Source organism: Geothermobacter hydrogeniphilus, assembly GCF_002093115.1.
Classification (GTDB): domain Bacteria; phylum Desulfobacterota; class Desulfuromonadia; order Desulfuromonadales; family Geothermobacteraceae; genus Geothermobacter_A; species Geothermobacter_A hydrogeniphilus.
Map to the genome: position 1 here is coordinate 57,672 of NZ_NAAD01000006.1, position 57,671 is coordinate 115,342.

The following is a 57,671-nucleotide window of genomic DNA, read 5'->3' on the forward strand; positions in this document are numbered from 1 at the left end:
GCAGCGGCGGCGCCCATGAACTCGAATCGAGCGCCTATGACCTCGGCCGCATCCTCACCGAACAGTTCCAGTTGCCCAACCTCAAGGACAAAGGCAAGAAACGGTCCCTGACCCGCTACACCTACGACCTGACCGACAAGAACCGCGGTTTCGGCCAGGTCCTCGACAAGAAAGCGACCCTGCGCCGCATCCTTGAAACCAATATCGGCCTGGGACGGGTGCCTGATGTCGGCGACATCGACCCGGCCGACTTCATCATCGCTCCCAACGACAAGATCTACCGCATCCTCTCCCGGGAGAAGGACTACGAATCGCAGGCGGTGGTCTTCTTCGTCCGCGACTACTCCGGCTCGATGGGCGGCAAAGCGACCGAACTGGTCTGTACCCAGCACGTGCTGATCTACAGCTGGCTGCTCTACCAGTACCAGCGCCAGGTCGAGACCCGTTTCATCCTTCACGACACCACGGCCAAGGAAGTCGAGGATTTCTACACCTACTACAACTCCAAGGTCGCCGGCGGCACCGAGGTCGCTTCGGCCTACCGCCTGGTCAACGACATCGTCGAGCAGGAGAGCCTGGCACGCGACTACAATATCTATGTCTTCCACGGCACCGACGGCGACGACTGGGACACCAGCGGAGAAAAGACCATCCCCGAACTGAAACGGATGCTGCGCTACGCCAACCGGGTCGGGATCACCATCGCCGAACATGCCTACACCGACACCGGCAATACCGAAGTCGACAAGTACCTGCGCAAATCGGGCCTGCTCGACGACGCCGTCGACCTGCTGCGCAAGGACACCATGAGCGAGAGCAGCGACGAAAACCGCATCATCGAGGGGATCAAGAAGTTGATATCGGAGTAAGGCGCAAGGCGCAAGGCGCAAGGCGCAAGGCGCAAGGCGCAAGGCGCAAGGCGCAAGGCGCAAGGCGCAAGGCGCAAGGCGCAAGGAAAGTGGGCATTAAAAACTGGAATTTCTCAAGCAGAAAGGCAATTGGAGCGAGGATTTTTCGTCGAATCAAGGAAGGTGAGAGGGTGAAGGAGGCGTAGCGGAAGCTACGTCGACACAAACCGCGCACAGGCAACGCAAGGAATCGTTCACTCTAGAAGAAAGGTCACAGGAGCGAGGATTTTTTCGTGAGATCAAGGCGCCGAGCACGGATCAAGGAGGCGTAGCGGAAGCTACGTTGACGCGGACCGCGCACTGGCAACACAAGGAATTGTTCACTCTAGAAGAAAGGTCACAGGAGCGAGGGATTTTTCGTCGAATCAAGGAAGGTGAGAGAGGGTGAAGGAGGCGTAGCGGAAGCTACGTCGAGAAGCCCGAGCGATGCCTGACGCAGAGTCGGCGGAAAAGAACCGCTCCCCGGTAGTTATGGAGCTGGTTGATCAGCATACAAAATCAATCATGGAAGGTTGCAAGCAGCGCGCCCGCGATGCCGGTCTGAGCTTTCAGGACGAGTCCCTGGAGTACATTGTCACCAACCGGGATCTGCTCGACCTGACGCCGAAAAACATGATCCCGACCCTCTACGACTACTGGGTGCATGATGTCGAGGTGCTGCGCGAACGGGGCCGGTATGAACTCTATCCCAACAACCCCTTCGAGACGGTGATCAACACCCGCCCGGCGATCTCCTTCTACAACGACAACAACCCGGACTGGCTGAACGTGATGATCTTCTATCACGTGCTGGCGCATATCGACTTCTTCCAGAACAATCACTTCTTCCGCCATACCTGGGACTACGACTTCACCAGCCAGGCGCTGGCCGACAAGCGGCTGATCGCCTCGCTGCGCGCCCGGCACGGCCGCTGGGTCGACTACGTGATTGAATTCGCCCGCGGTATCGACAACCTGGTCGATTACCACGGGCTGCTCTCCCGCCGCCACCGCACTGCAGTCAATCAGCCCTCGCCCAAGGTCAATTTCTATTTCGATGTCTTCCTGCAGCAGATTCAGAAGATGAAAACCAGCGCCTTCATGGAAGAGATCGAACGTTTCAACACCTGCATCCGCGACTGCGGCGAGATGTGCGAAGAGACCTTTTTCGCCGACACCGCCAAAACCTATCCCGAATTTGAAGCCATCTACCAGAAACAGGGGGACAAGAGTCCGGTACAGAAGCAGGATCTGCTCCTCTACCTGCTGGAGAACTCCGAGTTCCTCAACCGCGATGAAAACAAGTGGATGCAGTCGATCCTGCACGTGGTACGCAAAACCAGTCTCTACTTTCAACCGCAGATCCGCACCAAGATCATGAATGAAGGCTGGGCCAGCTACTGGCACGAAAAGCTGTTCCTCGCCGATGACCGGATTTGCAGCCACGAGGTCGAGTTTGCCCGAGTCAACGCCAAGGTCACCTCCCTGCCGCGGGTCGGCATAAACCCCTATGCTCTCGGCCTGCGCCTGTTTCAGGACATCGAACAACGGGCCGACAAGGGGCAGCTGAGCTGGGAGTTTCAGCAACTGGCCGACCAGCAGCAGCGCCGCGATTACGACCGCAAACTCGGCAGGGGACGTGAAAGCATCTTCACCCTGCGTGAAAACTACTGCGACTTCATGTTCATCAACCAGTTCGTCGACCAGGATTTCGTTGACCATCACCAGCTGTTCGTCACCGAGAAAACCCTCAATCAGCAGCGCATGGTATGGGAATACCGGGTCGGCAGCCGCCGTGCCGAAGACTACCGTCAGATGCTGCTGGCGTCCCTTTACCATCCGCCGCACATCGTAATCAACAACGACAACGGCGACGGCACCCTGCGCCTCAAGCATACTTTCGAAGGCAAGCAACTGGTACGGGACTACATCACTGGAACCATGCTCGGGCTGGAGTACCTGTGGGGCAATCCGGTCGAACTGGAAACCCACGAAGCGAGCCCGGCCCCCCCGGCCGAGGCGGGCAAACCGCGGGAGATCAAATGGCAGCGGGTCCGCTACCGGATGCACAACCGGGAACTGAAACGCGAAACGATGGGGACCGTATGAAAAAAATCGAACAGGCCCTGGCCAACATCAGTCGACACCAGGATCTGCGCGATCAGGAGCGCACCATCCCCTTCGCGGAATACCTGGAGATCCTGACCCGTAATCCAGAGCAGACGATGCGCAACATCTTTCAGCTGTTCCATGATCTGCTCAAATCACATGTCGAAGTAGGGCAGGATGAATACGCCGACGATCCCGAATCGATCCACTACATGGCCTACGATTGTCGGCGGCTGTTCGCCGAAAATACCGATCGGCCCTTCTTCGCCGACCGCCTGTTCGCCAACCGGCTGATCGACCTGGCCGAAACCTTCAAGCGCAGTACCCAGCAGAACAAGGTCTATATCTTCGAAGGGCCGCACGGCAGCGGCAAAAGCACCTTTCTGAACAACCTGCTGCAGAAATTCGAGAACTACGCCAACAGCAGCGAGGGACGCCGCTATGAGGTTGTCTGGCGGCTCGACCGGGAACTGCTGGGACAATTCGAGGACCACGAAACCAGCCAGCTGCTGAGCCGGCTGTCGCAGATGCTTGACAAGACCTCCCAGCTGCAGAACGAAATCATCCGCAGTCAAAACCGGGAGGGGCAGGCGATCGAGGTGCCCTGCCCAAGCCACGACAGCCCGATCCTGGTGGTTCCCAAAGAGGTACGCCGCTCTTTCATCGACGACCTCTTTGCCAACACCAAGCGCAAGTACAAGGTTTTTACCGAAAAGGAGTACGAGTGGGTTTTCAAGGACCGCTGCTGCACCATCTGCTCCTCCCTCTATCGCGCGTTGCTGAGCAAGCTCGGCAGTCCGGCGGAAGTCTTCAAGCTGATCCATGTCCGTCCCTACCAGTTCAACCGGCGCCTCGGCGAGGGCATCAGCGTCTTCAACCCCGGAGACGCTCCGGCCAAGGAAAACGTCCTCACCAACCCGATCCTGCAGTCACGCATCGACGACCTGCTGCGCGACAGCAACAAGGTACGCTACATCTACTCGCGCTACGCCAAGACCAACAACGGCATCTACGCGCTGATGGATATCAAGTCACACAACCGCGACCGCTTCATCGAACTTCACAACATCATCAGCGAGCGGGTGCACAAGGTCGAAGATATCGAAGAAAATGTAAACTCCCTCTTCATCGCCCTGCTCAACCCCGAGGACCGGAGCAACATCGAAGATTTCCAGTCCTTCACCGACCGCATCGAAACCATCAAGATCCCCTATGTTCTCGACCTGCAGACCGAAGTGGAAATCTATCGCCATATTTTCGGCAAGCATATCGATGAAGGATTTCTGCCGCGGGTGCTGCACAACTTCGCCCGGGTGATCATCGCCACCCGTCTCAATCCAACCTCGAAGGCGATGCTCGACTGGATCGAGAAACCGGACAAGTACGCCCTCTACTGCGACAAGAACCTGCTGCTGCTGAAGATGGAAATCTATACCGGCTACATCCCCGAGTGGATCACCCCGGAAGACCGCCGACGACTGACCGCCAAGCGCCGTCGACGCATTATCGCCGAATCGGAACAGGAAGGCTTCAAGGGCATCTCCGGCCGTGATTCACTGCGTATCTTCAACGACCTTTTCTCGACCTACGCCCGCAAGGACCAGCTGATCGACATGACCATCATCCGGCGCTTCTTCACCAAAATTCACAAGGAACTGAGCGAAGCCCTGCCGGAGGGCTTCATGGAGTCGTTACTGTCGATGTACGACTACACGGTGCTGCAGGAGGTCAAGGAATCGCTCTACTACTACAACGAGGAGCAGATCTCGCGCGATATCCAGAACTACCTGTTCGCTCTCAACTACGAGATCGGCAGCAAGGCGACCAACCGCTTTACCGGAGAGCGTCTCGAAATCAGTGAGGATTTTCTGCGCACCATCGAAAATCGCCTGCTGGAGAGCGACGCCGATGCCGAAACGCGTGCCCGCTTCCGCCGCGAAACACAGAAAGAATACACCGCCCGCACCCTCACCCAGGAGATTCTCGCCGAGGGCAAGGCGTTCAGCGAGACCGAACTCTACGGTCGACTGCACGAACGCTATGTCGCCAAGTTGAAGGAGCAGGCCCTTGATCCGTTTCTGGACAACGAGAATTTCCGTCGCGCAATCAAAGATTTCGAGCGTGAGGCGTTTAAAACTTATGACCGCAGGATCCGTGACGATGTCAGCTACCTGATGAGCAATCTCTGTCAGCGGCATCAATACTCGAAAAAGGGCGCCCGCGAAGTCTGCATGTACGTCATCGACAATCAGCTGGCACATAAATTCACCCGCAGCTGAGAAGAGGATTAAACGCGCCAACTATCCGACAGCCAAGCGGAAAAACATTTATCCGACAACTGCGGTTGGTGTATCCTGTGGCCGTTGTGAGCGCAAACCGCGCTGGAAGCAAAACTGCAATCGCCGGAGGCTGTCATGGCGGAGAACACTCCGCAAAATCTTGATTTCGATACCAAGATCCTGTCGAAATTCATCTACGCGCTGAACATTTCCCGGCAGCATTGCCTGGCCTACCCCGCCGGCCATCCGCAGATTCAAAAATCCGCCGAACAGCTGATCAGCCTGCTGCGGCAACTGCTCGAATTCCGCGACGCCCTGACCCTCGGCATCACCCGCCGCTCGCTGCTGGTCCATGGATCGGCCCTCGATCAACGCAACGCTGTCTACCGTAAACTGGCCAACGAACTTTTCAACCTCGGACTTGCCGGACTGACCTTCCGGCGCGGGCTGGAGCACGACGAGCTGCTGCGTTTCCAGGAGCTGAGCGTCCAGCGGCCCGAGGACCTGGCGGAACGGGGCGGCCTGGTTGAAATCTGCCGTGATCTCGATCTGCCGCACCTCAACCTCACCTTCATCGACTACAACTCCTTCAGCGTCACCGACGAAGATGAAATCGGGTCCAGCGACGCCCTCCTCGAAGAAGAGAAGTCCGAATCGCTCTGGGACCGTTTTGTCAGCGGACTGATCGCGGGCGATCTCAGCCCCGACGGTGACCTGAAGAGGAACGCCACCGTCGATCCGGCCCTGGTCGCCGAATACCTCAGTCGTCGCCGTGAGGGAGCGGACCAGGAAGAGGTGCTGGCCAGCTACGAACAGACCATCACCTCCTTTCTGCAGGAACTCGATCTTGAAGGCCGCAGCCAGAGTTACCGTACCGAAGCCCTCGGCAAGCTCGGCAGCTTCGTCGACGGTCTCAGCCCCGAACTGCGCCGCCAGTTTCTCTCCAGCACCTTCAATACTCTCGGCGCGCAGAACGAACTGGCCGAAGAGGTGCTGACTCACCTCTCCAGCGATGCCCTGTTCTCCGCCCTTGAGGATGTCAACGAGAAACGCCTGACCATCCCGCCGACCATCATGAACCTGCTCGGCAAACTCTCCCAGCACACCTCGAAGGAAACCGAACAGGTCGGAGAAGCGATCTCCAGTGCCGAACTGGGAGAACACCTGCGTTCGCTGTTCCGTGAAGACGATCCCGACCGCTTCATTCCCGGCACCTATCAGCACCTGCTGCACAGCATCGTCTCCATGGATGATATCCCGCCCCTGGAGGGCAGGGCGGTCGAAGAACTGCGCGCGGAAATTTCCGCCGAGCCGGTCGACAGTCAGGTCTGCAACGTGGTCATCGACCTGCTGGGAAACGAGGAGGGCAGCGAACAGGACCGGGAAGAACTGCGGCAGATCCTGTTGGAACTGTTGAGATATTTTCTCGAAACCGGCCAATTCGACTACCTGGTCGGCCTGCAGAGGGGACCGAACCGGTCGGCAAAATGCAACGGCAGCACCGATCTGACCAAACTACTGGCCGACAACAGTTTTCTCGAAGAGATCCTCGCCGCCATGAGCATCTGGGGCAAGGACAAGTTCGCTGCCATCACCGAATTGATCCGCAAGATCGGGACACCTTTCATCGAACCGCTGATCAACCGCATGGCGGTCGAAAAACGGATGTCGCTGCGCCGCTACTATCTCGATCGACTGGAAGAAATGGGGGATGCCATTCGTGAACCGGTGATGCTGCACCTGCGCGACAGCCGCTGGTACGTGGTCCGCAACCTGGTCGCTCTGCTGCGGCGGCTCAACGACCCGGTCACCCTGCACGGCATCCGGTCCCTGATCAACCATCCGCACCCGAAAGTCCGGGTCGAGGTTTTCAAAACCCTGCGCCAGTTCAACGATCCCCAGGCCAACCTGTACCTCGCCCGGGAACTGGACAGCGGTGACCGCGACCGTCAATGGCAAGCGATACGCCAGCTCGACGGCAGTTTCAACCCGGAGCTGTTCGACAGCCTGTTGCGACTGCTGGAAATCAAAGACCAGTCCGCCGACGGGTTCGCCCTGAAAACGGCCGTAGTTGATGCTCTCGAACCGTTCGGCAATCCCGCGGCCCTGCCGGTTCTGGAACGGGTTCTGCAGACCCGGAGCCTGCTGCACGGCGGTCGCTGGCTGCGCCTCAAGCAGCACATCATCCTCTCCCTCCGCAGTTATCCCCATAAAGAGGTCGGGGAAATTCTCGAGCTGCTGGCGGCCGGCGGCGGTGACCTCGGAGAACAGGCGGACGCACTGCTCAAGACCCTGCAGCGGAGGACGTCATGAGCCGCTACGACCGTCAGCCGATTCTCGATTTCGTCCGTCATCTTTCCACCGCGATCGCCACCGCGACACTCTACAGCAGCGAGCACCGCCAGGTCACCCGACTCTGCGAACAGGCACGACAGGCACTGCCCCTTTCAAGAACAGGCGACGAAGGAGTCTCACTGCTGTTCGTCGAAGATGAACTGATCGCCCAGCGACACTCCCTGGGCCGCGGCATGTATATCGACCGCCTCGCCCGCCAACTGCGTCGGCACGGCATTGCACATATCAAGCTGTTGCCCGGGCTCGAAACAGAAGAGATCCTCGATCTGGTGAGCCAGTTGGTCAACGCCCGCCGTGACGCGGTCATCAGGGCCGGTGAGCATCTGCGGCTGGGACGGGTCGAGCTGCGTTATACCCACAAGGAGGATGGGGAACGCCAACCTGGCGATGAAATCGATGAAAGCAATTTCCGTATTGAAGACCTGCAGGAAGCCTCCGGCCTGGAAGGGATTGAGGAAGTTGACGCCGAAGAGCTGGCACGTTTCGCTGAAATCTGTGAAGCGGTCAAGACCCGCCGCCAGCTGCATGCCATCGGCATCTCGGAAATCGTCGCTCGCTTCGTCTCGGCCTTCACCAACGAAGCCGGATCCTTCCTCGCCCTGGCTCCATTGCGGGAACTGGATGAATACACCTTCACCCATTCGATCAATGTCTGCACCCTCAACATCGCCCAGGCCATGGCACTCGGCATCGAGGGCCAACTGCTGCATGATATCGGCGTCGCCGCCATGCTGCACGACATGGGCAAACTGTTCATTCCCGACGAAATCATCACCAAGGAGAGTGACTTAACCCCCGAGGAATGGGAGATCATGCGCCGGCACCCGGCCGACGGCGCGCGCTACCTGCTCAACACCCCGGGTATCCCGCGACTGGCGGTGGTGGTCGCCTATGAGCACCACATGCGTTACGACAATCAGGGCTATCCGTCCCCCCGACATGGCTGGCGACAAAACATCGCCAGCCAGATTTCAACCGTCTCCGACGTTTTCGACGCCCTGCGGACCGAACGCTCCTACCGGGGATCGATGCAGATTCACAAGATTTCCCAGATGATCCTGCAGATGGCGGGCAGCCAGCTGCACCCTCAGCTGGCACACAACTTCCTGCGCGTCCTCGAACGGGTCACCAGCAGCAGTTGAAGGTCACCTGAATCAGTGGGTTCAGGGCGGGCTCAAGGCAGCCCGTAACATTCATAGCCCTGCCACTCGGCCTTGGTCACGATCCCGGCATTGTCAACTTCAAAGACCGCCCGGCAATTCAACTCCCGCCGAGGACCATAGGCGTAGGTGGTTCCCGGTGCCAGGTTGGCCGGGATGTTGGACGCCTGGTAGGCACTGGCTTCCCAACTATAAACCTCGCCTTCGGCAGTCTCCTGTTTTTCCGAAGGAGGCCCCCAGCTGTCGATCACGCGCGCAATCGGTTTTCCCCGCCAGCGTTCAACCGCCCTGTCAGCCGGCGAGGGAACCTGCGGCGCGGCACAACTGACCAGCAGCACCAGCCCCGGCAACAGCCATCCGTATTTCATCGTTACCTCCCATCGGACGCGAAATCTCTCTCTCTCTAACCTATCGGTTTATTTTCCTGAATTCATTATATCGTCTGGTCGGACACTCGCGAACAGGCTGCCAGGTGCTATGCTTTAAATATGAACGAGATTCGTTACGACAACCTCGGGCCGACCAAAATCCTGCAGCTCTACGACCCCCGGATTCCATTTCACGCCTTTGTCGTGATCGACAATACGGCACGCGGCCCGGCCCTCGGCGGGGTCCGCATCACTCCCGAAGTCAACCTCTCTGAAGTCGCGCGGTTGGCCCGCACCATGACCTACAAAAGCGCCGCCGCCGGACTGCACCTCGGTGGCGGGAAATCGGGAATCATCGCCGCGGCCGACAACCCGGATATCGAATCGATCGTACGCAGCTTCGCCCGCATGATCGCCCGCCTCGACGACTACATCCCGGCGCCGGACATGGGCAGCAACGAGACCATGATGGCCTGGATCAAGGATGAAATCGGCAGGGTCGCCGGGCTGCCGGAAGAACTCGGCGGACTGCCGCTCGACAAACTCGGCGCCACCGGATTCGGCCTGGCCGCCTGCGCCGAAATCGCCTGTCGGCATATCGACCTGCCCCTGGCCGGAGCGCGGGTGGCGATCCAGGGTTTCGGCAATGTCGGCAGCGCGGCGGCCCGCTTTCTCGTCGAGCGGGGCGCGATCCTGGTCGCCCTGAGCGATCGCCAGGGCACCGCCTTTGCCGCCGGGGGACTCAACCTGAACGCGGCCCTCGAAGCCCACCGCCGGAACGAGAACATGGTCGCCGCCGCCGGTGGAGAGCTGCTGCCGCAGGAGGCGATCTTCGGCATTGATTGCGACATCCTCGTCCCGGCGGCAACCGCCGATGTCATCCGCGCCGACAATCAGGCACAAGTCCGAGCGCGGATGATTCTCGAGGGCGCCAACATCCCGGCGACGATCGAAGCCGAACAATTGCTCGCCGCGCGCGGTGTGCTGGTGGTTCCCGACTTTATCGCCAACGCCGGCGGACTGATCATGGCAGCGGCGGAATATTATGGAAAAACCGAGGACGAGGCGTTCGAGGAGATCCGCGACAACCTGCACCACAACACCGCAGAGATCCTGGATCTCAGCAGGAAAAAGCAGGTCCTGCCGCGTCGCGCCGCCGAAGAGATCGCTCTCCGGCGGGTCCTCGATGCGATGCGGACCCCGCCGCCGCCCCATCCCGCCCGGTTGATCGAACAGGCCAGGGACCGGTTGCTGGGATAGGCTGACGACGGACACGCTTCAACACGAATCCCCGGAAAACCGGCTTCGCGCGAAGACGCAGAGTTGAAAACCTGGGGATTGGATCTGGTCGACTGGTTGAAATCCCCCCTGCCCGCCTTTAGAAAAAGGGGGGAGGCACGATATGCGGTTGTTTCCCCCCCTTTCCTGAAGGGGGATTTTTTGTGCATCTCGGCGTCTCTGCGCGAGGCCGCCTTTCATAATTTCTCCAGGAAAGATTCAGACACTCTCGATGAACAGCAGTCCCGGATCTTCCAGGAACTGCCCGACCCGCACCAGGAAGCGGGTCGCCTCGGCGCCGTCGAGGACCCGGTGGTCGAAGGTCAGTGAAAGGGGCAGAATGCGGCGGATGACGATCTCGCCTTCGACCACCCAGGGTTTTTCACTGACCCCGCCGAAGCCGAGAATGGCGACGTTGGGATAGTTGATCACCGGGGTGGCGAAGCTGCCGCCGAAGCTGCCGAAGTTGGTCAGGGTGAAGGTGCTGCCCTGCAACTGTTCACGGCTCAGGGACCGGCTCTCGGCCTGCTCGGCCAGCTGCTGCAGTTCAATCGCCAGATCGACCACGCTCTTGGTCCCGACATCCCGCACCACCGGGACCAGCAGCCCTTCCCGGCTGTCGACCGCCACTCCGAGGTGGCACTCCGCCAGCAGTTCGATCTCGCCGGCGGCTTCATCAACCCGGGCATTAAGCCGCGGGAATTCGGCCAGCGCATGCTGGGTCGCCTTCATGAAAAAGGGCAGCAAGGTCAGTTTGACGCCCCGCCCGGCCAGCTCGTCCCGCTGACGGGCCTTGAGCGTCCAGAGACGGGTGACATCGGTTTCCGCCATGGTGGTGACAAACGCAGTGCGGCGCTGCGCCTCAAGCAGGTGTTCGGCGATGCGACGTCGCAACCCGGCAAGAGGGACGCGCCTGCCGCTATCGCCCGCGTCCCCGGAAGGTTCGGCACCGGCGGCGGTGAGAACATCCTCTTCAGTGATCCGCCCGTCCGGGCCGCTGCCACGGAGTGTCTCCAGGGCAACCCCGCGCGCTTTCGCCAGCGCCCGTACCCGCGGCAGAGCGCGCAGCGGAACAGCCTTCTTCTCACCGGAAACGACCGGGGCTTCGGTCACGGGCCCTTCCGGCGGTCCAGCCGACGGCGCCTCCGGCAGAACACCGACAATACCCTGTGATTTCCTGACCGGAGAGACGACGGCCCCGGCCGCAGGTGCCGGCACGCTATCCGCCTCGAACTCACCGGTCGCGATGGTCAACAACACACTGCCGACCGGAACCCGGTCTCCCACCTCGTGGTTGAGGGTACGGATGATCCCGGCACGCGGCACCGGTACATCAACCACCGCCTTGTCGGTTTCCACCTCCAGGGCGCTTTGATGTTCCTTGACCCGCTCGCCGACGGCAACGTGCCAGGCACGGATTTCCGCCTCGACACCCCCTTCACCCAGGTCAGGCAGAATGAATTCAAACAGGGATTCCTTCAAAACGCCAGCACCTCCGCGATCGCCCCGGCAATCTGCTTCGCCGTCGGCACGTTGTAATCCTCCAGCAACGGCAGCGGCGGGATAACGTCGCAGCCGGTCACGCGACGGATCGGCGCCTTGAGAGAGAGGATCGCATCCTCGGCCACGGTGGCGGCGATCTCGGCTCCGAATCCGCCGGTCTGCGCCGCTTCGTGAACCACAACCAGCCGCCCGGTCCTGCGTACCGAAGCAAGAATAGTTTCAGCATCGAACGGATTGAGGGTCATCAGGTCAATGACCTCGGCATCAAAGCCCGCAGCGGCCCGCAGACTCTTCTCAAGCATGCTTCCCCAGGCAACCACCGTCACCGAATCACCGGGACGAGCAATGCGCGCCTTACCGAGCTCGACGGGAAGATCGCCTGCCGGAACGTCCTCCCGCAACAGTCGATAAAGACGGGTCGGTTCCAGAAAAAGAACCGGATCAGGAGTGCGAATCGAGGCCTGAAGCAGCGCCTTGGCATACCAGGGAGAACCGGGAACCACCACCTTGAGACCGGGCATGTGGCAGAACATCGCTTCGCTCGACTCCTCGTGCAGTTCCGGCGCCTTGACCCCGCCGCCATAAGGAGTACGGACCACCAGCGGGCAGTGCAGCTGGCCTCGGGATCGACTGCGCAAACGGGCGGCATGACTGAAAAGCTGCTCGATGGCGCCATAGGTAAAACCGAGAAACTGGATTTCAGCCACCGGTTTCAGCCCGTAAGCGGCCATGCCGATGGCAACCCCGATAATCGCCGATTCGGACAGCGGCGTGTCGATCACCCGCTCTTCTCCGAACGCCTCGTACAGCCCCTCGGTCAGGCGAAAAACCCCGCCGTCCCGACCGACATCCTCACCGAGCAGCACAACATCCGGATCGCGCTCGAGCTCTTCGCGAAGAGCCAGGTTGATGGCCTGAACCATATTCATCTCAGCCATGATCCAACTCCCGAAGATCGCGCAGCTGCTGCAGCTGTCGCTTCTGGCGCGGGGTCATTTCCGTCCAGGTATAGGCGAAAATATCCCGGGCTCGGGCCGGCGGGGTCGCCTCCTCGCGGGCCACCGCCCGGTCGAGCCGTGCGTCGATCTCCGTTTCCAGCTGCTGCTGGCGGGCGTCATCCCACAACCCGCGGTCGGCGAGAAAACGTCGCATGCGCAACAACGGATCACGCCGCTGCCAGCGCTGAACCTCTTCCGGGTCACGGTAACGGGCGGCATCGTCGGCGGTGGTATGGTCGGCCATACGGTAAGTGTCGCACTCGATCAGGCTCGGACCACCACCGCTGCGGGCCCGCTGCAGCGCCTCGCGGGTGGCCTGGTAAACCGCCAGAACATCATTGCCGTCCACCTGGATGCCGGGAATGCCGTAAGCGATCGCCTTCTGCGCCAGGGTCTCGGCGGCCGTCTGGTGGTTGCGCGAGATCGAAATCGCCCACTGGTTGTTCTGGATGATGAAGACCACCGGCGCCTGGAACACCCCGGCCATGTTTAACCCCTCGTGGAAGTCTCCCTTGGAGGTGCCGCCGTCACCGAAATAGCAGGCGGTGGCAATCGGGTCGCCGCGGTAACGGGCGGCCATGGCGGCGCCGACCGCATGCGGGATGTGGGTGCCGACGGCGATGCAGATGGGGAAGATGTTGAGCTGCTCGGGACAGAGCAGGCCACGTTCATCGCCATTCCAGTACTGGTAGATCTCGGCCAGCGGATAACCGAGGGTGACAAACACGCCGAGTTCCCGAAAGGCGGGGAAAAACCAGTCGCTTTTCTGCAGCGCGTAGGCGCTGCCGACCTGGGAAGCCTCCTGGCCGAGAACCGAAGGATAGGTGCCGAGCCGACCTTCGCGCTGCAGGTGCAGGGCACGCTGATCAAATTGCCGGGTCAGCAGCATCAGCTCATAAAGACGTACCAGGTCGGGGTCGGTCAGGTCAGGCATCAGCTCGGCGTCAACGCGACCCTGTTCATCAAGAATTTCCAGGCGGGAAACAGTGAAAGAGGCAATGATCTTTTTCGACATCCTGCGGCCTTTCGCCAACCCGGGCGGAGCCCCCGCGAGACTCGGGAGCAGGGCAGAAACCTCGATCTCAATACCGCCGCGGGTTCTACCTAGAGTCTATCGGAGGAGAGGGGGGTGTCAAATCGAGAAGGAGCAGGGAGGCGGCGACGCAGAACGTTGCAGATCAGCCCCGCCGTTGCGGCCAGGAGCTGAAGGGAGTCCGGCTGAGACAGGCGTTGTAGTAGCGTTCATCACCCGTCACCTCTTCGCCGACCCAGTCGGGCAGCACAACGGGCTGATCCGGCCGGTCAAGTTCAACCTCGGCCAGCACCAGTCCTTCGTTGGCGCCGTGAAATTCGTCGATCTCCCAGACAAGCCCGGCGTGAGGAACCCGGTAACGGGTCTTTTCAATCTGCGGCCGATGGCAGAGTTCGTCCAGCAACTGCCGCGCCTGCTCGAGCGGAATCGGATATTCGTATTCACTGCGGACACAGCCGCGGGTCGCACCCTTGACCGTCAGGAACCCCCTGTCACCGGCGATCCGCACCCGCACCGTGCGCTGCGGGTCAAGGCTGAGATAACCCTGCCGGTAAGCCACCCCTTGGGCGCCCACCTTCCAGCTGTCGTTTCTGAGCAGAAACTTGCGTTCGATTTCCAGCGCCATCCGGCCAACTCCTGATCCAGGTTTCGCGAATCTCAGGCTTCATCATGCCGTCCTTTGTCCTGCGGGTCAACCGGAGTTGCTTTACAGATCCGATACGACCCCCCTATACTCTCTGAGTAAAATATCTACTCAACGAGGAACCGCCATGGATGAAATACGCACCGCCAGGATGACGGAACTGACCCGGAAACTGCTCAGCTACGGCAAGGAAAATCTCGAGGACATCCTCCACCTGCTGGTCGACGCCACCACCCTACTGACCCGCCAGAACCGTTGCCGCATCTATCTCGAAGATCTGACCGCCGGCCGACTGACCTGCGCCGCCGTCACCGGTCCCCATGCCGAGGAGATCCGCGCCCAGAGCTTCCCCATCAACAGCGAGGATTTTCTCGTCTCCCGGGTCTACACCTCGCAGGATCCGGCCCTGCTCACCGATATCGACCAACTCGACAGTCCCAAGGCGCGGGCGATTGCCGCCCGACTCGAAATCGGCGCCAGCTGCCACCTGCCGCTGATCCACCAACAGCGCGCGGTGGGGGTTCTCTGCCTTGACAGCGGTCGTCGCGGGCAGTTGCCGGGCGATGCCGAGATCGAAGAACTGCGGCAGTTCCTGCTGCAGGCCACCCCGGTCCTCGACCGCGCCCGCAAGTACCATCAGCAGATCCTGCTGGCACGAGAAATAGATACCGCCAAGAGCCAGCAGGCGGCGCTGTTCATGGTCCGCTCGGCAGTCCGCCTGATCGACAAGCTGGCCCTGGCGTCAGTGCTGGTGCCCCGGCCGGGAGAATCGGAGGACCGGGTGCTGGAGATCCTCGCCTCCTACTCTCCGGACATCGCCGTCAAACGCCTCTATGAGGATGAGAAGCAGATCGAACTCGGCACCGGACGCTCGTTGCTGTCACGCTACATCCACAGCGACGGCACCATCCGCGACGAGAAACTGCTCAAGCCGATCTATATCGAAAATCTCCCGGCGCAGACCCTGCAGAAACGCTACCTGACCGACCAGATGGGGTTGCAGTCTCTCTACGTGGTGCCCCGTCTCGATCCTCATTCCCGCCGGGTGCGCTGCCTGGTCAACTACTATACCGCCGAAAGATACCGCTTCAGCCCCTTCGAACAAGGGCTGCTCGAAGCCCACGCCGAGATGGCGGAACGGGTCATCCAGGAGATCGGCGGCGAACACATGGAGATCCAGGTTCTCGCCGAAATCAACGCCCTGCTGCAGGAGAAATACGAGAACCTGCCTTCTTTCCTCAACCGGGTGCTGGCCAAGGCGACCGAACTGATCGGCGCCGACACCGGCAGCATCGCCCTGGTACGCGAACGGGAGGGTGAACGCTGGCTGGTGGTCGAAGAGAATGACGGCACCCTGACCGGAGCCAAGATCAAGGAGTGGCTGAAACGCAACATTCCCCCGATCCGGATCGGCGCCGAAGAATTGCCGGCCGAGGAACGCAGCCTGACCGGGCTGGCCGCCGCCACCGGCCGGGAACAGCTGATCACCGACACCCGCGAAGAAACAGGCGGCCGCGGCTTCTACCGCGAGATCACCACCGACATCCGCAGCGAACTGGCGGTGCCGGTGCTGCACGATGACGAGGTGCTGGCGGTGATCTGTCTCGACTCGCTGCGCCCCTGGTACTTCACCGCCGAACACCGTCAGATCCTGCAGATCATTCAGCGGATGATTTCCCGCCACCTGTTCGACCTGCAGCGTATTGAACAGCTGACCTCCGAGGTCGAACAACTGCGTTCCGATGTCGGCTACCGGGATCCCAGTATTCACTCCTACCGGCTCGGCAACATCATCGGCAACGCCCCGCGCGCCCGGGAGATCGTTGAATTCATCCAGCAGGTCACACCGCCGATCTTCAATCGGATCACCCTCTGGCACAAGACCGATGTCGAGGAAGCGACCCTCGGCCTGCCGTCAATTCTGATCACCGGGGAAACCGGCAGCGGCAAAGAATTCATCTTCAACAATATCTTTTCGCGGCTCAACGAAATGTACCAGGGACGCTTCGGCCGCCGCCGTGAACTGCCGGTGAAAAAGACCAACATCGCCGCCTACAGCGGTGAACTCACCTACTCCGAGCTGTTCGGTCACAAGCGCGGCGCCTACACCGGCGCCCACACCGACCGCCAGGGAATCCTCGAAGAGGCCCACGGCGGGGTGGTCTTTCTTGACGAAATCGGCGACGCCGACCCGAAAACTCAGGTTCAGCTGCTGCGCTTCCTCGACAACGGTGGTTTTGTCCGACTCGGCGACAACCAGACCCGCTATGCCCGGGTGCTGCTGATCGCCGCCACCAACAAGGATCTCGGTCGGCTGATCGAAGCCGGCGATTTCCGTGAAGATCTTTATCACCGGCTCTCGGAACTGACCATCGAGGTTCCTTCCCTCAACCAGCGCCGGGAAGATATCCCCGACCTTGCCACTCATTTCCTCGGTCGCCTCTACCGCATCTATCGACGCCCCGGAGAGCCGGCGGAACCGCCGATGCTGACCCGCGGCGCCCGAGAGGAACTGGCGCGCCACCATTACAGCGGCAATATCCGCGAACTGCGCAGCATCCTGGTCCGGGCCCTCTTTTTTCGCGAGGGGCACAAAATTGACGAGCAACTGATTCGTCATACCCTGGGCCGCCCCCGTCCGGCGAAAAGCGCCACGTCCCGACAGACCACCCGTCGACTGACAGAAGAACTGGCCGAGCAGATCCTGGAATCCATCACCTCCGGACAGGAAACCTTCTGGAGTGCCCTCTACAGCCCATACTCAGAAAACCGCATCACCCGTGACATGGTCCTCGCCGTTCTCAACCTGGCCCGCCGCCAGGGAGCGACCAGCATGCCGAAACTGGCCGGTCTGCTGCGCGCCTGCGACCCGAAGAGCGACCGCAACGAAGAACGCAAAACGTTCTTCCGTTTCAAAAACTTCCTCTACAAAACCATCCGTATCCAGTGAGTCAAAAAAGCGCGGGAGCAACTTCCGCTGCTCCCGCGCTTTGACAACCTCCAGAGGGGACTCCCCGTTTTATTATCCAAACCTCAAGCCATGCGTACCACCTCGACCCGATAACCGTCCGGATCGGAAACGAAATAGAAACTGGCCGTGCCGCTCAAGCCTTTCAGCGGCGTCGGATCCAGGCCGAGTTCCTGATGTCGTCGGTGCGACGCTTCGAGATCGTCGACGCTGACCGCCAGATGGGAATAACCGTTGCCTATGACGTAAGGCTCCTGCTGGTTGTAATTGTAGGTCAACTCCAGTTCAAAACTGTCACTCGGATCGGTCAGGTAGGAAAGGGTGAAGCCGTCATCGGGAAAATCACGCTTGCGGGAAACCTTGAAACCGAACGCCTGCTGATAAAAATGTTCACTTTTTTCCAGGTTCATCACCCGAATACAGACGTGAATCATGCGATAGGTCATCTGCAACCTCCTCCGACACCATCAATCATGACCGATCACCTTGAGATCGGTCAACTCGGGAAAATGCGTCAGGATAATCTTGCGGGCGGCCTCGTGATTATGCTTGGAGGCAAAACGCAGGCGGACATCCATTTCCCAACAGAAATCGCACATACAGTCCTTGGCATTATAGGTTTCCGCCCCGCAGTTTTTGCAGTATATCTTCTGTTCTCGCTTACTTTTCATCGTTGGTAGTATATCGCTTTTCTGGAAAAAAATAACCGGAAAATAATGTCCGCTCCGCTTGCCGGCAGAAGGCCTCAGCTTTCCCGGCAAAAATGAAAAGGGCCTGCAGATCATAAACTGCAGGCCCTTCAGAATTTTTGGCTCCCCGAGCCGGACTCGAACCAGCGACAAGGTGGTTAACAGCCACCCGCTCTACCAACTGAGCTATCGGGGAAGAGAATAGTTTTTCTAACTCACTGTTTTTGCGAGAAGAAAAGCTATTTTGCCGTTACAAATGGACCGAAAAACAACCCAAAAATCCGTGTAACGACGTGAGGGTTTATACGATAGCCGGCGAGTGCTGTCAAGAAAAAATCAAAACACCACCTGGTCCATCTCCTCAATGGTTTATGGACCGATTTCATTTCTGCTCAAGGAAAGTCTGTTCGGTGACAGCCGGATAGAAGAGGACCATTTCCGGGCTGTGCTGACAACCTGCTGGGAAGGCATCCGCGGCCAGGACCGGCGCCTGGATAAATGGGAAAAATTTGCTCCTCAATCGAAGTGATTACTCACTTAGCTCTCAGGAGGAACAACCTGCGCAGGCCTGCCTGCGAAAAGGAGGTTCCATTATGGTAACCCTTACTCAGAACAGAATGTTCAACCATGTCGTCTTGGTCGCTGATGACAATCCCCCGGCACGCGATCTGCTGAGCCTGATCCTGGCGGAACAAAACTGCAAGGCAATCACCGCCAACAACGGCTTCGAAGCCTGGCAGATTCTCCAGGAAACGCAGGTCGACCTGTTGGTGGTGGAACTGGACCAGGTTCCCGGGGAATGCCGGGGGGGGGAAGACAGGCTGTCCCCCAGCTTTCAACTCGGCTGGCGACAAGCTATGACAAGCATAACGGATTCAGGTGTACCCTGCTATCTCTCCATCGGCAGGCCTCCCAGCATCAGGGAGATGGTTGCCCAGATCCGCCTGTTGCTGCAGGACACCCCGGCCACCACGCAAAAAAGGCCCGCGATCATTAAGATCGCGGGCCTTTCAACAATTTTATCCAAGGATCAGGCGCCCTTTTTCAACTCCAGCAGAATCTGTTTGGCAACCGCCTTGACGGTTTCAAAAACCCCCTCACCGGTGGTCGCGCAGGCCTCGAAATCAGGGACAGCGTCCGGGTTGAGCAATTCACGCAATTCCTCCACCGATGTCAGGTTCGGCAGGTCGCGTTTATTGTACTGAACAACGAAGGGCAGCTTTTCCAACTGGTAGCCCTGTTCTTCGAGATTGTCCTTGAGATTCTCCAAACTCTCGATATTGGCATCGAGACGCTCTTCCTGGGAATCTGCGACAAAAACCACCCCGTCAACACCCTTGAGAATAAGCTTACGCGAGGCATCGTAAAAAACCTGACCGGGCACGGTATAGAGGTGGAAACGGGTTTTGAAACCACGGATCTCACCGAGAGCCAGAGGGAGAAAATCAAAAAACAGGGTTCTTTCGGTCTCGGTCGCCAGGGAAATCATCTTCCCCTTGGCGGACGGATCGGTTTTTTGGTAGATGTACTGCAGGTTGGTCGTCTTGCCGCACAGGCCGGGACCATAATAGACGATCTTGCAGTTGATTTCCCGTGAAGCGTAGTTGATGAAGGACATGCCTGGCTACCCCGTCACTTGAAGAGGTTGTCGATGTCGTCGTCGGTGATCTCGGCGAAGGGGCTCTGCGACTGCCCGGACTTCTCCAACCGCTCGGCTTTCTCTCCAAGGGCCTTGAAAATTCTCGCCAGTTCGTCGCTGGCCTTCTTCACCCTCAGCCGGACCAGCCCCAGGGAAGAGCGCTGATCAAATATCACCACCAGGATGACCCGCTGGGCAACAATCGAGATATGGATATTATCCTTTTCCCCTTCATGGAAGAGGATGGAGAACTCCTTCTCGCCAATCAACTTGGCCAGGCCACCAGTGGCGGCGATATTACCGGCCGTCAGCGAAGCGAGGCTGGTGGTATCGAGATGTTCGGTTTCTCCCGTCGACGCAATCAGCTGCCCGTTCTTGTCAACCAGGAAAATAACTTTCGAATTGGACTCCCGCAGCAGCTTGTTAAGCACGCCGGTGATCTGCTGAAGTTCCTCCTCGTACATAACAAAGGGAGAAGAATGGGACCCGAACATTGCTTACGCTCCTTGGTCAGGTTTGTATATCCGCTGTTTTATAGCATCTAACACCAGTCCGGGCAAGGCTTTTACCGGCCGAACAGGCCGCCGAAAATAAAACATCCCGACAGGTTGCCCTGCCGGGATGTTTTGCTGCTGCGTCGTTTGACGACTTTATTCGCCCTTGCCGCAGTCGGCCTGCATCGCCGCCAGTTTCTTGTAGAGGTCGTAGCGGGTGGCATCATCCTTGGCGCTCTGGGCCAGCAGCGCCTCGGCCTGCTCCGGATTGGCCTTTTTCAGAACCCGGAAGCGGTTCTGGTTGGCAGCAAAGTCCTGGAAACTGATCGACGGATCCTTGCTGTCGAGCTGCAGCGGATTCCTGCCCTGCTCGACCAAACGCGGATCAAAGCGGAACAGCGGCCAGTGACCGCAGTTGACAGCCTCTTTACAGGTATCAACGGCGGTAGTCATGTTGATGCCATGCGCGATACAGTGGCTGTAGGCGAGGATCAGGGACGGGCCGTCAAAACTCTCGGCCTCGATCATCGCCTTGACCGCCTGGGCCGGGTTGGAGAGCGCAATATGAGCGACATAGATGTTGCCGTAGCTCATGGCGATCATCCCCAGGTCTTTCTTCGGCATCGGCTTGCCGCCGGCGGCAAACAGAGCCACGGCGCCGGTCGGGGTCGACTTGGAAGCCTGACCGCCGGTGTTGGAATAGACCTCGGTGTCAAGCACCAGCACGTTGACATTCTCGCCGGACGCGAGCACATGGTCGAGGCCACCGTAACCGATGTCGTAAGCCCAGCCGTCACCGCCGTGAATCCAGACCGACTTCTTGACCAGATAGTCGACATTGACCAGCAGCGGCTTGGCGGTTTCATGGGTACAGGCGCCGAGAATCTTGCGCAGCTGGGCCACGCGGCCCCGCTGGGCCTCGATCTCTTCCTGGCTGTCCTGCGCCGATGCGAGAATCTCGCGCTTCAGATCGGCGGTCCCTTCACAGGCCTTACAGCCGCAGTCAATGTTCTTTTCGAGCAGTTCACGGGCGTAGCCGGTGGTCTTGTCAATCGCCAGGCGCATACCCAGACCGAACTCGGCATTGTCCTCGAACAGCGAGTTGCTCCAGGCCGGTCCGAGGCCGTCCTTGCGCTTGGTCCACGGGGTGGTGGGCAGGTTGCCGCCGTAGATCGACGAACAGCCGGTGGCGTTGGCCACCACCATGCGGTCGCCAAACAACTGCGAACAGAGCTTGACGAACGGGGTCTCGCCGCAACCGGCGCAAGCGCCGGAGAATTCGAACATCGGCGGCAGCAGCTGGCTCCCTTTCAGGGTGCCGCGATTGACCAGCGCCGGATCGGTGTCGGGCAGATTGAGGAAAAACTCCCAGTTCTTCGCCTCGGCATCGCGCAACGGAGCCTGGAAGGTCATGTTGATCGCCTTGCGGCCCTCGTCGGTCTTGCTCTTGGCCGGGCAATTGTGCACGCAGGCCCCGCAACCGGTGCAATCCTCGGGAGCGACCTGCAGGGTAAAGAGCTTGCCGTCCATGTCCTTGCCCCGGGCGGCGCAGGACTGGAAGGTCTCGGGAGCCCCCTTGAGATCGGATTCGTCGTAGATCTTCATACGGATGGTGGCGTGCGGGCAGACAAAGGAACAGATGCCGCACTGGATGCAGACCTCCTTGTCCCAGACCGGGATATTGACAGCGATGTTGCGCTTCTCGAAGGCTGCAGTACCGGTCGGGAAGGTGCCGTCGGCGGGCATCGCCGAGAGAGGCAGTTCGTGACCGAGGCCGTCGATAATTTTCCCGAGGGTCTTCTGCACCATCTCCGGGGTGCCGTCCCATTTGCCGATCTGCATCTCGATGGTGCTGTCGGCCACGGTCGGAACCGTCACTTCCTGGATACTCTCCAGGGCGACATCGACCGCCTGCTTGTTCATGTTGACGACCTTCTCGCCGGCCTTGCTGTACGACTTGACGATGGCGTCCTTGATCTGCTGAATCGCCTGGGTCTCGGGGATGATGCCCGAGATCTTGAAGAAGGCGGTCTGCATGATGACGTTGATGCGCGGTCCGAGGCCGATCTTTTCGCCGAGATGAACACCGTCGATGACGTAGAACTTGAGGCCCTTGTCGATGATCTGCTGCTGCACGTATTTCGGCAGGTGAGCCCAGATCTCGTCCTTGCCGTAGGGGGCATTGAGCAGGAAGGTCGCGCCATCCTTGGCGTTCTTCAGCATGTCGTACTTCTCGAGGAAGGAGAAGTTGTGACAGGCGACGAAATCGGCCTGCTGGATCAGGTAGGTACTCCGGATCTCCCGGTTGCCGAAACGCAGGTGACTGGTGGTCATCGAACCGGCCTTCTTCGAATCATAGACGAAGTAGGCCTGAACCTTGTGATCGGTGCAGTCACCGATGATCTTGATCGAGTTCTTGTTGGCGCCGACGGTACCGTCGGAACCGAGGCCATAGAACATCGCCGCATAGCCGTCGAAGGGAACCAGGTAGTTCGGATCGAACTCAAGGCTGTTGTTGCAGAGATCATCCTTGAACCCGACGATGAAATGGTTTTTCGGCTTGTCGGCCAGCATATTGTCGAGCACCGCCTTGCACATCCCGGCGTTGAACTCGAAGGAACCGAGACCGTAACGGCCGCCGACGATGGCAGGGTAACCTTCAAAACGGGTGAACCCTTCGACCATCCCCTCGCCGATGGCGGTACGCACCGCCTGGTAGAGCGGCTCGCCGATGGAGCCGGGCTCCTTGGTCCGGTCGAGGACGGTGATCTTCTTTACCGAAGCCGGCAGAGCCTGGCAGAACTGCTCAATCGGGAAAGGCAGGAACAGACGAATCTTGATCAGGCCGACCTTCTCCCCCTGGGCATTGAGATGCAGCACCAGCTCTTCCATGGCGTCACAGCCGGAACCCATCATCACCACCACGCGCTCGGCATTCGGGTCGCCGACATAATCGACCAGGTTGTACTGACGGCCGACTCGCTTGGCAAACTTGTCCATTTGCGCCTGGAGGATGCCGGGAACTTTCTCGTAATAGGGATTGACCGTTTCCCGGCCATGGAAATAGACGTCCGGATTCTGCGCGGTGCCGCGCAGTTCCGGATGATCGGGAGACAGGCCGCGTTGGCGATGGGCGACCATCAGCTCATCATCGATCATGTGGCGCATGTCATCCTGCGACAGCTGCTCAACCTTCTGCACCTCGTGAGAGGTACGGAAACCATCGAAGAAATGCAGCACCGGCACCCGCGATTCGAGAGTGGTCGCCTGAGCGATCAGGGCGAAGTCCATGACCTCCTGCGGATTGTTGGAACAGAACATGGTCCAGCCGGTCTGGCGACAGGCCATGACGTCGGAATGGTCACCGAAGATCGACAGCGCCTGGGCGGCAATGGCACGGGCCGAAACATGAAAGACGGTCGAGGTCAGCTCGCCGGCAATCTTGTACATGTTCGGGATCATCAGCAGCAGACCCTGGGAGGCAGTGAAAGTGGTGGTCATGGCACCGGCCTGCAGAGCCCCGTGAACGGCTCCGGCAGCGCCCCCCTCGGACTGCATTTCGACCACCTTGGGAACCGTGCCCCAAATATTCTTCTCTCCGGCCGCGCTCTTGGCGTCGGAGATCTCACCCATCACCGATGACGGGGTGATCGGGTAGATGGCAATCACCTCGTTGACAGCATGGGCAACATGCGCCGCGGCGGTATTACCGTCGATACAAACCATCTTACGCGACATGAAATCCTCCTTTTGAGTTGGTTTTCCGGGAATCGATAGTGACGGGTTCATCTCCTCCGCAACGCGACAAGCGGCTGCCGGAAGAGAGCTGAAAGCCTGTATGCAGTATACGATTTAAGAGAAAAAAAACAACGCCGGGTCAAAGGTCCCTGCGACCTTCGACAGCCCGGTTGACTGTTGCGTCGTCGACAAATTCAAGGTCACTGCCGGTGGGGATGCCATGAGCCAGCCGCGTCACCCTGATTCCCAGGGGACGCACCTGCCCGGCCAGGTAAAGGGCCGTGGCATCCCCCTCAACGGTAAAATTGGTCGCTACCAGCAGTTCCCGAACCGCGCTCCCTTTCAGTCGCTGCAGCAGTTCGACAAAACGCAGCTGCTCGGGACCGATTCCATCCAGCGGAGAAAGGGCCCCCTGCAGCACATGGTAGCGGCCACGAAACGAGCGGCTGCGCTCGATGGCAATCAGATCCTGCGGCTGCTCAACAACACAAAGCAGACCCTCATCGCGGCCGGGGTCGGTACAAATCGGACAGGGATCAGACTCGGTGATATGGAAGCAACGGGAGCAGAACCCTATTTTTTCCTTCAGTTCCAGGATGGCCCCTGCCAGGGCTTCCGCCTCCGCCCGCGGCTGCCGCAACAGGAAGAAAGCTAACCGGGTTGCGGTCTTCTTGCCGATACCCGGAAACTTGGCCAATTCGGCGACCAGACGGGCAAATGACGGGATGGAGTCTAGCATGAGATTTTCCAAAAATCCAACTCTTTGGAACGCTGTTTTATTTTTTAAGGCCGGCCAAAATTTCTTTACAACGTCTTTAAAATTTCCCGGTCAAATGGTCAGGCCACAAGCGTTGTAATACCACGGCTTTGCCCAAAAAATCAAGACTTTAGCTCTTTTTTGCTGTGCCCGAAACGGGATTCACGGCGACCAAACCCACCGTTCAGAACAGTCCCGGGATATTCATGCCACCGGTAATCTTGCCCATTTCCTGCTGCATCATCTCCTGGCTCTTCTTGATGGCCTCATTGACCGCGGCGACCACCAGATCCTGAAGCATTTCCACATCGTCGCTGTCAACCACCCCCGGATCAATACTGATCGACAGCAGTTGCTGTTTGCCGTTGACCACCGCCGACACCATTCCGCCACCGGCCGAGGCCTCGACTTCACGTCCGGCCAGCTCTTCCTGAAGGCGCGCCATTTTCTGCTGCATCAGCTGCGCCTGCTTCATGATATTACCCAATCCTTTTGCCATGACCTTCCTCCATTGTCACCGCCGCCGGCGGTCTTTCTGTTTTGTTGGGGAAACGATACAGGGTTCCGACCCTTCATGCGTGGCCGAAAATCGGCCGCTCGCCGGATCAGACAAACCCTTTGTCAATAGGTCTCACATCCTTGACACTGGCGCCGAAGATATCCTGCGCCGACTTGATCAGGGGATGGTCCAGGGCATCTGCCCGCAAACGCCGCTGACGGTCACTTTCCTGCTGACGACGCGCCTGCTCCAGGGATGGCCGGGCCTTGGCGGCGTCACCCGCAAGCGACGAGACACGCAACTTGACAGCGGTCCCGAAATAGTCTCCGGCAAGTGCCGTCAGTGCCTCGACAAGCTCCGGATCATCCAACTGCCCCAGGGCGAAGGAGCCCCGCGGCAAACCAATTTCAAGAATCGGGGGAGCGAGCTGCAGGGGGCTGGCCTGTTCGAGAATGGATGCAATCAGCGGCCGACGGCGGGCCTTGACAAATTCGACCAGCCCCGGCCAGTCCCCCTTTCCGGAGTTCGGGGCAGCCGGGGCCTCAACCTTTTTTGGCGTCGGCTCCGGCGGCGGGGGCGATTCTGCGGCAGCGGTCGAAGACGGAGCAGAACGCGGTGCAGGCGCGGACGGCACGACAGCTCCCCGGGAAAGGCGTTTTTCAAGTTCAGCCAGGCGTTTGAGCAATTGCCCGACATCTTCCGTGGGCGGCAACTGCGCCAGGCGCAGCAACACCATTTCCAGAGTCAGACGCGGCATCGGCGACGCCGCCAGCTCCGATTCCAGCTTGAGCAGCACTCCCTGAATGCGCTGCAGATCCTCCAGGCCGGCCTGCGCCGCCAGCGCCTGGAGCTCAGCCAGTTCATCGGCCGTGACATCAAGCAGTTCCTGCGGCTCATCCAGAACCCGGCAAAGAACCAGCGAGCGAAGCGTCTCGACGAGATCCCGACCATACTGTCGATAGGAATAGCCGAGATGGTCGACCCGCCGGACCATCTCCAGCAGCCGACGGCTGTCACGCTGCAGCAGAGCCTCGACAGTATCGAGCAGCAATCGCCGATCGACCAGCCCCAGCAGACCCTGAACATCCTCATCCGCGGCCCTGTCGCCGCAGAAGGCGATGACCTGATCAAGGGTGGAGAGCGCGTCGCGCATGCTCCCCTCGCCGCGCCTGGCGACCATGGTCAGTGCCCGTTCGCTGATCTCCACTTTCTCGACTTCGACGATTTCCTTCAACCGCGAGACGACACTCGGCAGAGGAATCTTGCGAAAATCGAAGCGCTGGCAACGCGACAGAATGGTGATGGGAATCTTGTGCGGCTCAGTAGTCGCAAAAATAAACTTGGCATGATCCGGCGGCTCTTCCAACGTTTTCAACAGGGCGTTGAAGGCATTGATGGAGAGCATGTGGACTTCGTCGATGATAAAGATTTTGAATCGTGAACGTGAAGGCAGGTAGCGGATATTTTCACGCAACTCACGTATATCGTCGACACCGGTGTTCGAGGCGCCGTCAATCTCGAGAACATCGGTGCCGTTCCCTTCACTGATCTCCAGACAGGAAGGGCACTGATTGCAGGGTTCCGCCGTTATCCCCTGCTCACAGTTGAGAGCCTTGGCGAAAATCCGGGCTGCGGACGTCTTGCCGACCCCGCGGGCACCGGTGAAAAGAAAGGCGTGATGGACACGACCGGTACGGATGGCGTTGCCGAGAGTCTGGCTGACATGTTCCTGCCCGATCAGATCGGCGAAGGTCTGAGGGCGCCACTTGCGCGCCAGTACCAGGTAGGACATCGCGTCATCAGGCTCCAAGGAATAGACATTAAGAAGAGATTGCCGCCACAAGTGACAGCCAGGCACCCCCGCGGCACACGGGAGAGGTTGTTACCGCTGCTCCCTTCCGGGCCTGACGGAGTTGGCAACCGCCCGTTGCGCGGGACCCGGCTGTCACTTCTGGCGGCAATCAGCCGCGGAAAAACAGAAAAGAAACGCCCGCAGAGAAAATGTTCGCGGGCCGCTTTTCGTCCACTGGACGCGCTCGCTCCGCTTCGAATCCCCCCAGGGAACCCGTCTACCTTTGTTTGAAGCTGGCGGAGAGGGAGGGATTCGAACCCTCGGTAGCTTTCACTACACACGATTTCCAATCGTGCACCTTCGGCCGCTCGGTCACCTCTCCGCAGGGTGCGTAGAATACACGAAGGGGAATGGGCTGTAAAGGTTTTTTGGCGCAGCAAAAAGGGAGGGGAAAACCGGTCGTGAAGCCCCTAGTGAAGGGCTCCGGAGAGATGGTCGAAGTCACCGAGCAGAGCGGTGTAATCACGATCGTCTCCCCGTCGGGGCAGGCGCAGGCGATCACGATTTTCGGCCAGGTAACGGGAAACTTCATCCACCGGCATCGGCCGGGCGAAAAAATACCCCTGCATCTCCTGGCAGCCGCGGGATTGCAGAAATTTCAATTGCTCGGCGGTCTCCACACCCTCGGCAATGACATCGAGTTCCAGGCTCTGCGCCATGCCGATAATGGCCTCGACAATGGCGGCATCATCCCGACTCCCGGTCACGTCGCGAATGAAAGACTGATCGATCTTGATGCGGTCGATGGGGAAATTCTTGAGATAATTAAGCGAGGAATAACCGGTACCGAAATCATCAATCGCCAGATCGATACCACGCACCTTGAGAAAGGCCAGAATACGATTGGTCGCCTCGGCATCTTCCATCAGGTAACTCTCGGTCAATTCCAGCTCAAGGAACTCCGCCGGCAGCCCCGTTTCGGCCAGGATCCGGTCAATCATCGCCACCAGGTCGGGCTGGCGGAACTGCCGACCGGAGATATTGACCCCGACCCGAACCTGGGGGTAACCCTCCTCATGCCAGGCCTGAACCTGGGCACAGGCGCTGCGCAACACCCATTCGCCGAGCGGCCGGATCAGACCGGTCTCTTCGGCGACCGGAATGAACCGTGCCGGAGAAATCATCCCCTCCTCCGGATCGATCCAGCGCACCAGCGCCTCCAGGCCGATCAGAGAACGGGTCTGCATATCCCATTGCGGCTGGTAATAGACCTGGAAATGTTCCTGTTCGATGGCTTCGCGCAGCCTGTGCTCCAGCATGTGGCGGTCATAGGCGTTGCGGTTCATCTCCTCCGAGAAAAACTGGAAGTTGTTGCGTCCCTTTTCCTTGGCGGCATACATCGCCATGTCGGCATGCTTGAGCAACGTCTCGGCATTGCGACCATCATGCGGATACATCACCACGCCGATGCTGGTCGACGTAAAAACCGTCTTGCCGTCAAGGCTCACCGGCTCAGCCAGCAGTTCGAGAATTTTTTCGGCGACGATAACCCCGTCCCGTTCGGTTTTCACCGAGGTCAACAGCACGACAAACTCGTCCCCGCCGAGCCTGGCGACCGTATCACTCTGCCGCACGCAGGCACGCAACCGCTCGGCGACCGCCTGCAGCAGACGATCACCGGCATCATGACCGAGAGTGTCGTTCACGTCCTTGAAACGATCAAGATCGAGAAACAGCAGCGAAAGAGGATGGTCATGCCGACTGGCCTGCGCCAGAGCCTGGTCAAGGCGGTCATAAAACAGGCTGCGGTTCGGAAGTCCGGTCAGAATATCATGATAGGCCAGCTTGCGGATTTCCTCTTCGGCCCGCTTGCGTTCAGTAATATCGCGGATCGAACCGACCAGCTTGAGGGGTTTTCCTCCCGCGTCGCAGATCAGGCTGATGTTGATCGAACAGGCAATGGTTTCTCCGCTGCTGCGCCGCAGCTGCAGTTCGAAATCCTTCAACTGCGGCGACTCAAGCAGCTTCTCACGAATTTCAGCCATCCTCCCCTGTTCCGCCGAAATGGTGGAAAAAAGCCTTCCGACCAACTGGTCCCTACGGTAACCGAGCAGATGCTCGACCGAGGGACTGATTTCGATCAGGATGCCTCCCATGCTGGCCTCGAAATAGACATCCTGGATATTCAGAAAAATTCGCCGGTAGCGCTCTTCATTTTCCCGCAGGGCTTCTTCGGCCAGACGTTTGGCGGTAATGTTGCGGATCGTCCCCGTCAACCCGGAGATCCCATGATCAATACGCCCGAAGGGACGGACCACCAGTTCCACCCAGCGGTAGCTCTCAGCCAGCGTCTTCAGCCGCAGCTCACATTGGGCAAAGGGTTCTTCCCCCGCCAGCAGGGGGGCAATCAATGCCCGTGCCCTGTCCCGATCGTCAGCGTAAACCGAATCAAGCAGTTCCTCACCGAGCGTCTCATCCCGTCGACGCCCGGTCACGTGTTCCCAGGCCGGATTCAGGTAGGTCCAGCGCGCCTTTTCATCGGTCTGAAAAAAAACATCGATCGCCGATTCAACCACCAGCCGGTAACGCTGCAGATCATCGGCGGCATCATGCGTTTCGCTGTCCTTTTCCCCGACGCGAGAAGAGGATGTCACCGCCGGAAAAAGAAGCAGCCCACCTGCCACCAGGGCAAACAGCCACACCTGTTCATCCCAGACCAGCAGAGCACCCACCGACGCCAGCAGCATCAGCGGCCACAGCACCCGCTGAACAAAACGGTCTGCGCATCTCCAACCGTTGCCGCCGGATGCCGCATTGATGATGAAACCGCGCTCTCCCACAACAGCTACCTTCGCCAGACTTGAGCCAGCAGCAGCGAACCGACCAATCCGATTCTGTCCTGTCGCGGCCTTTCTTCATATCGGCAATGCAGGAGTCTGTCTTTACCCTGAAAATTGGGGGAACTAGCGAAAAAAAGAGGGGAAATCGAGGGGCACCCGCTCCGTTTCAAGCCCCCCCGAAAACCCATATCTTTCCACTAATCTTTCCACCAATCCTTCATTCGAGCCAGGAAGAAAAAAACAAGGGCCTAGCCGAAAACGGCTAAGCCCTTGTTTTTACTTGGCGGAGGGGGGGGGATTCGAACCCCCGGTGGCTTGCGCCACAACAGATTTCGAGTCTGTCACCTTCGGCCGCTCGGACACCCCTCCAGATTCTGGATTATGTTTATCTTGCAGCTTTTTTTCGTTCGCGCAACTGCCGGAAAAACTCTCTCAGCACGTCGCTGCATTCCTCTCTCAGCACCCCCTCAACCACCTCGACCCGGTGGTTGAAACGTTCATCCCGGTGCAGTTCGTAAATCGATCCAACCGCGCCGGCCCGTGGGTCGCGACAGGCATAGACCAGCCGCGGTATCCGGCTGAGTATAATCGCTCCCATGCACATCACGCAGGGTTCGAGAGTGACATAAAGGCTGCAGTCAAGCAACCGCCAGGAGCCGAGCACCTCGGCAGCCTGCCGGATCGCCAGCAACTCGGCATGGGCCGTCGGATCCTGATCAACTTCCCGCCGGTTGTGGGCCCGGGCGATGATTTCGCCCTGATGGACGATCACCGCGCCGATCGGGACTTCAGCAAGGGTTTCCGCCCGCCGGGCCTCGGCAAGAGCCTCCAGCATGTAGCCATGGTCCTCGCCCTGTTGTGTCTCCTGCATCATCAACCACCTGGCCCTGCCGAACGGTGGATACTTGTATCACGAACTTGAAACGCTGACAAGACCACAGAAAAAACTAAGGGAACCCACCGGACCGCCGATAAAAAAGAACAACCTCAAACCACGGGCTGAAACCATGCACAAACCAAACAGCGCACAACTGACCCTGAAGACACGCCATCCGGGGACAACTTTTCTGGGGATTTTCACCCTGCTGGCCCTGGGACTTTACCTGGCCGCCCTGGCCGCCTTGACGGCCGATGACCTGCAACGGGAAGCCCGGGTCCGGATCACGCCCGATCCACCCATGTTGATCGACACGGAATCCGCGCCGCAGACCGCCGCCCTTGATCATCCCGGGCGTTTCTGACAGCAGCCAAACTCCCGCCCCACCCCACAAAACAACAAGGCCCCGGCACCGTAAAAGTGCTGGGGCCTTATTTTAAATGGCGCGCCGCGGAAGATTCGAACTCCCGACCTTCTGATCCGTAGTCAGTATCAGATACGATTTCACACTTTTCCATATCTCTTCAATAAATTGACTTTTCATTTGTGATAACAATGTGTTATAATTGTTCCTGCGAGTCATTAGTGTTCATCTCTGTCCATGCCGAACCGGAAAAGTTATTAGCAAATCTATTAGCAGAACGATTCTGCTAATAGCGCGACACACCATGGCCCAAAGAAAAGTCACTAATGCCACCCTGAATGGAAAAAGGTTCGCTCCAAAGGAGAATACCTACCTGAAACAGTTCGAACCCGGACTCTACCTGCGAGTTTCTCCTTCCGGGGGCAAGTCCTTTGTCACCCTGTACACCTTCGACGGCAAACAGCACTGGCACACGATCGGCAAATTCCCTGCCATGTCTCTGGCGACCGCCCGCAGGAAACTGGAGGAGATTCAGAACTTGATTGCAGACGGGAAAGATCCGCTGCAGATCAAACTGGAGGAGAAAACCAACCGCATAAATGCACCAACCGTACAGGAGTTCGTCGAGGTCTATCTGAAAAAGTGGGCTGAGCCGAACAAGAAGAGCGCCAAGGAAGACCGACGCATTCTTGAAAAGGATATCATCCCTAAATGGGGCAACCGCAAACTGGCTGGCATTACCCGCCCGGAGATCATCTCCCTGCTCGACGAGGTAGCAGTGCGCGGCCCCATCATGGCCAACCGTACCCTGGCCGTGATTCGTAAAATGTTCAACTTTGCCATCAAACGGGGCGTACTTGAGTTGTCGCCCTGCCAAAATATCGAAGCCCCCGGCAAAGAGGTCAGAAAGGACCGGGTCCTGAGCTTTGAGGAAATCAAAGCCCTATGGACTATCGAATTTACTGACATCACCCGCCGTGCCCTGCTGACAATCCTTGCAACAGCCCAACGCCCGGGCGAGGTGACCGCCATGCGCTGGGAAGAAATCAGCGACGACTGGTGGACAATTCCAGCCGACAAGGCCAAGAATGGGCGAATGCACCGGGTTTTCCTGAACGACACGGCCAAATCCCTGCTGGGTCCTGTCCGAAAACGCGGCTTCGTCTTTCCCTCCCGCGCCGAGGGACAGCCTATCAACCCGAACGCTCTCGCCAGAGCCCTTCGGCAGAGAAAAGCGCGCATCTGCAAAGAGCCCAACGACGGAGAGCTGAGCTTTGACTTCACACCACATGATCTCCGCCGCACTTCCGCCAGCCACATGGCAAGCCTCGGAACCTCCCGCTTGGTCATCGCCAAGATCCTCAATCACGCCGAGCATGAGGTAACAGCCGTATATGACCGTTACGGCTACGACCGGGAAAAGCAGATCGCTCTCGAAGCCTGGGGACGGAAGCTGAGTCAGGTCATCCATTCGTAAAACAGGACAACATCCTGACCATACATAAACGAGGCATCTGAAACAATTTATGTCCGATCAAGCTACTGGCACATAGAGTAATGTCGCGCAAAAACTGCCTCCCAGATATCCTCACTTTTTATTTCGGACCTATCCACAAAACAAAGGCTGTGGAACGGCGATACCGCCGTAAATAGTTCGTCTTAGCTGTGTGCCAACCGCATATTTGAGCAGATCGTCGAACTGCTCAAGTACCGGTTTTGCTTGCATAACGATCTTTGACAATCCGTTTCGCTGCTTTTTCTCCACGGGGCCACGATTCACCTAATAGTTTCTCAGCTGGTTATAGTTGTTCAGGGGGCCCCTATTATTTCCATTGGCGTGAAAGAAAGGTCCTAAACACGGGAACCAGAACCAAGGTGGCTACGGTGGATGATAAGAGCCCCCCGATTACGGTTATTGCAAATGGTTGAAATATCCGCGAACCAACAGCAGGATTCACCGCAACCGGGATCAAAGCGAAAATTGTAGTTATAGCCGTCATAAGGATAGGTCGGAGACGGATGGAAGCGGCTTCCTGGAGCGCACCCGATATCGTATGCCCGGCGCTGATCTGTTGATTGGTGTAATCAAGCAGCACAATCGCGTTGTTGACAGCGATTCCTATAAGCGTGAGCCCCCCCATGCCTACAGAGACGTCCAGTCCGACCTGGGTTACCGCAAGCAGCACAATCGCGCCAACAAGAGCGACAGGAATGGTCACCAGAATGATAAGTGGCTGTAAAAAGGAATGGAATTGCATAGCCATGATGAGATAAATCAATATGACAGCCGCCAGCCCGATCAGGACGAAGTCCATTATTGTACGCTGGAGAACCTGGTACTGGCCGGTGAAGGCGATGCTGTATCCATCCGGAAGGGAGATGGACGAAAACTTCTGCTGAAGCCGACTTACGGCGGCAGAAATGCTCCCATCAACTTCAGCCAAAATGGTGATTTCACGTTCTCCGTTGAGGCGCGTTACAGCCGCAGGCAAATACGTTGTTTGAATATCAGCCACTGTTTTAAGTGGTACGGTTTGACCCGTTGCCGCAGGAATGGTGAGATCTCTCAGCCAATCAATCGTGCTATCTGAAGGGACATTGCTTTTAACCAGAACCTGCACCTGTTGTCGCTGGTGAAGGATGGTTGTGGCCTGAACCCCAAACCGGCCTGCCTGGATCGTTTCAAAAACATCAGCCGGAGAAAGGCCGAAGCGGGCCAACTCAACCGGGTTCGGCCGGACAACGATCTGCGGGCTCTTGATTTTTGTGTTGTTCACGATGTTGGCAATCGTTGGGTCTTGAGCCATTACCTTTTCAACTTGCCCGGCCAAAAACACCAATTCATTCATGTCGGGGCCGAAGACAGTCACGCCGAACATGGCTGGTAAACCGGAGAGGCTCTCGTCCATCTTCTCCTGGGTCGGTTGATGATACAAAAATGCCACGCCGGGTATCTTGCTATAGGAGGCACGCAAATGGTCGAAGATCTGTTCTACGGTATAGTGGCGGCTGCCGCGTGGAACAAGTTTCATGTCCATCTCACCCTTGTTGACACCTTCAATCTGGAATCCGTTCGCCGGTGAACCAGTGCGGCGTTGAACGGTTTCAATGTCAGGCTGGGCGAGGGCGGTACGCTCCAAGGTATCGCCGATGCGATTACTTTCCTTGAGCGATGTGCCAGGCGGCATAACGTATTCGACCAGAAGGGCTCCCTCGTCGATTGGCGGCAAAACACTGATCGGCCCCAACCATGCGGCAAGGCCTCCCAATCCAAGCATCATAACGCCCACAGCCACTGTCAGGCCCCGGTGGGCGAAAGCAAAATGAAGCGTCTTCCGCAGGCCAGCGTCGATAAAGGTCAATAGCCGTGAACCGACAGCGCGACGCTGTCCGGTCGAGCCGATGTGACCGAACATCATCGGCACGAAAGTCAGGGAGACGATAAGCGAAGCCAGCAAAGCCCCACTGACCACCAGTCCGAATGGCCGCACAAAAAGACCTGCTATCCCTCCGAGAAAAAGCAGGGGCGCAAATGCGGCCACCGTGGTGAAAGTTCCGGACGCATCGGCCCCCGCAATTTCCGCCGCTCCATCCAGGCTGGCGGACTGACGGTCTCCCGTTGCATGTAGATGTCGCCCCACGTTTTCGGCCACCACGATGGCATCGTCGACCACCATGCCGACAGCCAGTGTGAGCGCCGAGAGGGTGATCACATTGAGAGTCTGACCGAATGCCTGCATCAGCGCCAGGGTTGCCAGCAACGTGATCGGAATGGTTGCAGTGACGATCAAGGTTGCCCGCACCGTTCCCATAAAGAAAAAAAGCACAGCGGCGGCAAGCAATGCACCGACCATCAGATCGTGAAAAAGGGAATCGCGTGCCTCGGTCACGATATCGGACTGATCGTAAAACTTTCGAACCTGGGCTCTCTTAGGCAGAAGGGACCTGAATTCCTTCAGTTCTCGATCAACGCCGCGAACAACATCAATTGTGCTGGCATTAGGCTGCTTGAAGACAACAAAGGAAACCGCTGGCAAACCGTTGCCGTGTAAAGCGTAATGGCGCGGTACGCGCCCAGGCGTAACGGTTGCGATATCCTTGAGAAGAACGGAGTTGGCACCATTTTCAACCACTGGCACCGAGAGGACATCATCAATGGTTTGAAGTCGGCTATCACCGCGAATAAGGTACTCCCGCGACCCTCTCGTTATGAAGTCAGCTGCCGCCACCCGGTTATACCTGACCAGCGCGGCCGTCACATCACTGATGGTCAAATGGATACGGGACAACGCCTCGGGGCGGACGTGAACGACAAACGCTGGTTCATCACCGCCCAGCACCTCCACTCGGGAAACCCCTTCCACGCCCATCAGACGGCTGGCGAGGTTCAACTGCACTGTGGCACGCAGATCAACCGGGTCTCCAGCTCCGTAAACCACATAACCGGCGACCTCCTGTAGCGTGGTTCCGATATTTTCCAGGCGTGGCGTCACGCCAGCCGGCAGATTGCTTTGCACGGATGAGAGTTCCGCCTGGACAAGCTGCCGGGCGTCGGTCAATCGAGTCCCCCAAGCGAACTCGGCGGTAATCTGAGAAATCCCCTCGACAGAGGTGGAGGATACGCGCCGCACACCGGGAATTGCACGAATACGGTCTTCGATGGGGCGGGTGATGAGCAGTTCCATGTCCTCGGACGCGGTGCCGGGATCGTGGGAGATAACATTGACCACCGGCACATCCAGTCCCGGAAACAACCCCACGGGCAAATGCAGCAGGGAGAAGATGCCTCCCCCGGCGACAACGACGACAAACAGAAGGACCGCGATGGGATTGGCGATAGCCAGATGGAGAAACTTACGCATGCCTTAATCCTGCACCTTGAACTGTTCATTGAATTTACGGTAGAAAAGCTCATAAGCTCCCCTGAAAATAACCAACTGATCCTCTTTCAAGCCGGAAAGGATCTCGACCCAGCCGTCTTGCGCCATTCCTGTTTGGATGCCGATGCGCTCATAGGTACCGTCTTTACTAACGAATAAAAACGGATGGTCCTGAGCGTCATAAACGATTGCCGATTCCGGTACCGCCAAGACGCCGGATCTCGATTGAGCCACGATTTCCCCTCCGACCGATTGGCCGGGTCGCAGTTGCGCGTCTATTTGCGGGCCTTCAATCCACACCGTCACAGCACCTGTACTGGAAGCCACTGGGAGAACCTGCCGGACTATGCCAGTGAGGGGTTGGCTTTCATTCAAGCGAATGACCACCTCACGGCCCTGCAACTCAACGCCCCGTGGAGGGAAAAGCGACGCCTTGATCCGCAACCGAGCCGTATCGATGACGTCGCCGACAACTTGACCGGCGGCCACATCCTGCCCCACGCTGACCCGCCGGTTGGTAAATATTCCCTTCATGGGCGCAGTTATACGGCTTTGCTGGTTTAAGGTTTTCAGATTCAACCGCGCATCACGCAACTGCGTCTCCAGCCTGACCTTCGCTTCCTGTGCCGCAGCCACCTGATCCTTGGTCGTCAACCGAGTCTTGAGATTCTCTTCAAGGCGTACAAGTGTTTCCTGGCTAAGTCGAACCTGCGTTTCTAGGGATTCGATCTGAGCCATGAGTCTGGCGCGGGAATCTTCGATTTTTGGGCCCCCCAGCCGCATAATGGACTGGCCCTTTTCGATAAGATTTTGATCTTCGGCGTCAATGGCCTCGACCCTCCCCGCCACGAGAGCGGTCAATTCGATGGATACCTGTGATTCCACTGTGCCGACCCAATGAACCTGAAGTGTGAAAGTGCGCTTAGTAGGATACGCGGTGCTGATCAGCGGCTCGGGGGCGGATGATGAATCGGTGGCGATTTTCCCGGCGGCCGACTCCAGGGGCCCGATGTGCAAAAGAGCATAGGCTCCAAATCCGATGATCACGACAACCATCATCAGGATTGTAAGATATTTATTCTTCATTATTTTTTCTCCACTCCGAACTCCGTCGATACCGTTTCCGACGACTGGTCTGCTTCCGGAATTTTATAAAAGCCCGTTGCCAGCTCGAGCGCGACCACGGCCTGGGCGAGTTGCCCTTTCAAATCAACAACTTTTATCTGCGCATCGATCAGGTCAGTCCATGTACGGTAATAGACTAGGGCAATGGCTCGTCCATCAGTCAAAGCCGCGCGATAGTTTTCAACCAGCTTTCTGAGATCTGTTTCCGTTGCTTGGGCGGCGGCAATCTGCTCGTTCAAGAATCGGATACCGGATTCAACTTGCTCAATATCTGAGTGGGTTTCAAAAACACGAGTTATGTACTCATCGTAAAGCTTCTTGCGAGTCGCTCGCTCGACCGCTATTTTCCCCTGGCCTCGGTTAAAGATCGGCAACTCTATGCTTAGGCTGAATCCAGTGGTCCGTAAGTTGTCTGTGTCTCTGTTGATCGTCGGACCGACGCTGATCCTCGGAAATTGCTCCAGCACAGCAGCTCGAACCCTCGCCTCCTGGCTGTCGTACTCATGGTGCAATGCGAGAAGATCCAAACGCCTTTGCTCCAACCCGTCCATTAAAGACGTATTCGGCAAGATAATCCTGGAAGGCAGATGAAGGTTTTTACTCAAACGGATCTGTGAATCGGTCGGAAGTCCCAGCAATCGCAGAAGCTTCAGTCGTTGTTGGTCGGCCTGTTTCTCAAGCGAGAGCAGCCGCTCATTCACACTTGAATTGGCGGTCTGGACTGAATTCAAATCACTTGCGGTCATGAAACCATTCGAGACTGCTTTCCGGACATGATCCAGATTTTCCACCATCTGCTGACGAACTTGTTCAAGTAGCCCAATTTGACTCTGCAGGCTCCACAATTGGTAGACGGCTGCCTTGGCCCCTTGAGCAACCTGCCACTCATGCCAGGCAATATCCAAATCAATGGCCTCGCTATGTGCTTTTGCCTCCCACACTCTTGAAGTTCGAGAAATTAGAGACGTCACATTCCAGTTCAAGCCCAAGCCAAAGGCATTTACTCTGCCAGCCGTGTCGCCGCCTATCGGCACGTCAAGGCTGTAAGTCAATTCAGGATTAGGCAATAAACCTGCATCGAGTACCTGTGCGCCCGACAGTGCTCTTTGAGCGCGAACCGCACGCAGGGATGGATTCAGCAAAACCGCCAGAACGGCCGCGCCGTCAGGTGAGAGTCCCTCATCCGCCTTCAACTCAACCGGGTGGAGAATCGGATGTTTGATTTCACGCGCAAGAGCTTGCACCTGTGCCATGTCAGGAGGCTGCAACCTGGCACGACCCCCCTCCTCGGTGATGGGCATCGGGCGGTATGTGGCACAGCCACTAACGGTAACAAGGAGCAAAAAAGCGCCTACATATCGCCAGCAGCGTGCCCATTTTGTAAGATATTGTCCTGATCCTAAAAATCCACGTTTCATAGTTCGATTGAAACTCCATCGGGCTCGGCTTTTCAGCGTACAAGCAGAACCTAGCCATGCCAGTCCACTCTACGGTCAGCTTGTTGCAGCTACTCAGGGAGCCTTGGGTAGAAAGAAGCAGAAAACCCCGTCGCCGGCAGCAGGACCCTAACAGGCCCTCCTTAAGGTTGCCTTAAGGAGGTGTCGATTATCTTCAGGCAGGCTTAAGGGTTCAGGGCTAGTCTGTGGGTGCCGGTAACAACCATCGATTTGACCAGGTCTTCTGTTGCCGGACCGAGCGGTGGATAGCCCGCGATCTCGCTGTTCGGATTGTTCGGACGCGGTGGAAGGAGAATCTGTGATGAGGCAAAAGGGAATGTTGTTTTTCGGTGTGCTTATGGTCGGCTTGCTGGCCGGAACGCTGGCGGTGGCGGTGGCGGATGAGAAGGATGCCCGCGAAATGCAGGCGCTGAAAGCCGCCAAGGTAAGCCTGACCGAGGCCATTGCCCAGGCCCAGGACGCTGCTCAAGGGGTGGCGGTGAGTGCAGAACTGGATGACGAGGAGGCCGTACCCGTTTATCTGGTCGAGGTGGTGTCTGGCGGCCGGGACTATGAGGTCCGGGTCGATCCCGGGACAGGAAAGGTGCTCGACAAGCGGCTTGATCCCGAAGACGATGACGATGGGGATCATGATAAAGTAGAGCGCGATTGAGTCGATGACCGACCGGCCGTCGTGGCGGCCGGTCGGTATGTTCTGTGTAGGGAAAAACCAGAGATATGGTCAGTAGCATTGTCCCTCCGGGCGATGATGGAGGTATTTTCCATGAAACTCCTGTTGGTCGAAGATGATGCCATGATCGGCAAGGTGATGCTCCAGGGATTGGTGCAGGAGGGTCATGTTGTCGACTGGGCTCGCTCTGCAGTGGATGCGTCTATGGCGCTTCGCATTGGCCGTTACGAGATGGTGCTTCTCGACCTGGGGCTGCCGGATGGCTCCGGGCTGGAGGTGCTGACCAACTACCGGCACGGCGGCGGAGACGCTGCGGTCATCATTGTCACGACCCAAGATGCGGTTGCCGAGCGGATTGCCGGTCTCGATGCCGGGGCCGATGATTTTGTCACCAAGCCCTTCGACCTTGACGAGTTGGGGGCGCGGATGCGGGTGGTTCAGAGACGCCGCCACGGACGGATCGATCCACTGCTGGTCTATGGTAGCCTGAGCCTGAACCCGGCCACGAAAGTCTGCCGATTGCAAAGCAAGCAAGTCTCCTAGTCCCCGCGGGAATATGCCCTGCTCGAAGCCCTGCTGGAATCCCCTGCGCGGGTCGTAAGCCGGGAGACGCTGGAGGAACGCCTTTACGGCTGGGAGACCGAGATCGAAAGCAACGCAGTCGAAGTGCACATCCATCATCTGCGCAGGAAGCTGGGTAAACTTCTTAACTTTCAAATCCAGCGGCTCCAATCCCAAAACCCCCTGAGTCCAGAAAACCAAAGCCAATCGCCCGTCAGACATCTTCGTTACCTTCGCCCGCAGTAACTTCTACTCAAGGTTCCCCCCGTACTCATTCCATAGTCAACAAACGTAAACAGTTTGTCGATCATGGGCTGCCACCTCCAGCGATAACCTCGAACCGGAACCCGAGACGCAATCCGGCCAGGGCTCCTCAAGGACCAACTTGGACAACCTCTTCAGGAAATAACAGCAAAGGGGCGAAGAAATCATGCCACGCCTTGCCTACATAATCCTATTTCTAGCAGTCAGCCCGTCCTGGGCTGACTCTTTCTGCTTCCAGGAGGCCGGTGAAACCTACCAGGTACCCCCCCCCGGCTCCGCGCCATCGCAAAGGCCGAGAGTAATTTTGGCTCTGCGGCCCCAAACCACAACCGCAACGGCACCGTCGATATTGGACTGATGCAGATCAACTCCATCTGGCTGGACCAGCTCGGCCCGACCTGGGACTACCTGTTCGACCCCTGCACCAACATCATGACCGGCGCATGGATTTTGAGCCGGTGCATCCAGGACTACAGCTACACCTGGCGGGCCGTCGGCTGCTACCACAGTCGAACCCCGACCAGAAGGGACGCCTACGCCGCCCATATCGCTGCGATCCTCAGGGAGGAATCCCGGTGATCCCGAAAGACCTGCTGGAGAAATACAACCTCCCCGAGAACATGGCCGCGGAGGCCATCGAGTCAGCCATCTCCACGGTTCTCTCCGCCTCATTCGGAACGACCTGTCTGATACGCCTTGGAAACGACTTGGAGATCATCTCCCTGAACCTGACAGGTGGAGACAACCAGCCAGCCGTCCTGGTCGACCCGACCACTCTGTCCCGACACCTCCAGCGACAGATCCGCCACCGGATCAAGCAGGAACTCGAAAAGCGCCAGGCCATCCACGAAGGCAACCTGCTCCGCTCCCTTCGTGGCCAGGTGGTAAAAGGCGAAATCCGCCAGGTCTCCCGAACCGGCGATGTCACCTTGGCCCTGGAGACTGAGGACCACTTCCGCCAACTCACCCTTACCGGCACCTGCCCGGTCCGCTACATCCCAAAGAAAGAGCGTGGCGGCCTTCTTCTCGGAGAGATCCGGACATTTCTCGTCACCAGCATCCTCCCGGTCCAGCAGAACGGCCGCTACAAGGTCCATATTCGACTGAGCCGTACATCCAAAGTCTTACCGGAACTGCTGCTGCGCCAGACAACCGAAATCCAGGAAATCCACTGTGCCAGGCGGATAGCAGGAGCTTTCAGCGAAATCGAATCATCCAGATTCCTCCCCAAAGACGCCATCAAAACCGTCTCCCGGGAGTTGAAGGAAAGGATCATCGTCCGTGTTCTTCAGACGAAAAAAAGCGCCTGAACCGACCACCCTGATCGGCACCGGGGTCAACCTCGACAACCCCGGCAAAATCATCCCCATCCGCCTGCCCGACAGCCACCGCAAACGACACACCTTCGTCTTCGGCACCACCGGGGTCGGCAAAACCCGCCTGGCCGAACTGATGATCGAGCAGGACATCCGGGCCGGCAAGAATATCGTCTTTCTCGACCCCAAGGGGGACCAGCAGATTTTCACGAAGATATACGACGTGGCCCGACAGTGCGGCAGGGAAGAGGAGATGCAACTGGTCACGCCGATCTACCCCGAATACTCGGCGGTCATCGACCCGCTGGCCTACTACTTCATGCCGGACGAACTGGTCGGTCACCTGGTCGCCGGCATCAAGGACGGCAAGGAACCTTTTTATCGCAACGTCGCCAAGGAAGTCGCCTCGGCGGTCGTCACTGGCAACATCCTGCTCGCCCGCGCCGAAGGCCGTCCCCCCATCCAGAACATCGACTCCGTGCGCCAGGCTATCCGCAGGTCCGCCCTGGAGGAAATGCGGCAAGCCCTGGAACGGATTACCGACCCGGAGGCCCAGTCGGTAGCAGGCGTCCTCCAGGACATTCTCGATTCCCCCCAGGGATATTACGAGAAAGTCAGCACGACCCTGAGAACCGCCCTGAACGAGCTGTCCAGCGGCAACATCGGCCAGATCATCGGCAAAGCCGACAGCAACCGGTTCATCGAAAAAATGGAACAGGGCAAGGGCGTGATCCTGGTCGTCCACACCGGCTCGATGATTACCCGCGAGGCCGGAGAAACCCTCGGGCGGGTTGTTCTCTCCATGATCCAGTCCTTCGTAGGCCGGGTCTACCTCTCCGGGCGGCAGAAAATCGAGCGGGGCCTGTCCATCTACATCGACGAGGCCCAGTCCCTCTTCTACAAGGGTGTCGAAGACCTGTTCGCCAAAGCCGGATCAGCCGGTGTCATGGTCCAGGCGTTCGCCCAGTCGGTCAACCAGCTCTACTCCGTCCTGGGAGAGAACGAGGCGAAGTCCATTCTCGACAACACCAATACCAAGATCTTCATGCGCTGCACCGACGCCGAAACCTCCGAGTACGTCGTCCAGCACTTCGGAACCAGGAAGGTCCTGTCCACCATCTACAACCCGGCGCAGATCACCACCCGCGAGATCGAGGAAGACGTGCTGCGGGTGCAGGACATCCTGAGCCTGCAGCCGCAGGACTTCTATATGATGACCTTCTCCGGCAGGCATCGGGGCCGCACCGCCACCGTCAAGGACCCGAAGCTGACCATCCAGTTCCCGGACGCGCCGGCCATCGTTCGGGCTGACCGCAATCAGGGTGAACGTCATGCTGTCTGACCTGATCCTGCTGATCGGCGGTGGCGCCTGCCTAGTGCTGATCCTCTACGCCGCCGCCCAGCTTCTTCCACAACGCTCTCGCGGAAAGAAAGGGGAACGTCGCCTGCTCGGAGAAATCGCCTGGCTCTGGACGGGCAAGGGCGATGTCGTTGACTTCCGGGAAATCGCCCGGATCTGGCGGATCACTCCCGAAGTCCGCAACGAACCGCAGCCGCCTCCCGAATATGCCAGGGAGGAGATCCGCCAGTTCCACGCCCGCTGGCTGACCCTGCCGACGGTCCAGGGAGAGAAAAGACAGGTCATTGAGGGCATCCTGTCCATTCTCGACAGCCAGGGCAACTGCCCCTCCGTCGTGCAGCGCAACAAAAACGAGGCCGAAGCCAAGTACGACAAGGACGTGTTCGCCCTGCTGGCGAAAGTCCCGCTCTGGCAGCACAGCCTGGCTGTGGCCGGACACCTGGCGGGCGGTATGAAGCAGGCGGTGATGGTCCCTGACGCCCTGATTGCCGGCCTTGGTCACGACCTCGGCAAGATCCCCGCCTACCAGGACACGCTCTACCGGACGGGAGATCATCCGATCCTCTCCATCATCGCCCTCAACCGCATCCCCGGATTCGAGTCCATGTCGAACATGGACGATATTTCCCAAGCCATCCGGCAACACCACCAGCTCGCCCCGGAAAACCCTCTCGGGACGGCACTGAAACAGGCCGACCAGAAGGCCCGGCTTGAGGAGATCAGCAGGCTCTCCCCGGCAGGACAGATCCGGCTGGAAGAGGAGGCAGGAGAGGAGAAACCAGGAGAAGAAGCCGCCCCGGAGGTTCCCCCGGTACTCATATCTAAAGCGAAGACACCGAAAAAGGAGCAACCCTCGAAGTCCGCCGCGGACAGCGAGAAGACAGAGGAGGAACTGACGGGCAGCCAGGCAGCCGGCGGGCAGGCGGAAGAGCATACCCCGTCACCGTCGACCAGGGACGGGGATTTTTTGCAGGACTTCGACCTGGAAACCATCCTCGACGCCCTGAAGAAACGGATCAACCGGATCGAGAAGGGCCGCTGGTCGATCATCTCGACTCCGGAAGGGCATGTCCTCTGCCAGCCGGACGCACTCTGGCAGGAGATCAAGAAGGCCGGCAGGAAAGCTCCGGAACTGCAACTGGGCGATGCCGATGAGGGAACGAAACGGAAGTATCTCGGCAGGATCGTGGAGCGCATGAGCCAGGAGCTGAACGCCATCAACACCAGCCTGGTCGCAGAGGGCTACCACACCGCCCAGTGCCTGATCGTTATGGGCAGCGGCAAGGCGTTTCGCGTTCCCCTGATCCCGTTCCGGGCTGAAGCCTTCAAGGCCCTGCCGTCCCAGCTCGAAGCCCTCAAAGGACCGGGGATCAGGAAGATGGTGCAGAAAGTCAAGCTTCCGAACCAGGAGAGCGGGGCATGAGATATCGAACCCTTCTGGCCGGGTGCCTGTGCCTTGTGGCCGTTCAGGCATTGGCCGCCTACCAGGAACCTCCCAGGCGGGGGTACTGGTGGTACGAAACACCGCCCACGAAGACAGAAAAGAAGGAAGAAGAGCCACCGCCACTTCCCAACTACACGGTGCAGCAGATGATGGAGATGGACCCGGACATGCTGAAGGACTACGCCGAGGCCGTCACGAAAGAAGCGATCCGGTTGCCGACCGAGGAAAACGTCAGGCGTCACTACCTGGTGCAGGACATTATCCGACGCAAGGCCAGGGCGTTTACCAATGTTTCCGAACTGGTCTGGCAGAAATACCCGGAACTGACCACGGCCAAGGACAACCCCCTCACCACGCCGGGCCGCAACGCCATGACCAGGGCGCAGATCGAGGAGCGCCGGCAGAAGCTGTCCCAGGCAAGAGAGGAGTTTGCCCTGCTCTACTTCCGCTCCTATTCCTGCGCCTTCTGCCAGGCCCAGGACCAGATCCTGCCGCTAGTCACGTCACGGCTGGGCTGGCAGGTCAAACCTATCGACATTCAGGCCAACCCGGCTCTGGCCGACAGACTCGGCGTGGAGACAACACCAACCCTGATTCTGATCCACAAGGGATCGCAGGACTTCTTCCCGGTGACAACCGGGGTCGCGTCGGTCATGGAAATCGAGTCACACCTGTTCCGGGCGATCCGGCTGATGCGGGGAGAAATATCCCCGGAGAACTTCAACCTCTACGATTTCCAGAAAGGAGGCGGCTACGATGTCGAAACCCGACAATGAGGCCCAGTCCGGGTTTCTGGTCTACGCGGGACGGTTTCCGGGGTCCATCGGAATCTGTCATTTGCGCATCATCCCGGGGGCAAGACGTACCGTTTTTCTGGCGAGCGAACTGGCCAACAACCCCGGTCCCAGCGTGACAAACAGCATTGAGAACATCTGGAAGAACATCCAGAACGAATTTCCCGACCTGTCGGCTCACGACTCGCTGCTTGTCGAGCATTACGACGAAAAGGTTGTGTACGGCGAGGTAAATGGCCGTGCCCGCTACGATGAGGTCTGTATCGGAACGGACGGTGTTCACTGGCGGCACCGCTCTCCCGACGAAATTGCCGAACTCGCCGGAATCCCCGTATCCGAACTGGTTGTCGCCAAGGAGATCCTGAACCTGAACGCCTGTGCCCTGGAGGATACCAGCCATGAACCAACGAGCCTGCATTAGAGTCGTCCTTGTCGCGGTTCTGGTCCTGACGGGGCTGACCTCCGCCCACGCCGGGTGGGTGGATGACTGGGTCAACCAGAAGACCGAATCATCTCCCGGCAGCTACCAGGGACAGACCCGGAACTACTACACCGCCGGGAGCTTCAGCGCCCGCTGGAACACCCGCAGCGACTACCTCTGGAGCATGTCCCCGCCGAAACTGAAAACCGGCTGCGGCGGCATCGACGCCTTCATGGGCGGAATGACCTTTCTCAACACCGATTACCTGGTGGAAAAGCTCGAACGGATCATGAACGCGGCCCCGGCGGCCGCCTTCGATGTCGCCCTGAAGGTTCTGGCCCCCCAGGTGTCCGACACCATCAGGTCCATGGAAAACATGGCGTCGAAACTGAACAATATCCAGCTCGACGAATGCCGGGCGTCAAAGGCTCTGGTCGCAACCATCGCCAACCCGCTGGTGTCCAATCCGGACAAGAAGAAGGAACTGGGAGCGATCCAGACCGACTGGTGGCAGTCAACCGGGGTCGGGGATCTCTGGACCGAGTTCCAGAAGCAGCGCAAGGCCGACAACGACAACCCCGACCCGGCGGCCGCCGCAGGGTCCATGTCGGGCTGTTCGGCTGAGTTCAGGGATGTTTTCGCAGGAGGAAGCGTACTGCAGAACGTCGCCGCGAAAGTCGGCATGACGAACCTCGACTACCTGGACCTGATCCGGGGGTACGTCGGTGACGTGTATATCGAGGCCCCGAATGCCGCCACCGGGTTCGGGGCTTACAAGGTTGTGGGAGACGACCCCTGCGAAAAGAATACCGGCCTCGATGACTTCATCAACGGTGACGCCGAGGGCCGCCCGACGGGCGGAGCTTGCGCCCCGATCACGGATGCCAACAGGAACCTGCAGGTCTATGTCCAGAACATGATCCAGGCCATCAACACCAGGTACACCAGCCGGCAGCCGCTGACCTCGACCGAAACCGACTTCATGAACGCCATGCCCCTTCCGGTCTCCCTGATTCTCAAAAACGCCAGGTCCGCCGGAATGGTCCAGGCCGAAGTCAGCTACCTGGGGAATGTCGCCGGCAAAGCCTACTCCTACCGGCTGCTGGCCGATCTGTTCGCCAGGACCAGCAAGCTGCTCTATACGGCGCAGACGATCATGGCGACGCAGAACAACCCGACCGGGAGCAACGCCACGGCAACCTGCCGGATTGAAAATGTCCAGGAAGCGTCGAACCGGATCGCGGCCATGATGGACCGCACGGGCAAACTGTACGCGGCGGTCCGGTCCGATTACGCGGCAGCCCTGAGCGAGATCAACGCCCTGGAAACCTATGTCAAACGCAGGCAGGAATTTTCCCGGAATGTCCGGGATGAACTGGCAGCTCGTTTCGGAGAACGTCTCGCTGATCGGGCGACAAAACCGAACGGTTAATCACAATCGAGGAGGAAGAGATGGCAAAAGCACAGAAGGAAGGGAAGAAGGACTACCGGCAACAGCGGATGGAGCGCCGGGTGGAGATGGCAAAAAGGGACGATGTTGAGGTGGTCCCGAGGCGAGCGGCGGAAACCAACGACTTCATCCGCCTGCTTACTGCCAATGACTTCATCGTCAACCGGTTGCGGCAGCAGTTGGGGCGGCGCAACGGTGTCCCGGTCGAACAGGCCGTTCAGTTCCTGGAACGCAACGAGGTGCTGCGGCAGGAAATGAACAAGCTCAATGCCGAGATGTGTGTGGCGATGGGGATGGACTACCGGCCACCGAGGGGGTTTGAAAACCCGATAAAGAAGGAGCCGGAACTGGAGGTGGTTGAAGACAAGAATACCGCCAAGACAGCAAAAGGCTAAACTGACAAGGGCAACATTCACCGAAAGCGGTCATTCAAACGAGTGGCCGTTTTTTTGGGACCTGTTACTATACAGTCTCGTTTCTTGAGTTCCAGTCAAAAATCTGAGCTTCGGTACAGCGGATGTTCCAATCTTCACCAACCAACCAGAACGCAAAACCATAAAAAGAATCAGCCAGTTAGCTCTACCTTGGAGACATGAGATAGCAGTGCATTGAAGGCTAAGGCTTGCGATTTGCATATAATCATATATAATTGTTAATAAAACTTGATGACTTCGGGCAAACAGGATCTTCTACGGTTACATTATTTTCTCATCAGTATTCCTTCAACACTAGGTACACGTTAAATACCTTGAAATTAGCTTTTCTGTAAGCTTCAGTTCCACTACCAATGAGGAGGAAACGCATGATTAAAATCTGGCACATTCTATTGGTGACAATTGTGTGTTTTCTTATCGGGAACTTTGCCTCATTCCCTCTAGCCACTACTGCAGGGGTCTTTTGTCTGGGCTGGATGTTGGGCATTGCCGACGAAAAATTGCGTCGAAAGCGCGCAAATGACGCTTTCCAAGAGCCCCACCCCGAAGAAACTCACCCCCAAGAGACTCACCTTACTGCAGAGGAAATCGCAGCGTCTCGTGAGTTGAGAGAGAGAGAGCGATGGGAGAGTAAAAAAAGGTCTATGTCAGTAACCATTGGAGGCGGGAACTACTGAGATTTATTAACTCATTCGGCACTCTTGTCATCCGCCCATAATTGACTCTATTTTTTAGCCAGAAACGAAGGCCAGATGACTTACTCGCTACCGCCAAGAACCAACAATATCAGATCGGTTCTATCCACCAAACAAAGGTTGCAGCTAAAAAGTTCTGAGCAAAGCATCATTTCAAGCGGATTTTCCGGACCGTGCTTTTTGTTAGAAATCACCTTTGTTCGAAAGGTGGCTTTCGCTTGAATTTCGGCATGTTGGAACCGAATCACCTTTTTTTCGTGGATAGATCCGGAAATAAATGATCACCTGAGATGTTCTTTGTCCGCCCTGTTGAACTGAAAATTTGGGCCTTGCGTAAAATGGTCACCACAGCGACATCTATATAGATAGCTCGAGTTCATCAAAGGAGGGAATATCTTCTTTAATTATTGTCAACAGGTCTTCTGTGTTTAAATTAGACTTAGATGCAATTCTGTCGGCCTGCCTAGTAACCACCTTTTCAAAAAGATTCCTGACTCCCCTACCGTTTGAAAACATATCATCAATTGAATTGGTCATAGAAGTAAATATTTTCATTAGATCATCAATAGTACAATCAGACAAAATATATTTCGACTGCCTGCAATTATGCTTAAAGATTTCGACCATCTCTGTAGTTGAATAATCTTCAAAATGGATAAATTTGTTAAACCTCGAAAATAATCCTGGATTAGACTTAAGAAAGTCCTTGATCTTATCTTCATATCCAGCAACAATAACTACTAGGTCATCTCGATAGTCCTCCATATACTTCAATAGAGTTTCTATTGCTTCTTCACCATAGCTATCATTTTCATGATTAAGAGAATATGCCTCATCTATAAACAAAACACCTCCCCTTGCTGACTCTATTACATTCTTGACCTTTATGGCCGTTTGCCCAATATATCCGGCAACCAACATAGAACGATCAGCCTCAACAATGTGACCACCTGATAATAGCCCCAAATGATGATATATTTCTGCGATTATCCTGGCCACGGTAGTTTTACCAGTACCTGGCCTACCTGTAAAAACAAGATGATGCGAGATCTTAGATGATTGCAATCCGCGCTTTTGTCTCTCTCTTTGAACGGTAGCAAAGTTAATTAGCGAAGCCACCTCTTCCTTTACTTTTGACAAACCAACCAACTCATTTAATGAGTTCATTACTCTACTAACACTTTTTGTCATAATCTCCTTTTCGATATTTAAAATACTATCAGATAGATCCTTATCATCGGGGTCAAGCTCTGTAGCCTTTTTATAATCATCTAAAGCATTATGAATATCGCCAACTTCCTCATATATGTTAGCTCGGAGTTTATATGCATCTGAATTTTCTGGCATATTCATGATAGCCTTTGATAGATCCAACAATGCATGTTCAAATTTGCCAATTTTCGCATTCAAACGCCCCCTTTCCATATATCCTTTTCCATTTGGATTTTTTTCGATCGATATTGTAAAACATTTTAATGCTTCATCATCTCTACCAACCTTCGCAAAGAGCAATCCCTTATTTAAATAGTATTTATGACAGTCTGGATCTAGCTCAATGGCCATATTATAGTCATTCTCGGCCTTACTATACTCACCAAGAGATACATACAATTCTGCTCTAATATAATAAACATATGAGTCACAATTTCCACTCTTTTTGTATAGCTTGATAGACTTATCAATGTCATGAAGAGCCTGTTTATCCTCATACTTTAAATAATATAAACGCCCCCTGAGACTAATAAAATCTGCATTTTTTGGATTTATTTTAATGGCCCTATCTAAATCAAGAATTGCATCATCATAGTTATCTCCGATATTATAGTAACAATATGCTCTTTTATATAATGCATAACTATTTGAGCCATCAAATTCTATCGATTTATTAAATAGTTCAATAGCAGTTTCGTAATATTTATTTTCGAATTGAGACAAGCCTTCCAAATAATATTTCTTCGATTTATCCTTGTCTGCCCTTACTTTCTCTAAAATTTTATCTTTCACATTAGCAGCTGCCTTTAAAAGCACTCCCTTAATCATCTTCACCTCCCATGAAAGTTCACTAATAGCCAGATTCTGAGGGGACATTTGTAGTGATGAAATCAAAAACACAATTTTCTCAGGCAGATAAAACTGCTGACATATTGAAACACACTACTGTCCGGTTAATAGCTTAATAAGTTCAACTGGTTACCATCCAATTGGTCTTGGGTTTGCTTAAGAGCATTGAGGCCGTCAATAGCGGACACCAAACCGTTACTTTATTCCCTGCTCTTTGAAATATTTCGGTTCTATCCACCAAACAAAGGTGGTCTGTGACGTAATTTGACACAATATCAGTGGATCATGCTCCCCAAAGGAGGACGGTTCTATCCACCAAACAAAGGTTGCAGCTAAAAAGTTCTGAGCAAAGCATCATTTCAAGCGGATTTTCCGGACCGTGCTTTTTGTTAGAAATCACCTTTGTTCGAAAGGTGGCTTTCGCTTGAATTTCGGCATGTTGGAGCCGAATCACCTTTTTTCGTGGATAGATTCGAAATATTTTTTCGGTGTCCGATATTTTCAACCTACATCAACCTACATCAAGATGCCACTACCCAGAGGCCCCGCCCCGCTACTTAATCTGGAACGATAGCAGGAGAATCTCAAAATTTTCTCAAATTTCTCAAATTTCTTAAATTTTCCGGTTCTATCCACCAAACAAAGGTTGCAGCTAAAAAGTTCTGAGCAAAGCATCATTTCAAGCGGATTTCCGGACCGTGCTTTTTGTTAGAAATCACCTTTGTTCGAAAGGTGGCTTTCGCTTGAATTTCGGCATGTTGGAACCGAATCATCTTTTTTCGTGGATAGATCCGTAAATTTTCTTCCCTGTAAATTTTCTTCCCTTGACATTACAGAGACAGTTTTTACAATAGAGCCATTATTCTACTCTACCCACGTAGAGACTCCTCGCCATTTTGGCAGGACAAACTTTCAGGGACAGCCCCTGATCGAAAAGCCCCAGGCATGGGACGTATCGTTGTAGGGAGAAACCGAAGCCCGGTGACCCAATCCACACGCGACAGTGGACTCCCCTGCATGTTGTAGCGCCGCACCACAGATCCACCGTGGTTCAGCGGCTGACAGTTTTTCCGTGAACCTGTTTCTCACGGTTCACACCCACAACCCGAATTTCCAACCTCACCCATTCCGGCATCCGCCTCAATGGGTTTTTCTTTGTCCAACATCAACCGTCAACCATCCCAGTCGGGAGGAGATCTCTTCCCCGTTGTGGGGTGGACTCCTTTTTGGCTGGGTCAACCCAACAGAGAGGAGGAATACAATGCTTAACGAAGTACGACTGATCGGAAGACTCGGCAAGGACCCCGACTACCGCGCGACCCCGCAGGGCGTTTCGGTGACCACGTTCACCCTGGCGACCTGGGAGAAACGCAAGAAGGACGGAGAAATCGCCGAGAAGACGGAATGGCACAACATCGTCACATGGAGGGGCCTCGCGGACACCTGCCACCAGTTCCTGAGCAAGGGCAAGCTGGTTTTTGTCGAAGGCAAGATCCAGACCCGGAAGTACCTGGACAAGGACGGCAACAACCGCTACATCACCGAGATCATCGCTGACAAGGTGAGGTTCCTTGACAGGCCTGACGGGAAAACCCCCGAAGGCTGGACCGAACCTCCGGCAGACAGCCCCTACGCTGGCGACATCCCGTTCTAGGCCGAAACCGACAACCGATAATCCACCCCGCAGGGGAGACACGTTCTCCCTTCCCGGGGGCATCTGTCTCCCCTGTGCGGCACCAGCCCACAGAAAGGAGACAGTATGACCGCTCAAGCTGCACAGATCGCAATCCGTAACAGTCAACCTATCGCTCCGCTGTCCGTTCTGGACGAGGAGAAAATCACCCTCATCAAGCGGACCATCTGCCGGGGTGCCACCGACGACGAGCTTCAGCTTTTCGTCAACCAGTGCAACCGCACCGGCCTGGACCCCTTCGCCCGCCAGATCCACGCCATCAAGCGTTGGGATTCCAGCCAGAACCGGGAGGTCATGAGCATTCAGACCTCCATCGACGGTTTCCGGCTGATCGCAGAGCGCACCGGCAAGTACGCAGGTCAGCTCGGCCCCTACTGGTGCGGCAAGGACGGCAAATGGCAGGAAGTCTGGATTCAGGAACCCCCTCCGCTCGCCGCGAAGGTCGCTGTCCTGCGGTCCGATTTCAAGGAACCCCTCTGGGCCGTCGCCAGGTTCAACACCTACGCGCAACGAAAAAAAGGGGGAGAACTCACCAGGTTTTGGAAAACCATGCCCGACCTGATGATCGCCAAGGTCGCAGAAGCCCTGGCCATCAGACGTGCGTTTCCACAGGAACTGTCCGGCCTCTACGTTGAAGAGGAAATGGATCAGGCTACCAATCCTGTCGAAAGCACGCCATCGAGCATGAACAACCAGCCGAAGGACATCACCCCGCAGCAGCCCACGACCGGCCTCGCTTCCCAGGAAGCCGAAATCCTGATCTCCAAAGGTCAGATCGGCGTCCTCGAACGCATGGTCAAGGACGCGGGCGCGGACCGGGAAAAATTCCTCGACTATCTGGGCATCTCCTCTTTCGAGGAACTGCCGCACGACCAGTACAAGATGGCCATTGACGCCCTCAACCGGAAGAAGGAAGGGAAACCTGTCCAGCCTCCGCAGAGCGTTGAAGCTGTCCTGTCTGCCCTGGCGGCACATAAGATCGCCCCGAAACTCTCCGAGGACGGAAAAACCGTCTACGCCGACAGCTACGAACACCGCAACCTGCTCAAGCAGATGGGGTTCCGCTGGGACAAGAACATGAAGATGTGGTTCTTGCGGGTGTAGACGGAGAGAACCATGAATACCGAACCCAGAAGCCGGGAAGAACTTGAGGCGCTGGGGTACGAAACGGACGGGGACTGCTTCGTGGCGGCCTTCAACTTTGCCCTGGACACACCGGATGAAATGATCCTGGTTCATGGCGAGGTCAGCCACGGCGATTTCCCTGCCCTGAGGTACACCCACGCCTGGGTCGAACAGCAAATTGAACTGCGGCCCGGCGTCAAAATGACCCTGGTTCACGACCCGTCCAACGGCAGGCATGTTCAGATTCCGAAGGAACTGTATTACCTGCTCGGTCGGATTGTCGATGAACCGGGTAAACTGGCTCGATATTCCCAGAACCAGGCCCGAAGAAAAGCGTTAGCCACTGGCCACTATGGTCCCTGGGATCTCGACAACGACTTCTAGCATCAACCCAACCCTTCACAGGGGAGACAACGATTCTCCCCGGTAGGGGTGCGTCCTGTCTCCCCTGTGTCCATCACAGACAAGGAGACAAGGATCATGGAAAACTTCATCTACGCTCTGTCCAACGTCAACATCAAAAACATCCTGACCGGCACTGCCCTCGGCGCCTGCCTCGTCGCTGCTATTTGCATCGGGGGGCTGGTGTAATGAAGGGAAAACTCGTGCCAACGGTCATAAGGGGGAAATCGTTTCCCAACCACCGGACCTGTCCGGAGTGCGAGACAGTTTACCCGTTGGATGCTAGGAGAGGTATCCCAAGGTGCAACGGTGTCCTGATTACCAGGTGCCCTTGGTGCCGGGAAGACAGCCGACCTTGGAGAAACGGACGAGGACGCTAACATCGACAACAAACAACCAACCCCACGGGGCGGATCAGACATCCCCTCGCGGGGCTTTCTGTGTCCGCCCCTTTTCTTTTCAGGGAGACGGACACCATGAGCAAACTGCAGGTATTTCTCGAAAACGCTCTTCGGGAAAAATCGAAACAGAACAGCAGCCACCTCGGGGATCGCAGCCAATACGTCGGAGCCTCCGACATTGCCGGCTGTTCCCGGAAGGCGGTGCTGAACAAACTCAACCCGGAAGACCACGACCCGATGACGCTCCTGCGTTTCGCCCGTGGTCACGCCGCAGAAGACCTGATCGACGGGATCTTCCGGGCCGGTGGGCTGACCCCGCAGCGCGAGGTTGAGGTTCGCCACCCGGATTTCCCCGAAATTCTCTGCCATATCGACTTCCTTTTCCGCTCCAACGCAAGCGGCCGGCTTCACGTCATGGAACTGAAGACGGTCAACGGCATCCCGGACGCTCCCTACGAGTCCTGGGTCAACCAACTCCATGTCCAGATGGGACTTCTGGAACTGCACAATCCCGGGCTGCCTATCGGCGGGAGCATCCTGGCTGTCGATCTCAACGCCGGAGTCTGGAAGGAATTCAACTCGTTCACCCCGAACAAGATCCTCTTCAACGCCATGGTGATAAAGGGGAGACACATCCTCTCCTGCCTCGATGCGCCGGAAGCCGCGCAGATCGAACCCGGCATCCTCTGCGGTTACTGCAACCACCGAGAAACATGCCCCGCGTTCGCAGGCGAAACCCCGCTTCCCCAGGAGGTCCAGAACCTCGCCGCGCGGTACCTTGAGAAAAGCAGGACCAGGGGAGAACTCGACAAGGCCATCAAAAACCTGAAAAACGAAATCCTCGCCTTCACCGGGACCAGCTTCAAAGGCCAGTCTGACACGCTGCAGGTCTGCGCATCCGAAGTCGGTCCTTCCGAAACTGTGGACGCCAGACGCCTCAAGGAGGCCTACCCGGAGATCTACGACGAGGTGAAGAAGGAACGCGCCGGATACACCCGGCTCGATATCTTCAGAATCAGGAAGCAGGCTGCCGCCTGACCAACCCCCACATGGGGCGCTTTTACGCCGCCCCGGACGGGGACTCCTTTTTCGGAGCGGCGTCATCGCGCCCCGGAAAGGAGATCCCGATGGGAAAAGCCGAACGCTACTGCTGGCGTCTGGTGCTGTTCCTCTGCCTGGTGCTGCTGGCTCTGCTGGTCACGCCCCGGTCAAAGGAAAAAAGCCGCCAGTTCGCCAAAGCCTATTCGGAATACCGGAACGCCCAGGAGGTATCGTCATGGTCGCACTGACAATGCACGCCGCCAACCGGGCACTGGAACGAAACATTCCTTTTGAGGCTGTCGAAGCCTGCCGGATGGTGGCCCCGATCCTGAACGATAAACCCTTGCGGTTCCGTTACCGGGATCTGGTCATCGTTGCCAGAATGGCGGATTCCACCCCTCGGATCATCTCGGTCTGGAGGGCGGAATGAGACTCGAACCGGGAATGCTGATCCAAACCAACTACAGCGGTCCCTACCGGATAAAGGCAGTTCTCCGGGACTGTACATGCCCGTCCTACCTGGACGAGATCAACGGCCACCCAGTCGCAAGACGCCCTCATATCCACCTGGTCTGCACAGATCCAGAAGGACCGGGGACGTATTATCTCAACGGCTGGGACGAACAGACTCTCCAGAGCCTCCAGATATCCTGTTGCGGAGGCAAAGGGGAACCTGCCTACGACCGGATCATCGTTCTGCCGCAGGACAGGCCCGTACAGGGGACGCTCTTTTAGCGACAACAACGAAACCTCACCACCCGGAACCGGGAGGAGACAAACTCTTCCCGGAAGGGGAATTGTGTCTCCTCCCGGTCGATCATCGACAAGGAGAAGACACATGCAGGAAAAGACATTCAGCATCGCCAAGACCTTCGATCTGGAGGGCATCCCAGAGGAACTGACTGTCCGCGGTCTTGCCGAAAGGTCACCGTTCGTCCCGGCACTCGACCCGGATTACCAGTTCCGCAAGGAACTCCTCTCGGACCTGCTCGCCTGGCACATGCTCGGCGGCACCGAAGGTCTCTACCTCACCGGCCCCACCGGGTCCGGAAAATCCACCCTGGTCACCCAGGTCGCCGCCCGTCTGAACATTCCTGTCCAGCGGGTCACCGCCCACAGCCGGCTGGAAACGCCTGAGCTGGTCGGTCACTACGCCCTGGTCAACGGCTCCATGTCCTTCGTGGACGGGCCGCTGACCACGGCCATGCGGGAAGGACACTGGTTCCTCCTCGACGAGATCGACCTGCTCGACCCGGCGACCGCCGCCGGCCTCAACGGGATCGTCGAGGGCTCGCCCCTGGTGATCCCCGAGAAGGGCGGAGAGATGGTGGTTCCTGCCCCCGGCTTCTGTTTCATCGCCACCGGGAATACCGCAGGAGCCGGTGACCAGTCGGGACTCTACCAGGGCACCATGCGTCAGAATCTTGCTTTTCTGGACCGCTTCTGGATGGTCGAAGTCGGCTATCCCGAAGAGGAACAGGAGCAGATGATTCTGGCCAGGGTTGCCCCCGGCATCCCCGAGGACATCAGGACCGGAATGATTGCCTATGCCATGGAGGTCCGCAGACTCTTCATGGCAGGACAGCTCGAAGTCACCCTCTCCACACGGACCCTGGTGCGCTGGGCGAAAATGTCGGAATTCTTCCGGCCGCTCGCCAACCAGGGCAAGAATCCGCTCCAGCACGCACTGGAACGGGCACTGTCCTTCCGTGCGGAACCCGAAACCCGCAGCTCGCTGGCTGAAATCGCCCAGCGTATCTTCGGGTAGGAGGGGGCCATGATCTACATCCTTTTGAGGTACGACAATCCCGACGGGTCCAGCAAGGACTGGTCGGCGGAAGAAGAAAACGGAGGAGTCCGCGTCAGGTGGGGAAAGACGGGCCGGGTCAACCAGTCGGTATTCCATCCCCCCGGCAAGTACGGGCAGACGCCCCAGGACGCCATCCGCGTCCTTGCCGAAAAGAAACTTCGCAAGGGCTACTACGAGGTGACCAGGGGCGAGAGAATCCCTGACTTCTCCGGTCAAAACACCACACGCGCTTCCAGAAAACCTTCAAAGACCGCTGCAGCCCTGGCCGATTGGACCGGGACCGAAAGCGGCCTTTCCTGGTTTTGAGGAGGGCGCCATGTGTACCGAAAACACCCTTTGCCGCGAAGCCGTCTGCCTTCACGATTTTTGTGGAAGCGCCTGGCTCAAGGGCAACGTCAGCTACTGGGCCGACTGGTGCCCCACCAACAGAATGGTCTGGTTCGGCGGTGACTGGAGATTCATCCCTCCGCTGAAAGCCGAAACCTGCCCGGCGGATGAGGTCTGGTTGGCTCACGTCAATCGACACCTCGTCGCTGCCGGCGAAACACCTCTCACTCTCAACTGATCGACCAACCCCGACACGGGGGAGACTTTCTCCCCTGACGGGGCAGGTGTCTCCTCCGTGTCCACAACAGACAAGGAGAAAGACACCATGCTCGATCTGCTTCAGAAACTCATCTGCTTCAGCCTCGATGTCCACATCTGGTCCGGCAGGAAGAAACTGACTCCCGCCGACCTGGATCTCGACGCTGACGAAATCCCCCCGGAGGAACTTGCGTCCCTGGGCGTCAAGAAGATCTGCCATCCGGCTCTGCTGACCCGGTTCCAGGCCCTGCGCCGTCGTGCCGAACGTATCTGCGAAACGGCAGGCGTCCATTTTCTGGGTGGTTTTGCCATCCCGGAAGACAAGGCCAGGGCGGTTGCTGAAGACCTGGAAAAGGTTGCAGCCGAATTCGAGGCGGAAAAACAGGAATTTCTGAAAAGCTACGCCGAAACC

General features: G+C 57.4%; 49 protein-coding genes, 3 tRNA genes, 1 other RNA gene and 1 pseudogene (2 of these 54 cut by a window edge). 31 read left to right on the forward strand and 23 right to left on the reverse strand.

The features are described 5' to 3' along the window. From B5V00_RS06475 to B5V00_RS06495, 5 genes are all read left to right on the forward strand, one after another. On the forward strand, window positions 1-869 hold the 3' portion of the coding sequence (locus B5V00_RS06475; RefSeq protein ID WP_085009958.1) for a DUF444 family protein. The gene continues 502 nt to the left of window position 1, outside the view; the window shows 869 of its 1,371 coding nt (coding positions 503-1,371); its start codon lies off the left edge, out of view; its stop codon occupies window positions 867-869. A 510-nt stretch (window positions 870-1,379) separates the two neighbouring features. After that, entirely contained in the window at window positions 1,380-2,996 is a 1,617-nt protein-coding gene (locus B5V00_RS06480; RefSeq protein WP_085010043.1) for a SpoVR family protein, read from the forward strand. After that, window positions 2,993-5,275 carry a serine protein kinase PrkA gene (locus B5V00_RS06485; RefSeq protein WP_085009959.1) on the forward strand — a complete coding sequence of 761 codons (2,283 nt, stop codon included), beginning with the start codon at window positions 2,993-2,995 and terminating at the stop codon, window positions 5,273-5,275. The genes B5V00_RS06480 and B5V00_RS06485 overlap by 4 nt, the downstream gene beginning before the upstream one ends. Window positions 5,276-5,410: 135 nt before the next feature. Then, on the forward strand, window positions 5,411-7,588 hold the full coding sequence (locus B5V00_RS06490; protein ID WP_085009960.1) for a HEAT repeat domain-containing protein: 2,178 nt from the start codon (window positions 5,411-5,413) through the stop codon (window positions 7,586-7,588). Beyond that, complete coding sequence (locus tag B5V00_RS06495; RefSeq protein WP_085009961.1) at window positions 7,585-8,772, forward strand: HD-GYP domain-containing protein; 1,188 nt, start codon at window positions 7,585-7,587, stop codon at window positions 8,770-8,772. Before B5V00_RS06490 ends, B5V00_RS06495 begins: the two co-directional genes overlap by 4 nt. A gap of 32 nt (window positions 8,773-8,804) precedes the next feature. Here B5V00_RS06495 and B5V00_RS06500 read toward each other — a convergent pair whose 3' ends face one another. Further along, entirely contained in the window at window positions 8,805-9,158 is a 354-nt protein-coding gene (locus tag B5V00_RS06500) for a hypothetical protein (RefSeq protein WP_085009962.1), read from the reverse strand. 120 nt (window positions 9,159-9,278) lie between these two features. Here B5V00_RS06500 and B5V00_RS06505 point away from each other — a divergent pair, with 120 nt between their 5' ends. Then, window positions 9,279-10,418, forward strand: a complete 1,140-nt coding sequence (locus B5V00_RS06505) for a Glu/Leu/Phe/Val family dehydrogenase (RefSeq protein WP_085009963.1) — start codon at window positions 9,279-9,281, stop codon at window positions 10,416-10,418. 237 nt (window positions 10,419-10,655) lie between these two features. On the opposite strand, the gene B5V00_RS06510 is transcribed toward B5V00_RS06505, so the two are convergent. The 4 genes from B5V00_RS06510 to B5V00_RS06525 form a co-directional block, all read right to left on the reverse strand. Continuing rightward, complete coding sequence (locus B5V00_RS06510) at window positions 10,656-11,918, reverse strand: dihydrolipoamide acetyltransferase family protein (RefSeq protein ID WP_245803922.1); 1,263 nt, start codon at window positions 11,916-11,918, stop codon at window positions 10,656-10,658. Further along, window positions 11,915-12,877, reverse strand: a complete 963-nt coding sequence (locus tag B5V00_RS06515) for an alpha-ketoacid dehydrogenase subunit beta (protein ID WP_085009964.1) — start codon at window positions 12,875-12,877, stop codon at window positions 11,915-11,917. The genes B5V00_RS06510 and B5V00_RS06515 overlap by 4 nt, the downstream gene beginning before the upstream one ends. Further along, window positions 12,870-13,952, reverse strand: coding sequence for a pyruvate dehydrogenase (acetyl-transferring) E1 component subunit alpha (gene pdhA, locus B5V00_RS06520; protein WP_085009965.1), 1,083 nt, complete (start codon window positions 13,950-13,952; stop codon window positions 12,870-12,872). The genes B5V00_RS06515 and pdhA overlap by 8 nt, the downstream gene beginning before the upstream one ends. Before the next feature lie 163 nt (window positions 13,953-14,115). Then, on the reverse strand, window positions 14,116-14,595 hold the full coding sequence (locus B5V00_RS06525; RefSeq protein ID WP_085009966.1) for a CYTH domain-containing protein: 480 nt from the start codon (window positions 14,593-14,595) through the stop codon (window positions 14,116-14,118). A gap of 145 nt (window positions 14,596-14,740) precedes the next feature. On the opposite strand from B5V00_RS06525, the gene B5V00_RS06530 reads away from it, so the two are divergent. Next, the gene (locus B5V00_RS06530) at window positions 14,741-17,563 is read left to right on the forward strand and encodes a GPMC system transcriptional regulator (protein ID WP_085009967.1); all 2,823 of its coding nucleotides are present in this window, start codon (window positions 14,741-14,743) and stop codon (window positions 17,561-17,563) included. Window positions 17,564-17,646: 83 nt separating this feature from the next. Here B5V00_RS06530 and gloA read toward each other — a convergent pair whose 3' ends face one another. The 14 genes from gloA to tadA form a co-directional block, all read right to left on the reverse strand. After that, window positions 17,647-18,027 carry a lactoylglutathione lyase gene (gene gloA, locus B5V00_RS06535; protein WP_085009968.1) on the reverse strand — a complete coding sequence of 127 codons (381 nt, stop codon included), beginning with the start codon at window positions 18,025-18,027 and terminating at the stop codon, window positions 17,647-17,649. A 21-nt stretch (window positions 18,028-18,048) separates the two neighbouring features. Next, window positions 18,049-18,252 carry a hypothetical protein gene (locus B5V00_RS16885; protein ID WP_139800682.1) on the reverse strand — a complete coding sequence of 68 codons (204 nt, stop codon included), beginning with the start codon at window positions 18,250-18,252 and terminating at the stop codon, window positions 18,049-18,051. A gap of 138 nt (window positions 18,253-18,390) precedes the next feature. Beyond that, window positions 18,391-18,466, reverse strand: a tRNA-Asn gene (locus B5V00_RS06545). An 834-nt stretch (window positions 18,467-19,300) separates the two neighbouring features. Next, entirely contained in the window at window positions 19,301-19,888 is a 588-nt protein-coding gene (locus B5V00_RS06555) for a GTP-binding protein (RefSeq protein WP_085009971.1), read from the reverse strand. Between the two features lie 14 nt (window positions 19,889-19,902). Next, window positions 19,903-20,403, reverse strand: coding sequence for a roadblock/LC7 domain-containing protein (locus B5V00_RS06560; protein WP_085009972.1), 501 nt, complete (start codon window positions 20,401-20,403; stop codon window positions 19,903-19,905). A 156-nt stretch (window positions 20,404-20,559) separates the two neighbouring features. Then, window positions 20,560-24,141 (reverse strand): pyruvate:ferredoxin (flavodoxin) oxidoreductase, encoded by a 3,582-nt coding sequence (gene nifJ, locus B5V00_RS06565; protein ID WP_085009973.1) that lies wholly within the window; start codon window positions 24,139-24,141, stop codon window positions 20,560-20,562. A gap of 139 nt (window positions 24,142-24,280) precedes the next feature. Next, on the reverse strand, window positions 24,281-24,880 hold the full coding sequence (recR, locus tag B5V00_RS06570; protein ID WP_085010045.1) for a recombination mediator RecR: 600 nt from the start codon (window positions 24,878-24,880) through the stop codon (window positions 24,281-24,283). Between the two features lie 202 nt (window positions 24,881-25,082). Continuing rightward, window positions 25,083-25,397 (reverse strand): YbaB/EbfC family nucleoid-associated protein, encoded by a 315-nt coding sequence (locus tag B5V00_RS06575; RefSeq protein WP_085009974.1) that lies wholly within the window; start codon window positions 25,395-25,397, stop codon window positions 25,083-25,085. Between the two features lie 106 nt (window positions 25,398-25,503). Beyond that, window positions 25,504-27,189, reverse strand: coding sequence for a DNA polymerase III subunit gamma/tau (gene dnaX / locus B5V00_RS06580; RefSeq protein WP_085009975.1), 1,686 nt, complete (start codon window positions 27,187-27,189; stop codon window positions 25,504-25,506). Window positions 27,190-27,242: 53 nt separating this feature from the next. Further along, window positions 27,243-27,341, reverse strand: an RNA gene (gene ffs, locus B5V00_RS06585) — signal recognition particle sRNA small type. A gap of 142 nt (window positions 27,342-27,483) precedes the next feature. Next, a tRNA-Ser gene (locus B5V00_RS06590) sits at window positions 27,484-27,571 on the reverse strand. Window positions 27,572-27,659: 88 nt separating this feature from the next. Next, window positions 27,660-30,029, reverse strand: a complete 2,370-nt coding sequence (locus B5V00_RS06595) for a putative bifunctional diguanylate cyclase/phosphodiesterase (RefSeq protein WP_085009976.1) — start codon at window positions 30,027-30,029, stop codon at window positions 27,660-27,662. A gap of 281 nt (window positions 30,030-30,310) precedes the next feature. After that, a tRNA-Ser gene (locus tag B5V00_RS06600) sits at window positions 30,311-30,398 on the reverse strand. Between the two features lie 16 nt (window positions 30,399-30,414). Beyond that, window positions 30,415-30,903: a tRNA adenosine(34) deaminase TadA gene (gene tadA / locus B5V00_RS06605; RefSeq protein WP_216355464.1), complete on the reverse strand. Its 489-nt coding sequence runs from the start codon at window positions 30,901-30,903 to the stop codon at window positions 30,415-30,417. A 133-nt stretch (window positions 30,904-31,036) separates the two neighbouring features. Between tadA and B5V00_RS06610 the strand changes: the two genes are divergently transcribed. Together B5V00_RS06610 and B5V00_RS06615 are read left to right on the forward strand one after the other, a co-directional pair. Next, entirely contained in the window at window positions 31,037-31,270 is a 234-nt protein-coding gene (locus B5V00_RS06610) for a hypothetical protein (protein WP_085009978.1), read from the forward strand. 304 nt (window positions 31,271-31,574) lie between these two features. Continuing rightward, window positions 31,575-32,747 (forward strand): tyrosine-type recombinase/integrase, encoded by a 1,173-nt coding sequence (locus B5V00_RS06615; RefSeq protein WP_085009979.1) that lies wholly within the window; start codon window positions 31,575-31,577, stop codon window positions 32,745-32,747. A 346-nt stretch (window positions 32,748-33,093) separates the two neighbouring features. On the opposite strand, the gene B5V00_RS06620 is transcribed toward B5V00_RS06615, so the two are convergent. The 3 genes from B5V00_RS06620 to B5V00_RS06630 are packed head-to-tail and all read right to left on the reverse strand — an operon-like array spanning window position 33,094 to window position 38,528. After that, a complete protein-coding gene (locus tag B5V00_RS06620; protein ID WP_085009980.1) occupies window positions 33,094-36,132 on the reverse strand; it encodes an efflux RND transporter permease subunit in 3,039 nt (1,012 codons plus the stop codon). Between the two features lie 3 nt (window positions 36,133-36,135). Further along, a complete protein-coding gene (locus tag B5V00_RS06625; RefSeq protein WP_085009981.1) occupies window positions 36,136-37,236 on the reverse strand; it encodes an efflux RND transporter periplasmic adaptor subunit in 1,101 nt (366 codons plus the stop codon). After that, window positions 37,236-38,528 (reverse strand): TolC family protein, encoded by a 1,293-nt coding sequence (locus B5V00_RS06630; protein ID WP_172399641.1) that lies wholly within the window; start codon window positions 38,526-38,528, stop codon window positions 37,236-37,238. The genes B5V00_RS06625 and B5V00_RS06630 overlap by 1 nt, the downstream gene beginning before the upstream one ends. Before the next feature lie 505 nt (window positions 38,529-39,033). Between B5V00_RS06630 and B5V00_RS06635 the strand changes: the two genes are divergently transcribed. The 11 genes and pseudogenes from B5V00_RS06635 (at window position 39,034) to B5V00_RS06685 (ending at window position 48,123) form a co-directional block, all read left to right on the forward strand. Continuing rightward, window positions 39,034-39,384, forward strand: coding sequence for a PepSY domain-containing protein (locus tag B5V00_RS06635; RefSeq protein WP_085009983.1), 351 nt, complete (start codon window positions 39,034-39,036; stop codon window positions 39,382-39,384). Window positions 39,385-39,495: 111 nt separating this feature from the next. Further along, a pseudogene (locus B5V00_RS17565) lies at window positions 39,496-40,209 on the forward strand (response regulator). 300 nt (window positions 40,210-40,509) lie between these two features. After that, the gene (locus B5V00_RS06645) at window positions 40,510-40,806 is read left to right on the forward strand and encodes a lytic transglycosylase domain-containing protein (protein WP_245803925.1); all 297 of its coding nucleotides are present in this window, start codon (window positions 40,510-40,512) and stop codon (window positions 40,804-40,806) included. Further along, entirely contained in the window at window positions 40,803-41,537 is a 735-nt protein-coding gene (locus tag B5V00_RS06650; RefSeq protein ID WP_085009984.1) for a hypothetical protein, read from the forward strand. The genes B5V00_RS06645 and B5V00_RS06650 overlap by 4 nt, the downstream gene beginning before the upstream one ends. Next, window positions 41,509-42,885 carry a type IV secretory system conjugative DNA transfer family protein gene (locus B5V00_RS06655; protein ID WP_085009985.1) on the forward strand — a complete coding sequence of 459 codons (1,377 nt, stop codon included), beginning with the start codon at window positions 41,509-41,511 and terminating at the stop codon, window positions 42,883-42,885. The genes B5V00_RS06650 and B5V00_RS06655 overlap by 29 nt, the downstream gene beginning before the upstream one ends. After that, window positions 42,875-44,326, forward strand: coding sequence for an HD domain-containing protein (locus tag B5V00_RS06660; protein WP_085009986.1), 1,452 nt, complete (start codon window positions 42,875-42,877; stop codon window positions 44,324-44,326). Before B5V00_RS06655 ends, B5V00_RS06660 begins: the two co-directional genes overlap by 11 nt. Next, window positions 44,323-45,123 (forward strand): conjugal transfer protein TraF, encoded by an 801-nt coding sequence (locus B5V00_RS06665; protein ID WP_085009987.1) that lies wholly within the window; start codon window positions 44,323-44,325, stop codon window positions 45,121-45,123. The genes B5V00_RS06660 and B5V00_RS06665 overlap by 4 nt, the downstream gene beginning before the upstream one ends. Beyond that, the gene (locus B5V00_RS06670) at window positions 45,104-45,562 is read left to right on the forward strand and encodes a hypothetical protein (RefSeq protein WP_085009988.1); all 459 of its coding nucleotides are present in this window, start codon (window positions 45,104-45,106) and stop codon (window positions 45,560-45,562) included. Before B5V00_RS06665 ends, B5V00_RS06670 begins: the two co-directional genes overlap by 20 nt. Beyond that, window positions 45,540-46,994, forward strand: coding sequence for a conjugal transfer protein TraH (locus tag B5V00_RS06675; protein ID WP_085009989.1), 1,455 nt, complete (start codon window positions 45,540-45,542; stop codon window positions 46,992-46,994). Before B5V00_RS06670 ends, B5V00_RS06675 begins: the two co-directional genes overlap by 23 nt. A gap of 20 nt (window positions 46,995-47,014) precedes the next feature. Then, window positions 47,015-47,407: a hypothetical protein gene (locus tag B5V00_RS06680; protein ID WP_085009990.1), complete on the forward strand. Its 393-nt coding sequence runs from the start codon at window positions 47,015-47,017 to the stop codon at window positions 47,405-47,407. Window positions 47,408-47,814: 407 nt separating this feature from the next. Next, the gene (locus tag B5V00_RS06685) at window positions 47,815-48,123 is read left to right on the forward strand and encodes a hypothetical protein (RefSeq protein WP_085009991.1); all 309 of its coding nucleotides are present in this window, start codon (window positions 47,815-47,817) and stop codon (window positions 48,121-48,123) included. 375 nt (window positions 48,124-48,498) lie between these two features. Here the strand turns inward: B5V00_RS06685 and B5V00_RS06690 are convergent, their stop codons facing one another. After that, the gene (locus tag B5V00_RS06690; RefSeq protein ID WP_172399642.1) at window positions 48,499-50,181 is read right to left on the reverse strand and encodes a tetratricopeptide repeat protein; all 1,683 of its coding nucleotides are present in this window, start codon (window positions 50,179-50,181) and stop codon (window positions 48,499-48,501) included. A gap of 1,282 nt (window positions 50,182-51,463) precedes the next feature. Here B5V00_RS06690 and B5V00_RS06695 point away from each other — a divergent pair. The 11 genes from B5V00_RS06695 to B5V00_RS06740 form a co-directional block, all read left to right on the forward strand. Next, window positions 51,464-51,856 (forward strand): single-stranded DNA-binding protein, encoded by a 393-nt coding sequence (locus B5V00_RS06695; RefSeq protein ID WP_085009993.1) that lies wholly within the window; start codon window positions 51,464-51,466, stop codon window positions 51,854-51,856. Window positions 51,857-51,961: 105 nt separating this feature from the next. Next, a complete protein-coding gene (bet, locus tag B5V00_RS06700; RefSeq protein WP_085009994.1) occupies window positions 51,962-52,999 on the forward strand; it encodes a phage recombination protein Bet in 1,038 nt (345 codons plus the stop codon). 12 nt (window positions 53,000-53,011) lie between these two features. Continuing rightward, complete coding sequence (locus tag B5V00_RS06705; RefSeq protein WP_085009995.1) at window positions 53,012-53,404, forward strand: hypothetical protein; 393 nt, start codon at window positions 53,012-53,014, stop codon at window positions 53,402-53,404. 494 nt (window positions 53,405-53,898) lie between these two features. Beyond that, entirely contained in the window at window positions 53,899-54,861 is a 963-nt protein-coding gene (locus B5V00_RS06710) for a hypothetical protein (RefSeq protein ID WP_085009996.1), read from the forward strand. Between the two features lie 89 nt (window positions 54,862-54,950). Further along, window positions 54,951-55,112: a hypothetical protein gene (locus B5V00_RS17150; protein ID WP_172399643.1), complete on the forward strand. Its 162-nt coding sequence runs from the start codon at window positions 54,951-54,953 to the stop codon at window positions 55,110-55,112. Continuing rightward, entirely contained in the window at window positions 55,100-55,294 is a 195-nt protein-coding gene (locus B5V00_RS06715) for a DUF4258 domain-containing protein (RefSeq protein ID WP_085009997.1), read from the forward strand. Before B5V00_RS17150 ends, B5V00_RS06715 begins: the two co-directional genes overlap by 13 nt. Then, window positions 55,291-55,599, forward strand: coding sequence for a hypothetical protein (locus tag B5V00_RS06720; protein WP_085009998.1), 309 nt, complete (start codon window positions 55,291-55,293; stop codon window positions 55,597-55,599). Before B5V00_RS06715 ends, B5V00_RS06720 begins: the two co-directional genes overlap by 4 nt. 103 nt (window positions 55,600-55,702) lie before the next feature. After that, window positions 55,703-56,632, forward strand: a complete 930-nt coding sequence (locus tag B5V00_RS06725; protein WP_085009999.1) for a CbbQ/NirQ/NorQ/GpvN family protein — start codon at window positions 55,703-55,705, stop codon at window positions 56,630-56,632. Window positions 56,633-56,641: 9 nt separating this feature from the next. Beyond that, on the forward strand, window positions 56,642-56,980 hold the full coding sequence (locus B5V00_RS06730; RefSeq protein ID WP_085010000.1) for a hypothetical protein: 339 nt from the start codon (window positions 56,642-56,644) through the stop codon (window positions 56,978-56,980). A gap of 10 nt (window positions 56,981-56,990) precedes the next feature. Further along, window positions 56,991-57,239 (forward strand): hypothetical protein, encoded by a 249-nt coding sequence (locus tag B5V00_RS06735; RefSeq protein WP_085010001.1) that lies wholly within the window; start codon window positions 56,991-56,993, stop codon window positions 57,237-57,239. 87 nt (window positions 57,240-57,326) lie between these two features. Beyond that, window positions 57,327-57,671, forward strand: partial view of a DUF3150 domain-containing protein gene (locus B5V00_RS06740; protein WP_085010002.1) — the start only. It continues 636 nt past the right edge of the window; the window shows 345 of its 981 coding nt (coding positions 1-345); its start codon is at window positions 57,327-57,329; its stop codon lies beyond the right edge, outside the window.

Coding starts and splice junctions, on each gene's coding strand:
- B5V00_RS06560 (WP_085009972.1), bottom strand. CDS start 20,403: ATGTTCGGGTCCCATTCTTCTCCCTTTGTTATGTACGAGGAGGAACTT.
- B5V00_RS06735 (WP_085010001.1), top strand. CDS start 56,991: ATGTGTACCGAAAACACCCTTTGCCGCGAAGCCGTCTGCCTTCACGAT.
- B5V00_RS06615 (WP_085009979.1), top strand. CDS start 31,575: ATGGCCCAAAGAAAAGTCACTAATGCCACCCTGAATGGAAAAAGGTTC.
- B5V00_RS06660 (WP_085009986.1), top strand. CDS start 42,875: ATGCTGTCTGACCTGATCCTGCTGATCGGCGGTGGCGCCTGCCTAGTG.
- B5V00_RS06710 (WP_085009996.1), top strand. CDS start 53,899: ATGAGCAAACTGCAGGTATTTCTCGAAAACGCTCTTCGGGAAAAATCG.
- recR (WP_085010045.1), bottom strand. CDS start 24,880: ATGCTAGACTCCATCCCGTCATTTGCCCGTCTGGTCGCCGAATTGGCC.
- B5V00_RS06685 (WP_085009991.1), top strand. CDS start 47,815: ATGATTAAAATCTGGCACATTCTATTGGTGACAATTGTGTGTTTTCTT.
- B5V00_RS06690 (WP_172399642.1), bottom strand. CDS start 50,181: ATGATTAAGGGAGTGCTTTTAAAGGCAGCTGCTAATGTGAAAGATAAA.
- B5V00_RS06675 (WP_085009989.1), top strand. CDS start 45,540: ATGAACCAACGAGCCTGCATTAGAGTCGTCCTTGTCGCGGTTCTGGTC.
- dnaX (WP_085009975.1), bottom strand. CDS start 27,189: ATGTCCTACCTGGTACTGGCGCGCAAGTGGCGCCCTCAGACCTTCGCC.
- B5V00_RS06610 (WP_085009978.1), top strand. CDS start 31,037: ATGCACAAACCAAACAGCGCACAACTGACCCTGAAGACACGCCATCCG.
- B5V00_RS06730 (WP_085010000.1), top strand. CDS start 56,642: ATGATCTACATCCTTTTGAGGTACGACAATCCCGACGGGTCCAGCAAG.
- B5V00_RS17150 (WP_172399643.1), top strand. CDS start 54,951: ATGGGAAAAGCCGAACGCTACTGCTGGCGTCTGGTGCTGTTCCTCTGC.
- B5V00_RS06530 (WP_085009967.1), top strand. CDS start 14,741: ATGGATGAAATACGCACCGCCAGGATGACGGAACTGACCCGGAAACTG.
- B5V00_RS06485 (WP_085009959.1), top strand. CDS start 2,993: ATGAAAAAAATCGAACAGGCCCTGGCCAACATCAGTCGACACCAGGAT.
- B5V00_RS06720 (WP_085009998.1), top strand. CDS start 55,291: ATGAGACTCGAACCGGGAATGCTGATCCAAACCAACTACAGCGGTCCC.
- pdhA (WP_085009965.1), bottom strand. CDS start 13,952: ATGTCGAAAAAGATCATTGCCTCTTTCACTGTTTCCCGCCTGGAAATT.
- B5V00_RS06555 (WP_085009971.1), bottom strand. CDS start 19,888: ATGTCCTTCATCAACTACGCTTCACGGGAAATCAACTGCAAGATCGTC.
- bet (WP_085009994.1), top strand. CDS start 51,962: ATGACCGCTCAAGCTGCACAGATCGCAATCCGTAACAGTCAACCTATC.
- B5V00_RS06495 (WP_085009961.1), top strand. CDS start 7,585: ATGAGCCGCTACGACCGTCAGCCGATTCTCGATTTCGTCCGTCATCTT.
- B5V00_RS06705 (WP_085009995.1), top strand. CDS start 53,012: ATGAATACCGAACCCAGAAGCCGGGAAGAACTTGAGGCGCTGGGGTAC.
- B5V00_RS06490 (WP_085009960.1), top strand. CDS start 5,411: ATGGCGGAGAACACTCCGCAAAATCTTGATTTCGATACCAAGATCCTG.
- B5V00_RS06625 (WP_085009981.1), bottom strand. CDS start 37,236: ATGAAGAATAAATATCTTACAATCCTGATGATGGTTGTCGTGATCATC.
- B5V00_RS06680 (WP_085009990.1), top strand. CDS start 47,015: ATGGCAAAAGCACAGAAGGAAGGGAAGAAGGACTACCGGCAACAGCGG.
- nifJ (WP_085009973.1), bottom strand. CDS start 24,141: ATGTCGCGTAAGATGGTTTGTATCGACGGTAATACCGCCGCGGCGCAT.
- B5V00_RS16885 (WP_139800682.1), bottom strand. CDS start 18,252: ATGAAAAGTAAGCGAGAACAGAAGATATACTGCAAAAACTGCGGGGCG.
- B5V00_RS06635 (WP_085009983.1), top strand. CDS start 39,034: ATGAGGCAAAAGGGAATGTTGTTTTTCGGTGTGCTTATGGTCGGCTTG.
- B5V00_RS06695 (WP_085009993.1), top strand. CDS start 51,464: ATGCTTAACGAAGTACGACTGATCGGAAGACTCGGCAAGGACCCCGAC.
- B5V00_RS06620 (WP_085009980.1), bottom strand. CDS start 36,132: ATGCGTAAGTTTCTCCATCTGGCTATCGCCAATCCCATCGCGGTCCTT.
- B5V00_RS06480 (WP_085010043.1), top strand. CDS start 1,380: ATGGAGCTGGTTGATCAGCATACAAAATCAATCATGGAAGGTTGCAAG.
- tadA (WP_216355464.1), bottom strand. CDS start 30,903: ATGATGCAGGAGACACAACAGGGCGAGGACCATGGCTACATGCTGGAG.
- B5V00_RS06630 (WP_172399641.1), bottom strand. CDS start 38,528: ATGGCACAGGTGCAAGCTCTTGCGCGTGAAATCAAACATCCGATTCTC.
- B5V00_RS06670 (WP_085009988.1), top strand. CDS start 45,104: ATGTCGAAACCCGACAATGAGGCCCAGTCCGGGTTTCTGGTCTACGCG.
- B5V00_RS06500 (WP_085009962.1), bottom strand. CDS start 9,158: ATGAAATACGGATGGCTGTTGCCGGGGCTGGTGCTGCTGGTCAGTTGT.
- B5V00_RS06505 (WP_085009963.1), top strand. CDS start 9,279: ATGAACGAGATTCGTTACGACAACCTCGGGCCGACCAAAATCCTGCAG.
- B5V00_RS06575 (WP_085009974.1), bottom strand. CDS start 25,397: ATGGCAAAAGGATTGGGTAATATCATGAAGCAGGCGCAGCTGATGCAG.
- B5V00_RS06725 (WP_085009999.1), top strand. CDS start 55,703: ATGCAGGAAAAGACATTCAGCATCGCCAAGACCTTCGATCTGGAGGGC.
- B5V00_RS06515 (WP_085009964.1), bottom strand. CDS start 12,877: ATGGCTGAGATGAATATGGTTCAGGCCATCAACCTGGCTCTTCGCGAA.
- B5V00_RS06715 (WP_085009997.1), top strand. CDS start 55,100: ATGGTCGCACTGACAATGCACGCCGCCAACCGGGCACTGGAACGAAAC.
- B5V00_RS06665 (WP_085009987.1), top strand. CDS start 44,323: ATGAGATATCGAACCCTTCTGGCCGGGTGCCTGTGCCTTGTGGCCGTT.
- gloA (WP_085009968.1), bottom strand. CDS start 18,027: ATGACCTATCGCATGATTCACGTCTGTATTCGGGTGATGAACCTGGAA.
- B5V00_RS06525 (WP_085009966.1), bottom strand. CDS start 14,595: ATGGCGCTGGAAATCGAACGCAAGTTTCTGCTCAGAAACGACAGCTGG.